Source organism: Streptomyces sp. NPDC051214 (assembly GCF_040682375.1).
Classification (GTDB): Bacteria; Actinomycetota; Actinomycetes; order Streptomycetales; family Streptomycetaceae; genus Streptomyces.
In genome coordinates this window covers 1-55,993 of record NZ_JBFBAT010000008.1, presented here as the reverse complement: position 1 = coordinate 55,993, position 55,993 = coordinate 1, and the positions used below count along the sequence as shown (strand labels likewise).

General features: G+C 69.9%; 56 protein-coding genes and 1 pseudogene (1 of these 57 cut by a window edge). 28 read left to right on the top strand and 29 right to left on the bottom strand.

Features of this window, described 5'->3' with window-relative positions; translation table 11 throughout:
• From AB0M70_RS21685 to AB0M70_RS21655, 7 genes are all read left to right on the top strand, one after another.
• Positions 1-512 carry the 3' end of an ATP-dependent carboxylate-amine ligase gene (locus AB0M70_RS21685; protein ID WP_365821637.1) on the top strand. The gene continues 733 nt to the left of window position 1, outside the view, so 512 of the gene's 1,245 nt are visible here — the last part of the coding sequence; the start codon falls outside the window, past its left edge; the stop codon is at positions 510-512.
• Positions 513-557: 45 nt separating this feature from the next.
• Positions 558-1,826 carry an MFS transporter gene (locus tag AB0M70_RS21680; protein WP_365821635.1) on the top strand — a complete coding sequence of 423 codons (1,269 nt, stop codon included), beginning with the start codon at positions 558-560 and terminating at the stop codon, positions 1,824-1,826.
• Between the two features lie 128 nt (positions 1,827-1,954).
• The gene (locus AB0M70_RS21675; protein WP_365821633.1) at positions 1,955-3,835 is read left to right on the top strand and encodes a hypothetical protein; all 1,881 of its coding nucleotides are present in this window, start codon (positions 1,955-1,957) and stop codon (positions 3,833-3,835) included.
• Positions 3,836-3,883: 48 nt separating this feature from the next.
• Complete coding sequence (locus tag AB0M70_RS21670; RefSeq protein WP_365821631.1) at positions 3,884-4,525, top strand: class I SAM-dependent methyltransferase; 642 nt, start codon at positions 3,884-3,886, stop codon at positions 4,523-4,525.
• 10 nt (positions 4,526-4,535) lie between these two features.
• Positions 4,536-5,537, top strand: a complete 1,002-nt coding sequence (locus AB0M70_RS21665) for a thymidylate synthase (RefSeq protein WP_365821629.1) — start codon at positions 4,536-4,538, stop codon at positions 5,535-5,537.
• A complete protein-coding gene (locus AB0M70_RS21660) occupies positions 5,534-6,055 on the top strand; it encodes a hypothetical protein (RefSeq protein WP_365821627.1) in 522 nt (173 codons plus the stop codon). The genes AB0M70_RS21665 and AB0M70_RS21660 overlap by 4 nt, the downstream gene beginning before the upstream one ends.
• Positions 6,056-6,198: 143 nt before the next feature.
• Positions 6,199-6,570, top strand: coding sequence for a VOC family protein (locus AB0M70_RS21655; RefSeq protein WP_365821625.1), 372 nt, complete (start codon positions 6,199-6,201; stop codon positions 6,568-6,570).
• Between the two features lie 5 nt (positions 6,571-6,575).
• Here the strand turns inward: AB0M70_RS21655 and AB0M70_RS21650 are convergent, their stop codons facing one another.
• The 10 genes from AB0M70_RS21650 to AB0M70_RS21605 form a co-directional block, all read right to left on the bottom strand.
• Positions 6,576-7,505: a Ku protein gene (locus tag AB0M70_RS21650; protein WP_365821623.1), complete on the bottom strand. Its 930-nt coding sequence runs from the start codon at positions 7,503-7,505 to the stop codon at positions 6,576-6,578.
• An 83-nt stretch (positions 7,506-7,588) separates the two neighbouring features.
• Positions 7,589-8,233, bottom strand: coding sequence for an endonuclease (locus AB0M70_RS21645; protein WP_365821621.1), 645 nt, complete (start codon positions 8,231-8,233; stop codon positions 7,589-7,591).
• A gap of 16 nt (positions 8,234-8,249) precedes the next feature.
• Complete coding sequence (locus AB0M70_RS21640) at positions 8,250-8,576, bottom strand: hypothetical protein (protein ID WP_365821619.1); 327 nt, start codon at positions 8,574-8,576, stop codon at positions 8,250-8,252.
• Positions 8,577-8,612: 36 nt separating this feature from the next.
• Positions 8,613-9,101 (bottom strand): flavin reductase family protein, encoded by a 489-nt coding sequence (locus AB0M70_RS21635; protein ID WP_365821617.1) that lies wholly within the window; start codon positions 9,099-9,101, stop codon positions 8,613-8,615.
• A 157-nt stretch (positions 9,102-9,258) separates the two neighbouring features.
• On the bottom strand, positions 9,259-9,438 hold the full coding sequence (locus AB0M70_RS21630; protein WP_365821615.1) for a hypothetical protein: 180 nt from the start codon (positions 9,436-9,438) through the stop codon (positions 9,259-9,261).
• 115 nt (positions 9,439-9,553) lie between these two features.
• The gene (locus AB0M70_RS21625; protein ID WP_365822361.1) at positions 9,554-11,587 is read right to left on the bottom strand and encodes a glycoside hydrolase; all 2,034 of its coding nucleotides are present in this window, start codon (positions 11,585-11,587) and stop codon (positions 9,554-9,556) included.
• A 110-nt stretch (positions 11,588-11,697) separates the two neighbouring features.
• Entirely contained in the window at positions 11,698-13,755 is a 2,058-nt protein-coding gene (locus tag AB0M70_RS21620; protein WP_365821613.1) for a beta-galactosidase, read from the bottom strand.
• A gap of 63 nt (positions 13,756-13,818) precedes the next feature.
• Positions 13,819-15,159 carry a sugar ABC transporter substrate-binding protein gene (locus AB0M70_RS21615; RefSeq protein WP_365821611.1) on the bottom strand — a complete coding sequence of 447 codons (1,341 nt, stop codon included), beginning with the start codon at positions 15,157-15,159 and terminating at the stop codon, positions 13,819-13,821.
• Positions 15,160-15,244: 85 nt separating this feature from the next.
• Positions 15,245-16,213: a carbohydrate ABC transporter permease gene (locus AB0M70_RS21610; RefSeq protein WP_365821609.1), complete on the bottom strand. Its 969-nt coding sequence runs from the start codon at positions 16,211-16,213 to the stop codon at positions 15,245-15,247.
• Between the two features lie 4 nt (positions 16,214-16,217).
• Entirely contained in the window at positions 16,218-17,144 is a 927-nt protein-coding gene (locus AB0M70_RS21605; RefSeq protein WP_365821607.1) for a sugar ABC transporter permease, read from the bottom strand.
• A gap of 295 nt (positions 17,145-17,439) precedes the next feature.
• Here AB0M70_RS21605 and AB0M70_RS21600 point away from each other — a divergent pair, with 295 nt between their 5' ends.
• The 6 genes from AB0M70_RS21600 to AB0M70_RS21575 all read left to right on the top strand — a co-directional run bounded on the left by AB0M70_RS21600 (position 17,440) and on the right by AB0M70_RS21575 (position 23,689).
• Positions 17,440-18,441, top strand: a complete 1,002-nt coding sequence (locus AB0M70_RS21600; RefSeq protein WP_365822359.1) for a LacI family DNA-binding transcriptional regulator — start codon at positions 17,440-17,442, stop codon at positions 18,439-18,441.
• 51 nt (positions 18,442-18,492) lie between these two features.
• Positions 18,493-20,049: an SDR family oxidoreductase gene (locus tag AB0M70_RS21595; protein ID WP_365821605.1), complete on the top strand. Its 1,557-nt coding sequence runs from the start codon at positions 18,493-18,495 to the stop codon at positions 20,047-20,049.
• A 73-nt stretch (positions 20,050-20,122) separates the two neighbouring features.
• Positions 20,123-20,707 carry a sigma-70 family RNA polymerase sigma factor gene (locus AB0M70_RS21590; RefSeq protein ID WP_365821603.1) on the top strand — a complete coding sequence of 195 codons (585 nt, stop codon included), beginning with the start codon at positions 20,123-20,125 and terminating at the stop codon, positions 20,705-20,707.
• A complete protein-coding gene (locus tag AB0M70_RS21585) occupies positions 20,704-21,459 on the top strand; it encodes an anti-sigma factor (protein WP_365821601.1) in 756 nt (251 codons plus the stop codon). Before AB0M70_RS21590 ends, AB0M70_RS21585 begins: the two co-directional genes overlap by 4 nt.
• Positions 21,460-21,472: 13 nt before the next feature.
• Positions 21,473-22,831 carry a deoxyribodipyrimidine photo-lyase gene (locus tag AB0M70_RS21580; protein ID WP_365821599.1) on the top strand — a complete coding sequence of 453 codons (1,359 nt, stop codon included), beginning with the start codon at positions 21,473-21,475 and terminating at the stop codon, positions 22,829-22,831.
• A 219-nt stretch (positions 22,832-23,050) separates the two neighbouring features.
• On the top strand, positions 23,051-23,689 hold the full coding sequence (locus tag AB0M70_RS21575) for a fasciclin domain-containing protein (protein ID WP_365822357.1): 639 nt from the start codon (positions 23,051-23,053) through the stop codon (positions 23,687-23,689).
• A 73-nt stretch (positions 23,690-23,762) separates the two neighbouring features.
• On the opposite strand, the gene AB0M70_RS21570 is transcribed toward AB0M70_RS21575, so the two are convergent.
• Positions 23,763-24,041, bottom strand: coding sequence for a metal-sensitive transcriptional regulator (locus AB0M70_RS21570; RefSeq protein ID WP_365821597.1), 279 nt, complete (start codon positions 24,039-24,041; stop codon positions 23,763-23,765).
• Positions 24,042-24,123: 82 nt separating this feature from the next.
• Here AB0M70_RS21570 and AB0M70_RS21565 point away from each other — a divergent pair, with 82 nt between their 5' ends.
• A complete protein-coding gene (locus AB0M70_RS21565) occupies positions 24,124-24,684 on the top strand; it encodes a rhodanese-like domain-containing protein (RefSeq protein ID WP_365821595.1) in 561 nt (186 codons plus the stop codon).
• Between the two features lie 13 nt (positions 24,685-24,697).
• Here the strand turns inward: AB0M70_RS21565 and AB0M70_RS21560 are convergent, their stop codons facing one another.
• From AB0M70_RS21560 to AB0M70_RS21545, 4 genes are read right to left on the bottom strand one after another with little or no spacing between them, the layout of a single operon-like run.
• Positions 24,698-25,282, bottom strand: a complete 585-nt coding sequence (locus tag AB0M70_RS21560) for an alkaline shock response membrane anchor protein AmaP (RefSeq protein WP_365821593.1) — start codon at positions 25,280-25,282, stop codon at positions 24,698-24,700.
• A complete protein-coding gene (locus AB0M70_RS21555) occupies positions 25,266-26,228 on the bottom strand; it encodes a DUF6286 domain-containing protein (RefSeq protein WP_365821591.1) in 963 nt (320 codons plus the stop codon). The genes AB0M70_RS21560 and AB0M70_RS21555 overlap by 17 nt, the downstream gene beginning before the upstream one ends.
• Positions 26,225-26,410, bottom strand: a complete 186-nt coding sequence (locus AB0M70_RS21550; RefSeq protein ID WP_365821589.1) for a hypothetical protein — start codon at positions 26,408-26,410, stop codon at positions 26,225-26,227. Before AB0M70_RS21550 ends, AB0M70_RS21555 begins: the two co-directional genes overlap by 4 nt.
• Before the next feature lie 45 nt (positions 26,411-26,455).
• Positions 26,456-26,977, bottom strand: coding sequence for an Asp23/Gls24 family envelope stress response protein (locus AB0M70_RS21545; protein WP_365821588.1), 522 nt, complete (start codon positions 26,975-26,977; stop codon positions 26,456-26,458).
• Between the two features lie 201 nt (positions 26,978-27,178).
• Here AB0M70_RS21545 and AB0M70_RS21540 point away from each other — a divergent pair, with 201 nt between their 5' ends.
• The 4 genes from AB0M70_RS21540 to AB0M70_RS21525 all read left to right on the top strand — a co-directional run bounded on the left by AB0M70_RS21540 (position 27,179) and on the right by AB0M70_RS21525 (position 29,395).
• The gene (locus AB0M70_RS21540) at positions 27,179-27,766 is read left to right on the top strand and encodes a sigma-70 family RNA polymerase sigma factor (RefSeq protein ID WP_365821587.1); all 588 of its coding nucleotides are present in this window, start codon (positions 27,179-27,181) and stop codon (positions 27,764-27,766) included.
• Positions 27,757-28,431, top strand: coding sequence for a hypothetical protein (locus tag AB0M70_RS21535; protein WP_365821586.1), 675 nt, complete (start codon positions 27,757-27,759; stop codon positions 28,429-28,431). The genes AB0M70_RS21540 and AB0M70_RS21535 overlap by 10 nt, the downstream gene beginning before the upstream one ends.
• A complete protein-coding gene (locus AB0M70_RS21530) occupies positions 28,428-28,790 on the top strand; it encodes an Asp23/Gls24 family envelope stress response protein (RefSeq protein WP_365821585.1) in 363 nt (120 codons plus the stop codon). Before AB0M70_RS21535 ends, AB0M70_RS21530 begins: the two co-directional genes overlap by 4 nt.
• 101 nt (positions 28,791-28,891) lie before the next feature.
• A complete protein-coding gene (locus AB0M70_RS21525; RefSeq protein ID WP_365821584.1) occupies positions 28,892-29,395 on the top strand; it encodes an SRPBCC family protein in 504 nt (167 codons plus the stop codon).
• Here the strand turns inward: AB0M70_RS21525 and AB0M70_RS21520 are convergent.
• Both AB0M70_RS21520 and AB0M70_RS21515 read right to left on the bottom strand, forming a co-directional pair.
• Positions 29,378-30,961: a cytosine permease gene (locus AB0M70_RS21520; protein ID WP_365821583.1), complete on the bottom strand. Its 1,584-nt coding sequence runs from the start codon at positions 30,959-30,961 to the stop codon at positions 29,378-29,380. The genes AB0M70_RS21525 and AB0M70_RS21520 overlap by 18 nt on opposite strands.
• A 152-nt stretch (positions 30,962-31,113) precedes the next feature.
• Complete coding sequence (locus tag AB0M70_RS21515; protein WP_365821582.1) at positions 31,114-32,586, bottom strand: UDP-N-acetylmuramoyl-L-alanyl-D-glutamate--2,6-diaminopimelate ligase; 1,473 nt, start codon at positions 32,584-32,586, stop codon at positions 31,114-31,116.
• A 578-nt stretch (positions 32,587-33,164) separates the two neighbouring features.
• Between AB0M70_RS21515 and AB0M70_RS21510 the strand changes: the two genes are divergently transcribed.
• Both AB0M70_RS21510 and AB0M70_RS21505 read left to right on the top strand, forming a co-directional pair.
• Positions 33,165-33,899, top strand: coding sequence for a chitinase (locus tag AB0M70_RS21510; protein WP_365821581.1), 735 nt, complete (start codon positions 33,165-33,167; stop codon positions 33,897-33,899).
• 177 nt (positions 33,900-34,076) lie between these two features.
• Positions 34,077-35,303, top strand: coding sequence for a cytochrome P450 (locus AB0M70_RS21505; RefSeq protein WP_365821580.1), 1,227 nt, complete (start codon positions 34,077-34,079; stop codon positions 35,301-35,303).
• Positions 35,304-35,345: 42 nt separating this feature from the next.
• Here AB0M70_RS21505 and AB0M70_RS21500 read toward each other — a convergent pair whose 3' ends face one another.
• The 6 genes from AB0M70_RS21500 to AB0M70_RS21475 all read right to left on the bottom strand — a co-directional run bounded on the left by AB0M70_RS21500 (position 35,346) and on the right by AB0M70_RS21475 (position 40,913).
• Complete coding sequence (locus AB0M70_RS21500) at positions 35,346-36,617, bottom strand: cytochrome P450 (RefSeq protein ID WP_365821579.1); 1,272 nt, start codon at positions 36,615-36,617, stop codon at positions 35,346-35,348.
• A complete protein-coding gene (locus AB0M70_RS21495; RefSeq protein WP_365821578.1) occupies positions 36,614-37,228 on the bottom strand; it encodes an ATP/GTP-binding protein in 615 nt (204 codons plus the stop codon). Before AB0M70_RS21495 ends, AB0M70_RS21500 begins: the two co-directional genes overlap by 4 nt.
• Positions 37,209-37,571: a DUF742 domain-containing protein gene (locus AB0M70_RS21490; protein ID WP_361840052.1), complete on the bottom strand. Its 363-nt coding sequence runs from the start codon at positions 37,569-37,571 to the stop codon at positions 37,209-37,211. Before AB0M70_RS21490 ends, AB0M70_RS21495 begins: the two co-directional genes overlap by 20 nt.
• Positions 37,568-37,987 carry a roadblock/LC7 domain-containing protein gene (locus tag AB0M70_RS21485; RefSeq protein ID WP_363206274.1) on the bottom strand — a complete coding sequence of 140 codons (420 nt, stop codon included), beginning with the start codon at positions 37,985-37,987 and terminating at the stop codon, positions 37,568-37,570. Before AB0M70_RS21485 ends, AB0M70_RS21490 begins: the two co-directional genes overlap by 4 nt.
• 115 nt (positions 37,988-38,102) lie before the next feature.
• Complete coding sequence (locus AB0M70_RS21480; RefSeq protein WP_365821577.1) at positions 38,103-39,875, bottom strand: ATP-binding protein; 1,773 nt, start codon at positions 39,873-39,875, stop codon at positions 38,103-38,105.
• A gap of 288 nt (positions 39,876-40,163) precedes the next feature.
• Positions 40,164-40,913 carry a hypothetical protein gene (locus AB0M70_RS21475; protein WP_365821576.1) on the bottom strand — a complete coding sequence of 250 codons (750 nt, stop codon included), beginning with the start codon at positions 40,911-40,913 and terminating at the stop codon, positions 40,164-40,166.
• Positions 40,914-41,080: 167 nt separating this feature from the next.
• Between AB0M70_RS21475 and AB0M70_RS21470 the strand changes: the two genes are divergently transcribed.
• Positions 41,081-41,479: a VOC family protein gene (locus AB0M70_RS21470; protein WP_365821575.1), complete on the top strand. Its 399-nt coding sequence runs from the start codon at positions 41,081-41,083 to the stop codon at positions 41,477-41,479.
• A 16-nt stretch (positions 41,480-41,495) separates the two neighbouring features.
• Here the strand turns inward: AB0M70_RS21470 and AB0M70_RS21465 are convergent, their stop codons facing one another.
• Positions 41,496-41,744 (bottom strand): hypothetical protein, encoded by a 249-nt coding sequence (locus AB0M70_RS21465; RefSeq protein WP_365821574.1) that lies wholly within the window; start codon positions 41,742-41,744, stop codon positions 41,496-41,498.
• Positions 41,745-41,921: 177 nt separating this feature from the next.
• Positions 41,922-42,455, bottom strand: coding sequence for a GNAT family N-acetyltransferase (locus tag AB0M70_RS21460; RefSeq protein WP_365821573.1), 534 nt, complete (start codon positions 42,453-42,455; stop codon positions 41,922-41,924).
• A 26-nt stretch (positions 42,456-42,481) separates the two neighbouring features.
• Here AB0M70_RS21460 and AB0M70_RS21455 point away from each other — a divergent pair, with 26 nt between their 5' ends.
• The gene (locus AB0M70_RS21455) at positions 42,482-43,006 is read left to right on the top strand and encodes a CGNR zinc finger domain-containing protein (RefSeq protein ID WP_365821572.1); all 525 of its coding nucleotides are present in this window, start codon (positions 42,482-42,484) and stop codon (positions 43,004-43,006) included.
• A 188-nt stretch (positions 43,007-43,194) separates the two neighbouring features.
• A complete protein-coding gene (locus AB0M70_RS21450) occupies positions 43,195-44,778 on the top strand; it encodes a phosphodiester glycosidase family protein (RefSeq protein ID WP_365821571.1) in 1,584 nt (527 codons plus the stop codon).
• Here AB0M70_RS21450 and AB0M70_RS21445 read toward each other — a convergent pair.
• Entirely contained in the window at positions 44,768-45,502 is a 735-nt protein-coding gene (locus AB0M70_RS21445) for a cytochrome P450 (RefSeq protein WP_365821570.1), read from the bottom strand. The two genes, AB0M70_RS21450 and AB0M70_RS21445, sit on opposite strands and share 11 nt — an antisense overlap.
• A gap of 95 nt (positions 45,503-45,597) precedes the next feature.
• Between AB0M70_RS21445 and AB0M70_RS21440 the strand changes: the two genes are divergently transcribed.
• Both AB0M70_RS21440 and AB0M70_RS21435 read left to right on the top strand, forming a co-directional pair.
• On the top strand, positions 45,598-45,999 hold the full coding sequence (locus AB0M70_RS21440; protein WP_365821569.1) for a hypothetical protein: 402 nt from the start codon (positions 45,598-45,600) through the stop codon (positions 45,997-45,999).
• A gap of 285 nt (positions 46,000-46,284) precedes the next feature.
• The gene (locus tag AB0M70_RS21435; protein WP_365821568.1) at positions 46,285-48,504 is read left to right on the top strand and encodes an NADP-dependent isocitrate dehydrogenase; all 2,220 of its coding nucleotides are present in this window, start codon (positions 46,285-46,287) and stop codon (positions 48,502-48,504) included.
• A gap of 71 nt (positions 48,505-48,575) precedes the next feature.
• Here AB0M70_RS21435 and AB0M70_RS21430 read toward each other — a convergent pair whose 3' ends face one another.
• Positions 48,576-49,469: a hypothetical protein gene (locus tag AB0M70_RS21430; RefSeq protein ID WP_365821567.1), complete on the bottom strand. Its 894-nt coding sequence runs from the start codon at positions 49,467-49,469 to the stop codon at positions 48,576-48,578.
• A 758-nt stretch (positions 49,470-50,227) separates the two neighbouring features.
• Between AB0M70_RS21430 and AB0M70_RS21425 the strand changes: the two genes are divergently transcribed.
• Positions 50,228-50,800: a hypothetical protein gene (locus tag AB0M70_RS21425; protein WP_365822416.1), complete on the top strand. Its 573-nt coding sequence runs from the start codon at positions 50,228-50,230 to the stop codon at positions 50,798-50,800.
• A gap of 93 nt (positions 50,801-50,893) precedes the next feature.
• Here AB0M70_RS21425 and AB0M70_RS21420 read toward each other — a convergent pair.
• Positions 50,894-51,130 (bottom strand): annotated as a pseudogene (locus AB0M70_RS21420) (Pycsar system effector family protein); the annotation flags it as partial.
• 664 nt (positions 51,131-51,794) lie between these two features.
• Positions 51,795-52,259 (bottom strand): hypothetical protein, encoded by a 465-nt coding sequence (locus AB0M70_RS21415; protein ID WP_365821566.1) that lies wholly within the window; start codon positions 52,257-52,259, stop codon positions 51,795-51,797.
• Positions 52,260-52,903: 644 nt separating this feature from the next.
• Here AB0M70_RS21415 and AB0M70_RS21410 point away from each other — a divergent pair.
• Both AB0M70_RS21410 and AB0M70_RS21405 read left to right on the top strand, forming a co-directional pair.
• On the top strand, positions 52,904-53,332 hold the full coding sequence (locus tag AB0M70_RS21410; RefSeq protein ID WP_365821565.1) for a hypothetical protein: 429 nt from the start codon (positions 52,904-52,906) through the stop codon (positions 53,330-53,332).
• Positions 53,329-55,710: a tetratricopeptide repeat protein gene (locus AB0M70_RS21405; RefSeq protein WP_365821564.1), complete on the top strand. Its 2,382-nt coding sequence runs from the start codon at positions 53,329-53,331 to the stop codon at positions 55,708-55,710. The genes AB0M70_RS21410 and AB0M70_RS21405 overlap by 4 nt, the downstream gene beginning before the upstream one ends.
• Positions 55,711-55,993 lie beyond the last annotated feature (283 nt).

The window sequence follows — 55,993 nt, the reverse complement described above, 5'->3', positions numbered from 1 at the left end:
TGCGCGGCATGCTCCAGCGGATCGTCACCGGCATGGGGATCGACCACGGGTACGCGCACATGGAGTTCTTCGTCGTCGGGCACGAGCTGTACGCGGGGGAGATCGGGATCCGGCTCGCGGGCTGCGAGATCACCGCCAACCACGGGTACGCCTACGGCTTCGACGTGTTCGGCGCCACCCTCGACGTCCACCTCGGCCGCCGCCCCTTCCTCGACTACTCCGGGCGCCGCTGCGCGGGAGACCTGCTGCTGCCGCTGCCCGGCTCGGGGACCGTGCACCGCATCACCGCCGAGGAAGACCTGCTGCGGCTGCCCGGCGTGGTCAAGAGCGCCCTCAGATACCGCGAGGGGGACCTCGTGGAGGCACGCCGCGCCTCGCACAACGCGTCCGGATACGTCCACGTGACCGGAGAGTCGATCGCCGAGGTGGAAAAGCGCATGCGCGGCGTACTCGACGCCTTCACGATCGAAGTGATCACCCAGACACCGGCGGCCAGAACGCTGCAGCACTGAGTCACCCCTCGCCGCCCCGCAACGGGCCACCACGGAACAGGAACCATGGAATCGAAGCCGAACGGTCTTGCCCGCCGTCTCGCCGCCCTGCTCACCCGCCGCCAGATCGCGGGACCTGCCTGGTGGAGCGTGGTCTCCCGGCTGCCCGTCTACCTCATGTCCCTCGCCATGGTGCTCCTCGTGCGCGAACAGGGCGGCAGCTACGCCCAGGCCGGTCTGGTCTCCGCGCTCTACACCGTCGGCATGGCGCTCGGCAGCCCGCTCATCGCCCGCCGGATCGACCGGCAAGGCCGCAGGACCGTCCTGCTGCTGACCGGCGTCGGCTACCCGGCGGCGCTCACCGCGCTGGTGTGGGCGACCGAGCCGGGCGACTGGTCCCAGCCGGCCCTGGCGGTGCTCGCCGGCATCGCGCTGCCCCCGGCGAACGCCTGCATGCGGTCGCTGTGGGCGCGCCTGCCGCTGCGGGACGACGAGCGGGAGACCGCCTACTTGTGGGAGGCGCTGCTCACCGAAGTCCTGGTGATCGGGGCGCCGTTGATGCTCGCCGGGCTGATGCTGACCGGGTCCGCCGGAGCCGCGCTGACCACCGTCTCGGTGATCGGCGGCATCGGGGCGATCGGCCTCGCCTTCACCCGCGTACCCGCGGAGGTCGACGGCGAGACGGCGACGCCGGGCAAGGACGACGCGGGGGACGGGTCCGGCCGTGGCGGTCTCCTCGGCCCGCTGCGCTCCTCGCCGATGCTCGCGCTGACCGCCGTCATGGCCCTCAGTGCCGTGCCCGTCGGCCTGATGACGCTGGCCATCCCCGCCTTCGTCGACGACCACGGCTCACGGGGCAGCACCGGCCTGGTGTACGCCTGCTGGGGCATCGGCAGCGCTTTGGGAGCCCTGTGGCTGGGGCGCTCCCAGTCCGAGGTCGCGGTGCACCTGCGCTTCCCGCGCCTGGTGCTCGCCTTCGCCGTCGGCACGGGGCTTCCACTGCTCGCGACCTCCCAGCTCACCCTCGCGCTCGCGCTCGCGGTCGGCAGCGTGCCCATCGCGCTCGTCTCCGCCAGCGAGATGTCCCTGGTCAGCCTCCTCGCGGACAGCGGCTCCCTCACCGAGGCGTTCACCTGGGCGTCCCTGGCCACGGTGGTGGGGGACGCCCTGGGCCAGCAGGCGGGCGGGCTCCTCATGGAACCGGCGGGCCCACGGGGCGTCTTCGCCGCGGCCTTCGCCGCCGCACTCGCCGCCGCCCTGGTCGCCTTCGCCTGCCGGGGCCTGATGGGGCGCACGGCAGCCGTCCGCGTGCCCACCGAAGCGGGGGAGCGGTGACCGGAGGGGGAGCGGCCCGCGGGCCTCCGGCGATCCCGCTCCCGGACAGTCTCCCGCCCCACACGTCACTCCTCGCAGGGTCAGCGTAAGAAAACGCAGGTCAGCGTAAGAACACGAGGTAACGCTTCATGACATCCGCCGTCTCCCGACAGAGCCACGAGCCGTCGCGACCAGAGCCGGACAGCGCGCTGTTCGCTCCGGTGAAGTACGCCGATCTCGGCACGGCCGTACGGGAGTTCCTCGACGCGCCCGAGCGGACGCCGATCCCCGTACCGGTCGACGACCGGGACGATCTGGTGCACAGCGTGGCCCTGGCGTCGCGCCTCTACTCCGGAGTGCGGCGCCCGGCCCCCCTGGACTTCGGCGTCGTGCTCGGCCCCGCCGAACTGGCCGACGCCGTCGTGGACCTGGCCCGCCCGCTCGCCCGCGAGTGGCTCACCGAGGACGACCTCGCCGGCTTCCACGACCGGCCCCCGGGCACGCTCCTCCTGGTGGGCACCTACGCCCGGCTCAACCTCGACCCGGTGCGCCCGCTGCTCCTGGCCACCTACCGGGACGCCCGGCGGGGCCTGTCCCTGCTCAGCGGCCGCGACGGGACCTCGGTGGCGTGGAACATCGCCAAGCAGTACGCCCACATCCCGGCGGACCTCGAAGCGCTCGGCCTGTTCACGGACACCGACCGGCCGCCGCGGCTTCCCGGGGTCAAGGTCTTCGACGACCGCGACTTCGAACGGCACGACATCCAGTCCGAGATCCTCGGCACCCGGTGGCGCCGCGTCGTCTTCCAGGGCCACGGCAAGGACGACAGCATCAACCTCGGCGAGTTCACCATCTGCGGCCTGAACCAGACCGCGACCGCGGAGCCCGGCGTCCTGGCTCCTCGGTGCGCCTACGGGCTGCCCTGCTACAAACCCGAGGACAAGCTCGTCCCGCTCAACAAGGTCGAGGCGGCGGAGCTGGTCCTCAGCGCCTGCAACAGCGGCCCGCTCGCCGACCTCGCGCTCTACGACCCCAAGTACCAGCTCCTGCTCAACGCCCTCGACAGCCCCGCACGCACGATCGTGTCCGCCGTCTCGGTGCACGACTCCGACCGGCCCGAGAACGTCGCCTGGATGCGCGCCGCCGCCAGCGGGGCGGACTCCGTGGACACCCTCAACGCCAGCCTGGCGGGCTCACATCCGTACCCCGCGTTCATGCGCTTCGGGCTGCCGGGACAGCCACAGGACACCCCGGCACCGCCGCCGCCCTCCGACCACGCCCCCGACCCGCTGGTCCTCACGGTCGGCCGGCGGCTGTCCGCGCTGCTCACGTCGGACCTGCTGCCGCACAACCACAGCCTGCGCCCGCGCCTGGGCAAACTCGCCCGCAAGGTGGACCTCCTGGTGGCCCGACCCACCCACCTCGCCGACCAGTCGCCCGAGGAGATCCGCTCGTCCCTCTCGGCGGACCTGCAGTCCCTCGACCACGTGATCGCCGGGCAGGTCTCGGAGAACCCCGAGGACGAGATCATGAACTACCCCGCCCACTTCGGTGACCGCAGCTCACTGGACCCCGACGTCCACGAGGTGGTCTGCCACTGCGGCCGCCCCGCCCAGGAGTTCGCCCGCCGAGGACTGCTCCCGCACATCCTCGACACCCTGTGCGTGGTGTGCATGCGCTGCGGTGACGTCACCTTCCGCGTCCCCGACGCGCCCCAACTCCTCGCCTACGCAGCCGACGAGGTGGAACAGGGCGGCGTGCTCGAAGTGCGCGCCTCTCTCACCGCGGCCCGGCCCGGCCCCGTACGGCTCGGTCTGTTCCTGCCGAGCTATCTGCGCGACGACACCACCGTGGAGCCCGAGCGGATCAAGGTGCGGGGCTCCGACGACCGCGCGAGGGACGTCGTGTTCACGGTGCGGTTCGCGCCCGACACCGCCCCGCAGGCCTACTACTTCACGGTTTTCGCCGTGCAGGACCTCGCTGTCTCCACCGCCCGGCGGCACTTCGGCGTCGTCCCGGGCCATGACTGAAAAGGCGCCCCGACCACCCCGGCACCCCCACGACGAAGGACGGAAGTCATGGAGAAGACCCCCGAGAAGACCCACGGCACGACCCCCGCACCGGACATCCAGCTCATCGACCACGACGGCGAGGTGACCCTGAGCATCGGCGGTGAACAGGCCATGCAGGCCTGGGAACGCGACCTGATGTGGGCCAGCGCCGACCTGCTCTGCCGCCACGGCAAGGACTTCTACGAGGTGGGCCTCGGCCTCGGACTCTCGGCCCTGCGCATCGCCGAGAACCCCGCCACCCGCAGCCACACCGTCCTCGAACTCTTCGGCGAGGTCGAAGACCTCTTCCGCGAGCAGCACCCGAAGCTCCCCGGCACGCTCTCCATCGAGCGGGGCAACTTCTTCGAGCGGGTCTTCGATCTGGAGACGGAGAGCATCGACGGCATGTTCTTCGACCCCGCGCTCGACATGGAGGTGTGGAAGGACGAGGAACTGTGGAGCAAGGCCATGCCGGAGGTCGTCCGCGCGCTGCGCCCCGGCGGGGTGTTCATCCCCTTCTTCAGCACCAAGCCCGAGCTGCGATGGCAGTACGTCAAGCACTTCCGCACCATCCGCGTGGAGCGCCACCCGTACACCGCGTACGACACCACCGAATACACCTACGGCACCTCGGGTGACGCGTACATCCAGTGCTTCTACAAGGACTGACGGGGGTCACGTGCACAGCGCCTACGAAACCGTCGAGGACGCCTACCTGACGGAGTTACGGAGCACCTACCTCGGCGCGCCCTTCCGCAACGCCCCGCGCGGCTTTCCCAGCCGTGAGCGACTGGGCGCCGGATTCCTGGTCCGCCGCCCCGTCCAGCGGCAGGTCGCGCTGCCGGCCCGCAGGTCCAACCTGGTCTTCAACTTCGCCGAGGCCCTCTGGTACCTGTCCGGTTCGGCCGACCTGGCGCTCGTCGCCCACTACGCGCCGAGCATCCGCAAGTACTCGTCCGACGGTGCCACCCTGACCGGCACCGCCTATGGGCCACGGATATTCGACTACCGGGGGACAGGGCTCGACCAGTGGCGCAGCGTCATCGACGTCCTGGCGGAGGACCCCGACAGCAAACGCGCGGTCGTGCAGATCTTCCACCCGGGCGAGCTGCGCGAACCGGGCAACATCGACGTCGCGTGCACCCTCGCCCTGCAGTTCATGCTCCGCGAGGGGAAGCTGCACGCCGTCGGCTACATGCGGGCCAACGACGCCTACCGCGGCATGGTCAGCGACGTCTTCTCCTTCACCTTCCTCCTGGAGATGCTCGCCGGGCAGCTGGGTGTCGGGGTCGGGAGCTACGTCCACCAGGTGGGCTCCCTGCACGTGTACGACAGTGACGCCCCGCTCGTGGAACGCGTCCTGCGGGAGGGCGCGGACCACCCGGACCCGGAGCCGTTCCCCGCGATGCCCGCCGGGGACAACTGGCCGCACGTACGCGAAGTGCTGCGGATCGAGGCGCGACTGCGCACCGACCGGCTGCGGCTCGGCCCCGCCGCGCTGCGCGCCCTGGACCTGCCCCGCTACTGGCAGGACGTGACCGGGCTCTTCGAGCTGCACCGTCAACTGACCTTCGAGCGCGAGACGGACCGTGAGCTGCTCGACGAACTCCCGCCCCTGTACCGCCGCATGATGCTGTCCCGCTGGCCCCGTACCGCTGCCGACCAGGAGGTCTCCGCATGACGATGACACCCGCCCGTGAGCTCGCCGGTGAGCTCGGCGTCGACACCCTGTTCCTCGCAGGCCCCTTCCTCCAGCTGCTCGACCCGATGACCGGTGAGATGCCGTCGGGGACGCGGGCGCCCTTCGCCTCCTTGATCGAGCACTTCGAGGGGCACGGGTTCAGTGTGCACAACGCGCACCGCCGTGAGGCGTGGGGCGCGGAGCTGATGTCGCCCGACCAGTGCACCCCGCTCGACCAGGAGGAGATCCGCAAGGCCGACGTGTTCGTGGCCTTCCCCGGGCTCCCCGCCTCTCCCGGCACGCACATAGAGATGGGCTGGGCCAGCGCCTTCGACAAACCGATCGTGCTGCTCCTGGAGGAGGGCCAGGAGTACGCGTTCCTCGTCCGCGGGCTGCACGCGGTCGCGACGGTCGAGTACGTCGTCTTCAGCGACCTGGAGTCGTCGCTTCCCGCCATCGACGCGGCGGTACGGCGTGCGGTGGCGCGACAGCGGGAGGCGCAGGACCGGAGCCGCTGAGAAGCGGAGCCCCCGTCGGCCGGCCGACGGGGGCTCCCCGGCCTCGCCGTCGTGAGAGGCACCGGGGAAGCCGCGGGTTTACGGTGAATCCGTGGGGAACCCGATCCCCCTCTGCACGTCGAGACGCGGGAGGCGAACCGTCCATGGCGATCGCGACCTACACCCTGGTTGCGCTGGACTGCCCCGAGCCCGAGCCGTTGGCCCGCTTCTACCAAGCGGTGCTCGGCGGCGAGATCCGGCAGTACGACGACGACTGGTACGACCTGTACGCCACGGGCGACGCCCGGATCTCCTTCCAGCGCGCACCGGACCACCGCCCGCCCAAGTGGCCGCAGGCGGAGTCCGATTCGCAGCAGCTGCACCTCGACTTCACCGTCTCCGACATGGAGAAGGCGCACGACGAGGTGCTCGCTGTCGGGGCGACGCCGCTCGACCTCGACGACCAGGGAGGCAAGCGGGGCTGGCGGGTCTACGCCGACCCGGCGGGCCACCCCTTCTGCCTCTGCCAGGACTGACGCCTTCAGGAGGCTTTGCGCCGCCGTGCCCCGCCCAGGGCCTTGACCAGCTCTTTCCGGTTCATGGACGAGCGGCCGGGGATGCCGGCGTCGGTGGCCAGCCGGTAGAGCTCGGTCTTGGTCAGATCGTCGAGCGACGCGTCGGACGACGCAGCAGGCTTCTTCGCCCGGTCCACGCTGGCCTTCAAGGCGTCCATGAGGTCGACGACATTGGTCGACTTCGCCGGGGGCTCCGCCTTCTCGACCTCCTCGCCCTTGCGCTTGGCGTCGATGAGGGCGGTCACCCGCTCCTGGTAGGTGTCGTGGAAGTCGTCGGGATTCCAGTCGATGTGCAGCGTGTCCACGAGTTGGCGTGCCATCTTGAGCTCGCGGTCGGTGACCTTCGTCTTCTGGGGCAGGCCGTCGATCTCCTCGCGCGGGTCACGGATCTCGTCGGCCCAGTGGAGGGTGTGCAGCGTCAGGATGCCGCCTTCGGCCTTCACCGCGACCAGATACTGGTGGTTGCGCATCACGAAGGTGGCGATCCCGGCTCTGTCCGCCTCGGCGAGTGCCTTCTCGAGCAGGGCGTAGACCTTGGTGTACTCCTTGCCCTTGGGGCCCAGGTAGTACGTCTTGTCGAAGAAGACCGGCTCGATCTGCGACAGGTCGACGAAACCCGTGATCTCCAGCGTCTTGGAGCGTCCGGGCGCGATGTCGTCCAGCTCGTCCGGCTCGACCAGGACGTACTCGTCGCCGTCGTCGAAGGCCTTGACGATCTCGTCGAGCGGGACCTCGTCGCCGGTGCGTTCGTTCACCCGTTTGTTGCGCACCCGGTCGGACGTGCCGCGCTGCAGCTGGTGGAAGCGGACGGTGTGGCTGTCCGTGGCGGTGAACATCTGGACGGGCAGGGAGACCAGGCCGAAGGTCACGGTTCCGCTCCACACCGGACGCGCCATGTCTGCGTCACCCCTTTCCGTCTCCCCTCACTGCACACCGGCGCGTGGCTCGCCGCATCCCGGGGCCGGGGTCACGTGACGCGTCAGGCGGAGTCGCGGGCGCCCTGGGCGAGCTTCCGGTCGAGGGCGGCCCGGACGAGTGCCGCGGCGGTCACCCCCGGCTTCTCGTCGCCCGCGAGCCGCAACAGCGCCGAGGTGTCCCGGGGCAGTCCGAGGCGCTCGGCTCCTTGCAGCACCTTGGCGTCGAAGCGGGGTGCGTACTCGGTCCACACGTCCTGCACCTCGCGCAGGAAGATGTCCGCACCGGTGGGCCCGAGGCCCGGCACCTCACGCAGCAGGCGTGTCAAGTGCGCCGCGTCGCCGTCGGCCCGTTCCCGCATCCGGCGCAGGTCCCCGCCCCATTCGTCCAGCACGAGACGGGCGCCGTCGCCGAGCTGGGTCGCGGTCCGTTCGTCATAGCGCCGGTAGCCGCCGCGCCCCAGGGCGTCGACCCGCTGCTGCCAGGTGGCGTCGGCCATCTGGCGCGGACCGCGCATCCCCGCCTCGTACAGCGCGCGGCTGCTCGCCACCGCAACGGATGCCCGGATCCGGGCGCTGAGCAGGCACGACAGGACGAGCGTGCGATAGAGCGGCTGGGGGGTGTCGGCGACCTTGATGCCCGCCTCCGCCGCGTACGTCCGTCCCGATGTCCTGAGCAGTTCCCGCATCACAGCCTTCTGGCCGGCCATGTCTCCCCTTCCTCGTTCAGTGCTGTGGGCCGTCGTGGTCCCGGTGGCGGTGGTGCGGGGCCGTGAGGACGGCCAGGGCCAGCAGAGCCAGGATCGCGAAGAGGAGCGCGAGGCCCGCCAGGGCCCACGGGCTGGGCGGGTCGCCGCTCAGGGAACGCGTCGCCCACACCCCGAAGAGCACGGCGAGCGCCAGAAAGAGCGGCGTGTAGAGGCAGGTGAGCAGATGGCGCAGGCGACGGGCCCGGTGTGTCTCCGGGAGCGGGCGCCCGCGACGGCCGATGTGTACGCCTTTCATGGCCGCCTCCAGCAGCTGAGGGCGCAGGCTGCCGTTGGTCCTTGACACGCTCCAGGATAGTCCTGGCCGAGCGCGGTCCCGGCTTCACGCGGGATGGCCGGGGGAGAGGTCGGAGACGTCGCTCAGGCGGAGCAGTTTCTCGTGCGGCGGCGGGTCCGCGCCCGCCTCCACCGGGGTGAGATGAAAGCCCACGTGATCTCCTCCGTCGGCGTGCCGCTCGACCTTGCCGACATACCAGGCGCAGGAGTCCGTGAGCACGGGAGTCCCGCCCGCGCGGGGCTCCCACCGCACCCGGGCGAACTTGTCGACGCGCTTGCCGCACTCGCCGCCGAACAGCTGCGCCAGGTGATGCTGATCGCGCCTGAGGAGATGCACGCCGAGGAACTCCGCTTCGCGGGCCACCTCGTACGTGTGGTTGGCCCGGGACAGCCACACCACGAAGCGAGGCGGCTCCAGCGAGCACTGCGAGGCGAAGCCGACCAGGCAGCCGGCCGGCGCGTCATCGGCGCCCGCCGCCGTCACCACGTACATCGGGTAGTCGAGCCGGTCGGTGAATCCGTCCACAGCCACCAAAGCGACAACCTTTCCTGGGCTCCTGGGGGACCGGTGGGGCGCCGGACGAGTACCCCGGACGCGGAATCCCAGTGGTCGGGCGACCGCGTCGCACGCACCACCGAGGGGCGCACCCAAGCGCTTGGGTGCGCCCCTCGGGGCCATGCACGGTCCGGCGTCAGACCAGGTCGTCGTCCATGTTCGGACGACGCTGGGCGCGCTCGTCGCCCTGCTCACGCTCCTGCTGGCGGTGCTGGCCCGGCTGTGCGGGGTCCTGGTCGCGACGGCCCCGCTGCGGGGGCTCCTGCCGGGCGGGGGCCTGACGGGACGGGTCGGCGGACCGCTTTTGCTTGCCCATGAGTTCACTCCTGGTGAGGGCGGATTGGTCTTCTCCAGCGTGACACGCCCGGTAACCCTGCGCATATCGAACAGATGCGGAGCGTGATAATGCCAGGTGAGGCCCGGTGTCGAGGTCAGGTCACGTCGGTCACCCGCCAGCGCTGGTTGGCGCCGGAGTTCGGTGTCCACGCCGTGACGGCCGCTCCGTCGTGCGTGGCCTGGCCGCCGACCTCGAGAAGCCTGCCCGTGGCGGCGTTGACGAGGGTCCATGTGCCGTCACCGGTCGTGGACATGATCCACTGGGCGGCCTTGCCGCGGGGGCCGGTGTCGGCCTCGACCACCGGGACACCGTCACGGACGGCCAGCCGTTTGCCCTCGGCGGGGCTGGTGAAGACGTACCGCCGCTGATTGCCGGTGTCCCCGCTGATCTGCCGCAGCCGCCAGTGCCGGTCCGCCGTGTCCGCGGCCGACTTGATGACGAGGCCGGTGCCGTCGTCGGCGACCGTGAGTTCCTTGCCGCTCTGGACGCCGGTCAGCTCGTACGTGTGGTTCTTCCGCAGCAGTGCGGCGTCCTTCGCGACTCCGGAGACCCCTTTGACGAGGAAGGACGTCACCGACTGCGCGGGCACCTCCAAGGTGGCCTTCTTGCCGCGGACGTCGACGGCGTCCTGCCGTTCGAGCTTGCCCTCGGCGCTGGTCACCACGGGCGTGACGGTGGCCTTGCCGCTCACGTGACCGAACTTGGAGAGGTCGACCGTGACCGAACGCGCGGCGGCCGAGCTGTTGACGTGGACGACCGTCGCCCCGTCGCCCTTGCGGGTCACGGCGGCGGCGCTCGACGTGTCGTCGACCTTGACCAGCCGGTCGCCGGGCCTGATGAAGTGGGTGAAGTTGCGGGCCGTGTCGAACTTGGTGTTCGTCCGGACCGGGCAGGTCTCCAGGGTGTCCTCGGAGGTGCAGCTGAACGGCAGCTGGATGCTGCCCCAGTTGCCGCCCTTGGTGGACTCGCCGCCGGGCTTCATGTTGTCGTAGTCCTCGACCGGCTGCCAGAACACCCAGGCCTTCGGCTCCAGTTCGCGCAGGTCGTCGACCATCCGCTGGGCCATGCCAAGGCCCGGCCGCATGTCGTCGAAGTCCTGCCCGTCACCCCAGTCGCCCTCGACCTCGCTCATCCACAGCGGCTTGTCCTCGGCCTTGGCCAGGTCGCGCACGCTGGTGCGGCCGTCCGTGCCGTAGGTGTGGACGTTCATCTGGCCGACGGCGTCCCTGACCGCGCGCGGATAGGAGTTCCAGTTCCGCGTGAAGATGGTGGGGTTGGTCTCGTCCATCGCGGCGATCTCCGTGCCGCTGCGGGACTTCCTGAGCGCCGGGCCGAGGGCGCTGATCACCTTCTGCTGGAGCTCGGGGCCGATGTGGGCCCCTTCCTGACGGCCGCCGACCGGCTCGCCGTCCGCTCCCAGGCGGGTTCCCCAGTAGTCGGTGTTGGGTTCGTTGAAGGGGTCGAGGGTGTCGACCTTGATGCCGTGCGCCTTCTCGAGCCGCTTGGTCGCGCCCACCAGGTAGGAGGCGAAGTCGTCGACCGACTCGGTCTTGAGCTGGTCCTCGCTCGCGTCGAAGCCGCCCGAGACGTAACCGCTCCTGGTCATGAACCAGGGCGGCGAATTGCTGAAGGTCTCCCAGTGGTCGACGTCGTCCTTGATCCGGTCGACCCACCAGCGCTGGGTGGCGTCGGCCTTGGGGTTCCAGTCGGCCGGGTCCGTGGCGCTCCACCAGTCGGTGTCCTCGCGCGTGGTGCCCGCCGGTGCCTTCCACCAGCCCTCGACCGCGCCGCCGGGGCGCAGATAGTCCTTGACGTCGGGGGCGTTGCCGCCGCCGATGTTGTAGCGGGCGATGTTGAGGCCGAGCCCTTCGTCACCGAAGAGCAGCTCCGCGAGCTTCTCGCGTATCTCCTTCGGATAGTCGCCGGTGGCGTTCGCGAACCAGACCAGGCTCGTGCCCCAGCCCTCGAACTTCTCGTGCTGGTAGGAGGGGTCGGGCCGTACGGTGACGGCCGCGGAGGCGGCCGCCGCGGCCGGCTGTGACGGGACGGTGAGCAGGGCCGCTCCGGTGGCCAGGGCGGTGCTGCCGACGACGCCGATGAGTCGCCTTGTACGGGTTCTCGTGCGGATACGGGGTGCCAACGTGTGCTCCCAACGCAGGTGCGCTCGGGGGCGTGCCGTGCCGCGTCAGGGCAGGACGGCACGCCCCGTGGACGGGGTGGCGCTGAACAGGAGTGGGGTCAGGGGCTGGGCTGTCGCAGGACGGCGACTTCCCTGGGGGACAGGACGAGGCCGCCGTGTTCGTCCGCGGTGTCCGGGGTGTCGCCGACGAGGATCTCGCCGGTCAGGCCGGGCAGCGGCACCGTCTCGTCGGTCCGGTTGACCAAAAAGAGATAGCGGCTCTCGGTGTCGCGGCGCACGGCCAGTTCGACGCGGCCGTGTGCGGGGGCGGGCAGTTCGCTCTCGACGCCGGCCGCGGCGAGGAGCTCCGGCAGCAGGACGGTGAGGCCGTCCGCGCCGAGCCGGGTGGAGACGTACGCGGCCGAACCGCGGCCCGCGGCCCGGCGGGTGACGGCGGGACGCCCGGCGTAGGCACCGCTGCGGTAGTGGGCGAGCACCTGCACCTCCGGTCCCGTGACGGTGATCCGGTCGGTCCACACCGTGCCTGTGGTGGCGTTGTCCAGGGTGACCGTGTCGTCGGCGAGCAGCGGCCCGAACTCCTCGACACGGATGCCGAGCAGCTCGCGCAGCGCCCCCGGATAGCCGCCGAGCCAGATGTGGTCGTTCTCGTCGACGATGCCGGAGAAGTAGGTCGTGACCAGATGGCCGCCGCCCTCGGCATAACGCGTGAGCTCCTTGGCGAGCGCCTCGGGGACCACGTGCAGCACGGGCGCGATCAGGACGTCGTACGAGGTGATGTCGGTGCGGGTGGTGACGATGTCGGCGCGGATGCCGAGGGCGAGGAGCGCGGAGTACCAGTCGAGCGCCTCCTGGTGGTAGTCGAGACGGGAGGTGGGGTGGGAGTCCTGCTCGCTCGCCCACCACGAGTCCCAGTCGAAGAGGACGGCCACGCGCGCCGGTTCGCGCACCGCCCCCGCGACGGGCGTCAGCGCCTTCAGGGTCTGCCCCAGAGCGCTCACCGCGCGGAACACCTCACTGTCGGCGCCGGCGTGCGGCACCATCGCCGAGTGGTACTTCTCGGCACCGGCCGCCGACTGGCGCCACTGGAAGAAGCACACCGCGTCGGCGCCGTGCGCGACGTGCAGCAGGGAGTCGCGGGCCAGGTCACCCTCGCGCTTGGCCAGGTTGACGGGCTGCCAGTTGACGGCGCTGGTGGAGTGCTCCATCAGGAACCACGGGCGGTGGCCCGCCACGGAACTGGTGAGGTTGGCGGAGAAGGACAGCTCGTCCCGGGCCTGCGGTCCCGGCACGACGTAGTGGTCGTTCGAGACGAAGTCGATCTCGCCGGCCCAGTCGGCGTAGTCCATGCCCTTGGTGCCGCCCATCACCATGAAGTTCGTGGTGACGGGCACCTCCGGGGTGAGCTCGCGCAGCACGTCACGCTCCGCGCGCAGATACTCCTTGAGCGTGTCCGAGGAGAACCGCTTGAAGTCCAGCTGCTGCGTGGGATTCGGATGCGACGCCGCGAGCCGCGGCGGCAGGATCTGCTCCCAGTCGCTGTAGCGCTGCGCCCAAAAGGCCGTTCCCCAGGCGTGGTTGAGGCCGTCGAGGGTGGTGTAGCGGGTGCGCAGCCAGTCGCGGAAGGCGCGGGCCGCGTCGTCGGAGTAGTCGTAGACGTTGTGGCAGCCCAGCTCGTTGGAGACGTGCCAGGCCACGAGCGCCGGGTGAGCGGCGTAACGCAGTGCCATCGCGCGCACCAGGCGCAGCGCGTGCTCCCGGAAGACGGGGGAGCTCGGCCGCCAGTGCTGCCGCGCCCCCGGCCACACCGTCTCACCGGAGGCGGTCACCGGGAGGATCTCCGGGTGCGCCGCGGTGAGCCAGGGCGGCGGGGACGCGGTGGCGGTGGCCAGGTCGACCCCGATGCCGCCCGCGTGCAGGAGGTCCATGACCTCGTCGAGCCACGCGAAGTCCCAGGTGTCCGCGTCCGGTTGGATGCGGGCCCAGGAGAAGATCCCCACGGAGACGATGTTGACGCCGGCCTCGCGCATCAGCCGGACGTCCTCCTCCCAGACCGCGCGCGGCCACTGCTCGGGGTTGTAGTCGGCGCCGTACGCGAGCCGGGGGGAGGTGTCACCGTCCGGTCCGCGCAGCAGCCGGGACGGGAGGGTGGGGGGCATGGTGGTCCTTCCGGTGTGGTGCTCGGGGGCGATCGTGAGGTGCGGGGTGCGGTCCGGGCCGCGTCACTTCTGGATGCTGAAGCCCTGCTCGGAGCCGTACTTGACGGAGGCGTCCTGCCAGGACTTCAGGCCCTTGGACAGGGGGGTGCCGGAGACGTAGGCCTTGCCCGCGGTGTCGTTGAAGATCGAGTTGGCGTACACCTGGTAGGGCAGGTAGCTCCAGTCGTCGGCGACGTTGGCCGCGGACTCGGCGAAGACCTTGTTGGCCTTCTGGCCGCCGAAGTACGGGAACTCGGTGTTCTGGAACGCCTTGGACTCCAGGTCCTTGGTGGTCGCCGGGAAGGCGCCTTCCTTGATGCGGGTCTGCACGCCCTTGCCGGAGTTGGCGTACTCGACGAAGGCGTACGCGAGTTCCTTGTTCTTGCCGAGCTCCGGCAGGGCGAGCGAACTGCCGCCGTTCTCGGCGCTCGCCTTGTCGCCCGCGGTCCACTGCGGCAGGGGAGCCGCGCGCCAGTCGCCGGATGCCTCCTTCACGCCCGAGGCGAAGTTGGCGGGCATCCAGGCGCCGGTGGGCAGGGTCGCGATGGTGCCGTCACCGAAGGACTTGTACCACTCGTCGGTCCAGGGGTTGATCGGTGCGACCAGCTTCTCGTCGATGAGCTTCTGCCAGGTCTCGGTGTAGGCGCGGGCGCCCTTGTCGGAGAAGTCGATGCCCACCTTCGTGCCGTCGACCTTGTAGGGACGCGACCCTGCCTGCCACAGCAGGCTGGTGGTCAGGCCCGCGTCTCCCGTGTCACTGGTGATGTAGGCCTTCGGGTCGGCCTTGTGCAGCTTGCGGGCCGCCTGGAGGTACGCGTCCCAGGTCGTCGGCACCTTGATCTTGTGCTTGTCGAAGACCTTCTTGTTGTAGAAGAGGGCCATGGGGCCGGAGTCCATCGGCAGGGCGTAGACGCCGTCGCCGGACTTCACCGCGTTCCAGGGGCCCGGTGAGTAGGACTTGCCGAGCTTGTCCGCGCCGAAGGGGGTCAGGTCGGTGATGTCCTTGGTCAGGGCGTACTGACCCAGCGCGTAGTACTCGACCTGGGCGACGTCGGGGACGCCCTTCTTCGCCGAGATGGCGTTCTGCAGGGCCGTGTACTGGTCCTTGTTGGTGCCCGCGTTCACCAACTCGACGTCCACGGCCGGGTGTTCCTTCTCGAAGTCGGTGACGACCTTCTTCAGGGTGGGCTCCCAGGCCCACACCTTGACCTTGCCGCCCTTCTTCAGGGCCGCCTCGATGTCCGCCGACGAGACCTGCTTCTGGTCGGATCCGTCGTCGTCGGAGCCGCCGCAGGCGGTCGCCCCCAGGGCGAGGGCGCAGACGAGACCTATGCCGCGCAGCAGGCGGCGGGTGTTCTGGGGCATGGCGATGCTTCCACTTCTTCGTGGTCCACAAGGGCGAACGGGGCGGACATAGGCGGGTGACGCGGGGTCAACTGGCGTGCGGGCGCTACTCCTTGACGCTTCCGGCGGCGAGCCCGGACTGCCAGTACTTCTGGAGCAGCAGGAACGCGGCGATCAGTGGCAGGACGGTGATCAGCGAGCCGGTGATCACGAGATGGAAGACGGGATCGCCGCCCGCTGTCGCGGCCTGGGCGTTCCAGCTGTCGAGGCCCAGGGTCAGCGGGTACCAGTCCGGGTCCTTGAGCATGATCAGCGGCAGGAAGTAGTTGTTCCAGGTCGCGACCATCGTGAAGAGCAGGACGGTCACGGTGCCCGGTGCGAGCAGCGGCAGGGCCACCTGGAAGAAGGTGCGCAGCTCGCTCGCCCCGTCGATACGAGCGGCCTCCATCAGCTCGGCGGGAATGGCCTCGGTGGCGAACACCCACATCAGATACAGGCCGAAGGGCGAGATGAGCGAGGGGATCAGGACGGCCCAGGGGGTGTCGGTCAGGCCCATCTTGCTGAACATCAGGAAGGTGGGCACCGCCAGGGCCGTGCCCGGTACGGCGACGGCGCCGATGACGACGGCGAAGACGCCGCGCTTGCCGGGGAAGTCGAACTTCGCGAGGGCGTAGCCGCCCAGGACCGCGAGGAAGGTGGCGCCCCCGGCGCCGACCACGACGTAGAGCAGCGTGTTCAGGAACCAGCGGGTGAAGACGCCGTCGTCGTACGTGAACGTCGAGCTGATGTTGTCCCACAGGGCGAACTCCCCGCCGAACCACAGGCCGAACGAACCGGCGAGACCCTCCTGGGTCTTGGTGGCGCTGATGACCAGCCACAGCAGGGGTATCAGGCTGTAGAGCAGGACCAGGCCGGTGAGCACGGTGAGCAGGACGCTGCGCCGGGGACGGCCCGCGGTGTGCCGCCGGGAGGTGCGGACGCGCGGCGTCCGCAGCCGGGGTGCGGCGCCCGGGGCGCGGGCGGGTGCGGAGGCGGTCGGGGGAGCGGTGGTGACGGGGCTGCTCGGTCCGGTCATCGGGTCACGCTCCCTTGCGCATGCCGCGCAGCTGGACGACGTAGGCGATGACCATGGTGATCAGGCCCATGACGATGGCGACCGTCGCGGAGTAGTTCTGCTGCTGGCCCGAGAACGACAGCGAGTACGTGTAGAGGTTGGGGGTGTAGTCGGTGGTGATGGCGTTGGGCGCGAGGTTTTGCAGGATGCTCGGCTCGTTGAACAGCTGGAAGCTGCCGATGATCGAGAAGATCGTCGCGATGATCAGGGCGCCGCGGATCGCGGGGAGTTTGATGGCCGTGATCACCCGGATCTGACCGGCACCGTCGATCTCCGCGGCCTCGTACAGCGAGTGCGGGATGACGCGGAGCGCGGAGTAGAAGATCAGCATGTTGTAGCCCACGAACTCCCAGGTGACGATGTTGCCGATCGACGCGAGGACCAGGTCGGGCGAGAGCGGGTCGGGCAGCGTGACGCCCAAGGCGTCGTTGATGTCGCCCACGAGCCCGAAGCGGGTGCCGTACATGAAGCCCCACATCAGCGAGGCCACCACGGCGGGCACGGCGTAGGGCAGGAAGACCGAGATCCGGAAGAAGTCCTTGCCGTAGAGGCGGCCGCTGTCCAGGGCGAGGGCCACCAGCAGGGCGATACCCAGCATGATCGGGACCTGCACCGCGAGGAACAGAGAGACCCGGCCCAGGGCCGCCCAGAACTGGCCGTCAGCCAGGGCCTGTTGGTAGTTGTCCAGGCCGACGAACGTGGTGCCGCCGATGAGCTGGTCGCGGAAGAGGCTCAGATAGACGGAGTAGGCGAGGGGAGCGAGGAAGACCAGGGCGAACACCGCCACGAAGGGGCCGATGAACCCCCAGCCCGTCCAGGAACGGCGGGTCCCCGGTGACGGGGGCCGGGCCGCGCGCCGCTCGGCGGCCCGTTGCAGGTGAAGCGTCGTCATGTCGTTCCTCGCTCGTCCATCTCGCTCGTCCGTCTCGGAGCAGGCGTCACGTGGCGCGATGTTTGCGTAAACATCGCGCTGCGGCAAGGGCGGGGGCCAAGCAGCGCGGGTGTTATGTTTACGTAAACATTCGGTGGCGGAATGTCTACACTGCCCCGATGGCGACGGTCAAGGGTCGTCCGGGAAGACCGGGACACACGCGGCGAGGGAGACAGTGACAGCACCACGGAACACTTCGGTGAGCGGCACCCCGGGCGGACGGGAGCGGGCCGCGCGCCGCGGGCAGAGCGCGTCCATGGCCGACGTGGCCCGGCTCGCCGGCGTCTCCTCGCAGACCGTCTCCCGCGTCTCCAACGGATTCCCGGGCGTCAACGAAGAGACCCGGCAGCAGGTGCTCGCCGCCATGAAGGAACTCGGCTACCGGCCCAACAGCGCGGCCCGCGCCCTCAAGCGCGGCGAGTTCCGCACCATCGGCCTGATCACCTTCACCCTCTCCACCACCGGCAACGTACGCACCATCGACGCGATCGCCACCTCCGCCGCACAGGAGGGGTACGCCGTCACCCTGCTCCCCGTCGCCGTCCCCACCCAGGACGAGGTGCGCGGCGCCTTCTCCCGGCTCGGGGAACTCGCCGTCGACGCCGTCATCGTCATCATGGAGAAACACCTCCTCGACGCGGCGGCCCTCTCCCTGCCGCCCCACGTCCAGGTCGTCGTGGCCGACTCGGACGCCGGGGACCGCTACACCGTGGTCGACACCGACCAGGCGGGCGGCACCCGCGACGCCGTACGGCACCTGCTCGACCTCGGCCACCGCACCGTCTGGCACCTCGCCGGGCCCGAGGACTCCTACGCCGCGCAACGCCGCGCCGACGCCTGGCAGACGACGCTCGAAGCGGCCGGCCGCACCGTGCCGCCCCTCGTGCGCGGCGACTGGTCGGCGGAGTCGGGCTACCGGGCAGGTCTCGGGATCGCCGGCCACGAGGACTGCACGGCGGTGTTCGCGGCCAACGACCAGATGGCACTGGGCCTGCTGCGTGCCCTGCACGAGCGCGGCCGCAGGGTTCCGCAGGACGTCAGCGTCATCGGCTTCGACGACATCCCCGAGTCCGGTTCCTTCCTGCCTCCCCTGACGACCGTCCACCAGGACTTCGCCGAAGTCGGGCGCCGCTGCGTCGAGGGGGTCCTGCGCCAGATGCGGCAGAGCGCCCCGGAGCGCGGCACGACGCTCGTGCCCACGCGGCTCGTCCTGCGCGAGAGCACCGCGAGGCCGCCCGCGCGCACGCCTTCGCGCTGATTCCGGGGGAAGGTGGGGAGGCGAGGACATCGTTCGAGGCCGGAGGCTCCCATGAACGGCGGCGACAGTGACGGCAGCGGCGGCAGCGGCAGCGGCAGCGGCAAGGGCGCGCAGGGGCTGCGCTGCCTGGTGACCGGGGCGACCGGATACATCGGGGGGCGGCTCGTCCCCGAACTGCTCGACGCGGGGCACCAGGTGCGGTGCATGGCCCGCTCTCCCGGGAAGCTGCGCGACTACCCCTGGGCCGGGCGGGCCGAGGTGGTGCGGGGCGACGCCTCCGACGCCGAGTCGGTCGGCGACGCCCTGCGGGACATCGACGTCGCGTACTACCTCATCCACGCGCTCGGCACCGGATCAGGCTTCGAGGAGACGGACCGGAAAGCGGCCCGGATCTTCGCCGAGCAGGCCCACGCCGCGGGCGTACGGCGCATCGTCTACCTGGGCGGTCTGACCCCCGAGAACATCCCGGAGAAGGACCTCTCCCCGCATCTGCGCTCACGGGCCGAAGTGGGCCGGATCCTCATGGAGTCCGGCGTGCCGGCCGCCGTGCTGCGCGCCGCCGTGATCATCGGCTCCGGCTCCGCGTCCTTCGAGATGCTGCGCTACCTCACCGAGCGCCTGCCGGTCATGGTCACCCCGAGCTGGGTGCGCACCAGGATCCAGCCCATCGCCGTGCGCGACGTCCTGCGCTACCTCGTGGGCAGCGCCACCCTGCCCGACGACGTCAGCCGCACCTTCGACATCGGCGGCCCCGACGTCGTCACCTACCGCGACATGATGGGCAGGTACGCGGCCGTGGCGAAGCTGCCGCACCGCCTCATCCTGCCCGTGCCCATGCTCTCCCCGGGCCTCTCCAGCCACTGGGTAGGCCTGATCACCCCCGTACCGGCCTCGATCGCCCGGCCGCTTGCGGAGTCCCTGCGGCACGAGGTCATCTGCCACGAACACGACATCGCCCGGTACGTGCCCGACGCGCCCGGCGTCCCGATGAGCTTCGACAAGGCGCTCGCGCTGGCCCTCGAACGGGTGAAGGACGCCCAGGTCAGCACCCGTTGGTCGTCCGCGTCGGTGCCCGGCGCCCCCAGCGACCCGCTGCCCACCGACCCCGACTGGGCGGGCGGCAGCCTCTACTCCGACTGCCGGGAACGGGCCGTGGACGCCTCGCCGCAGGCCCTGTGGGGCGTCGTGGAAGGCGTGGGGGGCGACAACGGCTGGTACTCCTTCCCGCTCGCCTGGGCGGTGCGCGGCTGGCTCGACCGGCTCGTCGGCGGGGTCGGGCTCAGACGGGGACGCCGCGACGCCCAGCGGCTGCGGGTGGGGGACTCGCTGGACTTCTGGCGCGTCGAGGAGCTCGAACCGGGCCGGCTGCTGCGGCTGCGGGCCGAGATGCGGCTGCCGGGGCTCGCCTGGCTCGAGATGCGCGCGGACCAGGACGACAAGGGCCGCACCCGCTACCGGCAGCGGGCGCTCTTCCACCCGCACGGCCTCCTCGGCCACGCGTACTGGTGGAGCGTCTCGCCGTTCCACTCGCTCGTCTTCGGCGGCATGGCCCGCAACATCACACGTACGGCCGAACAGCGCACCGCCAAAATCACCCAGAAATCGTGACCCACGGGCAATCCGGCGGCGCACCGGCTCCGAATCACCTCTGAAGGCGACCAGCGTCCAGGAGGATCACCGGGTGAACGAAGTGGTACACATCAGCGGGGCTCCCTCCGCGGGCCCCGATCTCGCTGAGCTGCTCGGCAGGGTGGCGCGCGGCGACCAACAGGCCTTCGCCTCGCTGTACGACGCGGTCTGCTCTCCCGTCCTCGGGCTCGTGCGCACCGTGCTGCGCGACCCGGCCCAGTCCGAAGAGGTCGCCCAGGAAGTGCTGGTGGAGGTGTGGCGGTCGGCCGCCCGCTACCGGCAGGAGCGGGGGAGTGTCATGAACTGGGTCCTGACGATGGCGCACCGCAGGGCGGTGGACCGCGTGCGGTCCGTCCAGGCGTCGGCCGAGCGCGACCACAAGGCGGCGCTGCTCGAACGCACCCCGGCCTTCGACGAGGTGAGCGAGCAGGTTGAGACGCGCCTGGAGCGCGAGCAGGTGCGCCGCTGCCTGCGCACCCTGACCGAACTGCAGCGCCAGTCGGTGACGCTGGCCTACTACCGGGGCCTGACCTACCGGGAGGTCGGCGAGCTGCTCTCGGTGCCCCTGGGGACGGTCAAGACCCGGCTGCGCGACGGTCTCATCCGGCTGCGTGACTGCCTGGGGGTGAGCGCATGAGCGCCGCCGACCTGCACACGCTGACGGGTGCGTACGTCCTGCATGCCCTCTCCGACGAGGAGCGCGCGGAGTTCGAGCGGCACCTGGAGGTCTGCGAGGCCTGCGCCCAGGAGGTGCGTGAACTGGCCGCCACCGCGGGGCGTCTGGCCCGCGCCGTCTCAGTCGCCCCGCCCCCGGACATGCGGGCCGAGGTGCTGCGGCGCATCGCCACGGTCCGCCAGCAGCCGCCGCACACGCCCACGCCGGGAAAGACCACCGGTGGTGCGGGCGCCGGCCGGCGGCTGTCCCGCTTCGCCCTCGCCGCGTGTCTGGCCGCCGCCGCGGGGTTCGGTGGCATCGCCGTATGGCAGCACGAGCGCGCCGATGAGGCGGGCCAGCGCGAGCAGGAGGCCAGGCGCCAGACCGAGCAGCTGGCCCAGGTGCTGGCGGCACCGGACGCCAAGGCCTCGACCAAGGAGCTCTCCGACGGCGCTACGGGCACGGTCGTGGTGGCCAAGAGCCGCAACCAGGCCGCCTTCGTGGCGGCCAGGATGCCCGAGCCGCCGTCGGGCAAGGTCTACCAACTCTGGTTCAACGACGACGGATCGATGCGTTCGGCGGGCCTGATGAACCCGGGACGCAGCACCGAGGCGGTGCTCCTGGACGGTCCGGTGGACCAGGCGTCCGGCATCGGCATCACCGTCGAGCCGGCGGGCGGTTCCGAGGAGCCGACGACCGACCCGGTGGCCCTGATGAACTTCCCCACGGCATGAGGAGCCGCAGAAAGTGACTGTATCGATCGTCCTGTTCACCTCCGACCTGCGCCTGCACGACCATCCGCCGCTGCGGGCGGCACTGAACGAAGCGGACCGGATCGTCCCGCTGTTCGTGTACGACGAGGGGGTGCGGGCCACCGGCTTCGCCGTGCCGAACCGGCGTGCCTTTCTCGCCGACTGCCTGGAGGATCTCGACTCGGGGCTCCGCAAGCGCGGTGGCCGCCTCGTGGTCCGCAGCGGTGACGTCGTCGACCAGGTCCGCGAGGTGGTGAAGGAGTCCGGGGCGCAGCGGCTGCATGTCTCGGGAGGGGTGAGCCGATACGCGACGCGGCGCGAGGAGCGGCTGCGGACCGCGCTGGAGGACACCGGCTGCGAACTGGTCGTGCACGACGCGGTCATCACGGCCGTCGCGCCGGGGGAGGTGCTCCCGACGGGCAAGGACCACTACGCGGTGTTCACCCCGTACTTGCGGCGCTGGACGTTGGAAGGGGTCAGGGACGTCCTGGCCGCCCCGCGCAAGGTGCGGGTCGCCGACGTGGGGTCGGACCCGGTGCTGCCGCGCGCGGAGATCACCGGCGTCTCACCGGGGCTGGGCACCGGCGGCGAGGGCGCCGGGCGCCGCCTGCTGCGGGACTGGCTGGCCGGCGGCGTCGAGGGGTACGAGGACGGCCAGGACGACGTCGCCGGTGATGCTACGTCGCGGCTCTCGCCCCACCTTCACTTCGGCACCCTGTCGGCGGCCGAGGTCATCCACGGGGCGCTCCGCGAGGGCTCACCGGGGGCGCAGGCGTTCGTCAGGCAGCTGGCCTGGCGGGACTTCCACCACCAGGTCCTCGCGGCCCGCCCGGACGCGGCGGGCCAGGACTACCGCCCGCACGGCGACCGGTGGCGCACGAACGAGAAGGAGATCAACGCCTGGATCGAGGGGCGCACCGGCTATCCCTTCGTGGACGCGGCGATGCGGCAGCTGCGCCATGAGGGCTGGATGCACAACCGGGGGCGTCTGGTGGTGGCCAGCTTCCTCACCAAGACCCTCTACGTCGACTGGCGGGTGGGCGCCAGGCACTTCCTGAGCCTCCTGGTGGACGGCGACATCGCCAACAACCAGATGAACTGGCAGTGGGCGGCGGGCACCGGCACCGACACCCGCCCCAACCGGGTCCTCAACCCCGTCATCCAGGGCAAGCGCTTCGACCCGGGCGGCCGTTACGTACGCCGCTGGGTGCCCGAACTGGCGGATGTTCCCGGCCGCTACATCCACGAACCCTGGAAGCTCCCGGACCGCGACCGGGCGGACCTCGACTACCCCGAACCGGTCGTCGAACTGGCGGAGGCCCGCGCCCGCTTCGAGCAGGCCCGAGACGCCTGACGGCCCAAGGAACACATGGCAACCGCAAGGGCGTGAGTGCCCGATCGGGTGAATGTGGATCTGTGACCAATCCCCGGCCCGCTCGGTGACGAATTCCGTGTGTGAGCGAAGAACGGATGACGTCGGGACGGCGCGCGGGGGCGGTGGCGCCCGTGCTCTGATGCCGCCCGCTCCCGGCCACCCCCATGCATGCACCGACGCAAGGAGAAAACCATGTCCATGTACTCCACCCGTATCCGCCGTGCCGCGGTCGCCGTCGCCGCCGCGGCGGTGCTGCCGATCGCCCTGACGGCCTGCTCGGACAGCGACGACAAGGACACCAAGGCCGCGGACTCCACGCCCAGCGCGCAGGAGACCAAGTCGGACGACGCGATGAAGGCGAACGAACCGTTCGGACCGGCCTGTTCGTCGGTTCCCGAGAGCGGCGCGGGCTCCTTCGACGGGATGGCGAAGGACCCGGTCGCCACCGCGGCGTCGAACAACCCCGAGCTGTCCACCCTGGTCACCGCGGTCAAGAAGGCCGGGCTCGTGGACACCCTGAACAACGCCAAGAACATCACGGTGTTCGCGCCGACCAACGACGCCTTCGCCAAGATCCCCAAGGCGGACCTGGACAAGGTGCTCAACGACAAGGCCCAGCTCACCAAGATCCTCACGTACCACGTGGTGGGCGAGAAGCTGACGCCGCAGCAGCTGGAGAACGGCTCCTTCGAGACCCTGGAGAAGAGCAAGCTCACCACCGCGGGCTCCGGCACGGAGTACAAGGTCAACGACACGTCGAACGTCGTCTGCGGCAATGTCCCGACGGCCAACGCCACGGTCTACATCGTCGACACGGTCCTGATGCCGAAGAGCTGACGCGGACCGCATCCCGATACGCCTCCGCCGCCCCTGCCCCGGGGCGGCGGAGGCTTTGGGCGTTCGAGGGAGCTCAGGCCAGCGAGAGGAAGAGTTTCTCCAGGCGGGCCCGCATCTCCTCGCGGTCGGCGGGCGACTGCTCACCCTCGGCCATGCAGTGCTGGAGTCCCGTCGCGATGATCGCGAACCCGGCCCGGTCAAGCGCGCGGGACACCGCGGCCAACTGCGTGATCACGTCCTCGCAGTCCCTGCCGTCCTCGATCATCTTGATGATGCCGGCGATCTGTCCCTGCGCCCTGCGCAGCCGGTTCAGCACGGACCTCAGCTCGTCGGCCGCCATCTCAAGCTGCACGCTGCCACCCTCCATTAATACCCCTGGGGGTATTGTAGCCTGCGAGGGTGAGAGCCTTGGCTCAACGAAAGGACGGCCCCACATGACTCCCCCCACCGATCTGGCGCCCGCCCAGGCGGCCGCCCGCCTGGACCGCTACACCGTCATCGACGTGCGCAGCCCCGGCGAGTACGCCTCCGGCCACCTTCCCGGAGCCCACAACATCCCCGTCGACCACCTGCACAGGGCGCTGCCCGAGCTCAAGGCCGCCGCCGCCCGTGGCGAGCTCCTGATGGTCTGCGCCTCCGGGAACCGCTCCGCCTCCGCGTGCGACGAGCTGGCCGCCGCCGACATCCCCGCCGTCACCCTGGCCGGCGGCACCACGGCCTGGGCCGCGGGGGGCCACCCCCTGCACCCCTCCCAGGGGGCACCGACGGCCTGGCCGATGGAGCGTCAGGTGCGGCTCGCCGCCGGGTCCCTGGTCGTGCTCGGCCTGGCCGCGGGCACCCGCTTCAGGCCCGCGCGCTGGCTGGCCGCGGGCGTCGGCGCCGGCCTGGTCTTCTCCGCCGTCACCGACACCTGTGGCATGGCCTCCGTCCTCGCCAGGCTTCCGCACAACCGCCCTCGCGCCGCGGACCTGCGCACCACGCTGGAAGCCCTGTAGTTGGCAGGTCCGCTCAGTGGATGCGGCGCGCCCGGTGCGCCCGGGTCGTGAGACGTACGTCGGCCTCCAGGACGCGGGGTGCCGCAGCCGCCCGTGCCTCGGCGACGGTGCCCCCGGCGAGCTCGCGCAGCACCGCGTCCGGGGAGCCGTCGGGGTCAAGGACCAGCGTGATGCGGGCGCGCAGCCGCCGGGGACGCCCCAGCAGCCGTACGTGGGCGCGGGCCACGCCGTCCACCGCGCGGGCACGGTCGGCCATGACGGAGGCCAGCGCCTTGGCCGAGAGGGTGACGCCCGGTTGCCCCAGCGGCAGTTCGCGCGGGCGGCCGGTGCGGAGCTGGGCGAGGGCCCAGCAGAGGAACAGGACGGCGCCGACCGCGAGGGCGGCGATCACGACGGGCGTCCACCAGCCGTGATCGCGCCAGCGGCCGAGCATCTCCTCGTCGAGCCACACCCGGTCCGCGTCGACCCGGGGCACTGCCGAAGGCAGCCGCTCACGGACGGGAGCCGCCGCGGACGCCAGCGCGGCCCCCGCGACCAGGAGAACTGCCGCCGCGCAGAACAGAGTTGAGCGGTTCGTGCCGCTACGGAGTCGGCTCATCGGGCGTGCTCCTCTCCGCCTCGCCGGTCCCACCGTCGGAATCAGCCGGGGCGCGCCAAGCGGGTTCCGTGCTCAGGCGCACCCGAACCCGCAGCGGCCGGGCCAGTCCGAGCCCGGCGGCCGCCGCCTCGGCGGCCTCGGTCACCGCACGCCGCGCACCCTCGAAGTCACCGAACCCGAGCCCGGCCCGCACTCGTGCCGTACGGCGGCCGACCCTGACGCGGACCCGGCCGGCGCCCGCCACGTCGCTCACGGCATCCCGCACGAGGACGGCGACCGCCCGGCGGTCCAGGACGGCGCGCACCCCTGTCAGCGGGGTCCGCATGGGCAGGACGCCGCGCCGGCCCGGTGTCACGGCGAGGACCAGCAGCCACACACCGAGCGCGAACACGCCGGCTGCCGCGAGAACACCGGTGGCCGCGGCGCTGTCCGGGCCGTGCGTGGAGAGCCACTCCATCGCGTCGGTCCGCCACCGCGCGGGAGCGTTCCCGGCGGCATGCACCGACACCACGTCGTACAGCAGCACCCCACAGACCGCGGCCGCGAGGAGCGCCAACACCCCGACGGGCAGGCGCCGTTGGGACCACGGACGGTGTGCGCGCAGCTCGGCGGCCTCGACCGGCGGCGCGAGCTGCCCGGCGGACAGCTCGCGCCGTGCAAGGCCCCGGACGCGGATGCGCGCCGAGGACACGGTGAGACCGGTGAGCCGGGCGGTGCGCTCGGCGACGTGCGCACGCACGCTCTCGCCCGACTCGTCGAGCCTCGCGGGGTAGGGCAGGGTCACGGTGACGTCGACCCGGGCGCGGCGGCCGCGTACGGCCGCCGAACCCTTGCGGACCTCGACCGGGCCGGGCGCCGGCGCCTCCGTCGCGGCGCGTTCCGCGATGCGGCGCACCGCGCGGTCCGCGACGGTCGTCGTGCCGCGCTGTGCCGCGGGCGTGGTCATCGGCGCTCCCGGTCACGCCCGCCGATGAAGGCGCGTAGATCCGTGCCGTCGTCGACGAGACGCCCCAGGACGAAGCCGACCGCGCCGAGCGCGGCGACCAGGAGGAACGCGCCGAAGCCGCCGAACCACCCGGCGAATCCCAGGGCCATGCCCGCCATCAGGCCGACCAGAGCTGTGCTCACCACTCACCTCACACCACAGAAGGGGACGTCCCAGGCCACCGCGTGCTACTCGACGCGCGTCTCGGTGCCGGAGTCCGCGTTGTCGTCCTCGGGCAGGTGGACGTCGTTGACGGCGACGTTCACCTCGACCACCTCCAGGCCGGTGATGCGCTCCACCGCCGAGATGACGTTCTCGCGCACGTCGTGCGCCACATCCGTGATGGGCACGCCGTACTCGACGACGATGTCGAGGTCGATCGCCGTCTGCCGCTCGCCGACCTCGACCTTCACCCCGCGGCCGACGTTGGGGCGCCCGCCGGGGACGCGGTCGCGCACGGCGCCGATGGTGCGCGACAGGCCGCCGCCCATGTCGAACACGCCCGGGATCTCGCGGGCCGCCATGCCGGCGATCTTCACGACCACGACATCGGCGATGGACGTCTTGCCCCGCGTCGCCGCCGGCTGCGCCGCGCCGGTGGCACCGCTGACGGTGATGGCTCCCGGAGTGCTCCTGCGGGCCTCGCCGGTGAGTTCCTTCTCGGTGGTGCCGGGCGCGGCCGTCTTCGAAGTGAGGTCCTGCGTCGTCATGGTGGCATCTCCTCGGGGATCGTCGGGGTCTTGGGTGTCGTACGGTCTTTCGGGCTCTTCTCCTGCTCCGACCCGAGTACCCGCGGTCCGTTACGCGCCTCACGAGAATTTTCTCGCCCGGGAGGTAGCTTTCCTGGGCCGCGTAACGCGGTGGGCCCTGCGCGTGTCGTACGAGCGCGACCGAAATGAGAGGAGCCGCGTGTGCCGGGCGACCGGGGCAAAGCAGCCGACGAGGTGGACGCGTCCGCGAGACGTGACGACGGACTGCTCGCGGTGCGGGCGGCGGAAGGTGACGAGGAGGCCTTCGAGGCCCTCGTGCACCGGCACGCGCCGATGGCGCTGCGCCTGGCCACGCGCCTGCTCGGGAGCCGCCCGGAGGCGGAGGACGCCGTGCAGGAGTCCTTCGTCAGTGCCTGGCGCAAGCTGCCGGAGTTCCGCAGGGACGCGCAGTTCGGCACATGGATCTACCGCATCGTCACCAATCGCTGCCTCAACGTGCTGCGCTCGCGGCGCCCCGTCGTGGCGCTCGACGGCCTGCCCGAGCCGGCCGCCCCGGAGCACGAGGTCTCGCCCGCGCGGGTGGCCGAGGGGCACGCCGCGGTGGCGGACCTGGCGCGGGCGATGGAGGGACTCTCGCCGGAGCAGCGGGTGTGCTGGGTGCTGCGGGAGCTGGACGGCGCGTCGTACGAGTCCATCGCCGAGACGGTCGGGATCAGCACGGAGGCGGTCCGCGGCCGTGTCTTCAGGGCGCGGCGCTATCTGACGGAGGCGATGGCCGCATGGCGATGAACGGGGAATCCGTACCGGACGACGAGCGGGAGGCGGGCTTCGGAGTGCTGCCCGAGGACGAACTGCTGCCCTGCGGCCGCGAGTTGTCGCAGGTGTGGGAACAGTGGGAGGCGGGTGTGCCCGACCCCCACGCCGACGGCTGCCCGCACTGCACCCAGGCCCTGGACGCCCTGCGACAACTGGAGGGGATCGTCACCGAGGCGCGCGACACCGTACCGCGCGAGCAGGACACCTCCGCGCTCACCGGCCGTGTCATGGACGTGGTGCGCCTCGAACTGCGGCCGGGCAGGACGCTGCCCCTGGGCGACGAGGACGAGGACGCCTGGATCGTGGAGGCCGCGGCGGCCAGGACCGTGCGGGCCGCCGCGGAGTCCCTGCCGGGCGTGCGCGCGGGAAGCTGCCGCATCGGCCCGCTGGACGACACCGCGGCCCCCGCGCCCCCGGGGCGCCTCGCGCGCGGGCCGGTCAGGATCCGCGTCGAGGTGCAGGTGCCGCTCCCCTGGAACCTGCCGGAGGTCGCCGACCGGGTGCGGGGCCGGGTCCTCGAAGCGGTGGACGAGCAACTGGGGATGCGGGTCGCGGTCGTCGACGTGACGATCAGCGACCTCATCGACGACACGGACGACGACACGGGCGACGACGGCGCGGAAGGGCGGCAGCGGTGAGCGAACGAGACGTTTCGCGCGTGGTGGCGAACGCCGTCATAGAGGCGGTCCTCGACACTCCGGGGGTGGCCTTCCTGCGGCCGGGCCTCGCGGACCTCCTGCGGTCGTCCGCCCTGCTGAGGCGCGGTCTGCCCAGCACTCCGGCGGGCTCCGCGGGCGTGCAGGTGCGGCGGGAGAAGCCCGGCGGGGACTGGAGCGTGGAGGTGTACGTCGTCCTGCACCGGGGACGGCGGACCCTGGACGTGACCCGGGAGGTGCGCGCGGCGGCCGCCGAGGCCGTCGGCCTGGTGACGGGCGAGCCGGCGACCGGAGAGCCGGGCACGCCCCGGATCACCGTCACGGTCACCGGCCTCGTCTGAGCCGCCCTCGGAAGCCTCGCGCCAAGAGCCGTCGGGGCAGCATGGGGGCTGACATTCAAGCTACCGGTGAGTAAGGTCGCGGGTCGAGGATCGGAGTTGTCATGACCCGCACGTTCACAGTGTCACGAAGCATCCTGGTCGACGCGTCACCGCGGACGGTGTACGAGCAGGTCAGCCAGCCCGCCCTGATGGGGCGCTGGAGCCCCGAGAACCTCGGCGCGACCGTGCCCGGAGGGGAAGTACCCACCGTCGTCGGCCTCGTCTTCGAGGGGCACAACAAGCGCGGCCCGTTCCGCTGGACCACCCGCTGCACGGTGACCAAGGCCGAGCCGGGGCGGCGCTTCGCCTTCCGCGTGCACGCGATCGGACTGAAGCGCCCCCGGCTGCGGGCCCCCATCGCCACCTGGGAGTACCGCTTCGAGGACAGCGACGGCGGCACCAAGGTGACCGAGACGTGGACGGACGACCGGCGTTCCTGGCCCACGTTCGCGGCCAACGCCTTCGACCGCCTGGCCACCGGCGGTCGCACCTTCGCGGTCTTCCAGGTCGGCAACATCGAACGGACGCTGAAGAACCTCAAGCGGGAGCTAGAGACCGCTCGTTGACCGCGCGGCGCCCCGGTCGGCCTCGTCGGTGGTGCCGCCGCCCGGCGGTCCGGTGATCGGGGCGATCGGCGTGTCGGCCGCGCGCACCCAGCGCGGCCCCTCGGGTCCGTACACCCCGCGCGGTTCCGGGAACGCCGAAAGCAGCGCCAGATAGACGATCGCCGCGACGGCCGCCCCCAGCGGGAGGCTGATGTCGGCGCCGTTCGCGAGGTCGCCGAGCGGCCCGACGAACTGGCCGGGGATGTTGGTGAACAGCACCCCGGTCACCGCGCCGGTCCACCAGGCGGCCATGCCGCGCCAGTTCCAGCCACGCGCGAACCAGTAGCGGCCGCCGTGCTGCCGGCGCGTGAAGACCTGCAGCGCCTCGGGGTCGTACCAGCCGCGCCGGGTGACGTAACCGAGCATCATGACGATCATCCACGGCACGGTGCAGGTGATGATCATCGTGGCGAAGGTGGAGATCGCCTGGACGAGGTTGAAGCCGAAGCGGCCCACGAAGATGAACGTGATGGACAGGACGCCGATCAGGACGGTGGCCCGCACGCGGCTGAGCCGCGGGAACACCGAGGAGAAGTCCAGACCGGTGCCGTACAGCGCGGTGGTCCCGGTCGACATGCCGCCGATCAGGGCGATCAGGCAGACCGGCAGGAAATACCAGCCGGGCGCGATCGCGAGCAGGCCGCCGACGAAGTTGGGGGCGGCGGGGTCCATGTACGTGGGTGCCTGCTCGGCGATGATCGCCGCCGTCGCCAGGCCGAAACCGAACGGAAGGACCGTGGCGACCTGCGAGAGGAAGGCGGCCCCCATCACCTTGCGACGCGGTGTCGCAGCCGGGATGTAGCGCGCCCAGTCGCCCAGGAAAGCGCCGAAGGAGACCGGGTTGGACAGCACGATCAGCGCGGCGCCGATGAAGGAGGGCCAGAACAGGTCCTGGGTGGCCTGATCGGCGTCCGCGGTGAAGATCCCCGCGTACGAGGGGTCGAAGTCCCCGGCGAAGGCGACGAGGCCGAGCACGAACAGCAGGGTCGCCGCCACGACCGCGATCTTGTTGACGAGCAGCATGAAGCGGAAGCCGTAGACACACACGGCAAGGACGAGCGCGGCGAAGACGGCGTAGGCGCAGCCGTAGGCCACGTCGCTCTCCGGCACGCCGAGCAGCCGGTGCGCCCCGCCGATGAGCGCGTCGCCCGAGCTCCACACCGACAGGGAGAAGAACGCCACGGCGGTGAGCAGGGAGAGGAAGGAGCCGACGATCCTGCCGTGCACGCCCAGGTGGGCCGAGGAGGAGACGGCGTTGTTCGTGCCGTTGCGCGGCCCGAACACCGCCATCGGCGCAAGCAGCAGCGAGCCGACGAGCAGCCCCAGGAGCATCGCCGCGAGCCCTTGCCAGAAGGAGAGCCCGAACAGGATCGGGAACGCCCCGAGCACACAGGTGGCGAAGGTGTTGGCGCCGCCGAACGCGAGCCGGAACAGATCGAGCGGTCCCGCCGAGCGGTCCGCGTCCGGAATGCGTTCGACTCCGTGCGTCTCGACCTCGGTGACGGACGGAGATGGCTCCTTGGGCACAGGCGGCTCCCTGGTCGGCACCACGGCGTGCGAGGTGCTGGGGCGGAAATGCAGGGACCGTAAACGCCATGCGTGTGGCCGCACCAGTGCCCGATTCGCACTGCGCGCGCCGGGCCGGTGGATGAATCGCACATCTGCCTGCGCGATCGCCCCTACAGCGCGTCGAGTTCGCGGACCACCGTCATGTCGTCGAAGGGGATGAGCTGTTCGCCGACGATCTGGTGCGGCTCGCTGCCCTTGCCCGCGACGAGCACGATGTCGCCCCGCCGCGCGGCGGACAGCGCGCGCGAGATCGCGGCGCGACGGTCGGCGATCCGGTCGAAGGGCGTCCCGGTGGACGTCAGGCCGGGAACGATCTGGTCCATGATGATCTCGGGGTCTTCGTTGCGGGGGTTGTCCGAGGTGAGGACGCACAGATCGGAGTGGCGTCCCGCGATCTCGCCCATCTGGGCGCGCTTGGTGGTGTCGCGGTCCCCGCCGCAGCCGAAGACGGTGATCACCGACCCGGTCGCGAAGCCGCGGATCGTGGCGAGGACCTTCTCCAGCGAGTCCGGCGAGTGCGCGTAGTCGACGATCACGCAGACCCCCCGGGCGGTGGTGAAGCGTTCGAGCCGTCCCGGGGTGGGCGGCATCCGGTCCAGGGCCTCGACGAGCGCGGGCAGTTCATGCCCGAGCAGATGGCACGCGGCGAGGGTGGCCAGCGCGTTGGACACCGAGAAGCGGCCCGGTATCGGAATCGCGGCGGGGTACTTGCGGCCGTCGTGGTGGAGCGTGAAGCGGGTGCCCACCGCGTCCACGACCAGGTCGCTCGCCCGGTAGTCGGCCGGTGCGTCCAGACCGTACGTGGTCACCGCGCCCGGCATCAGGGCCGTGATCTCGGCGCTGACGGGGTCGTCGGCGTTGACCACCGCGCGCTCGCAGAGCCCTGCGAAGAGGCGCAGCTTGGCCTTCTTGTAGTGCTCCATCGTCCCGTGGTCGTCCAGGTGGTCCTGGGTGAGGTTGGTGAAGACACCGAGGCGCACGGGCACATGGTCCAGGCGCCGCTGCAGCAGGCCCATGGACGTGGCCTCGAGCACCACACTGCTGGTGTTGCGGTCGCGCATGTGGCCGAGGAGGTAGTGCAGGTCCGGGGACTCGGGGGTGCTCAGGACCGATCGCGGCATGGGGATCCGCTCCGTGCCGATCCGGCTTCCCGACGTGCCGATCACTCCCACTCTCGCGCCCGTGGCCAGCCTGAGCGCCGACTCGATCATGTACGAGACGGAGGTCTTGCCGTTCGTCCCCGTGATCGCCACGACGTCCATCGCCCCGCCGGGTTCGCCGTGGTACCGGGAGGCGACGAGCGAGGCGGCCGCCCGTGCGTCGCTCACCCGCACCACGCACACCCGCCCCGAAAGTTCCGTGTCCGGCAGCGCGCCGTCCTCGGTGAGGACGGCCACCGCCCCTCGTTCCAGGGCCCGGCCGATGCCCCCGGGCCCGCCCTCCTCGTGGCCGGGAACGGCGACGTAGAGCGAGCCGGACGTCACGTGGCCGGCGTCGAAGGTCACTCCCGCGGTGACCGGGACTTCCGGGTGACCGTGCAGAACATGGTGGTCGTGCCCGTCGAGCAGTGCGCTGAGCTTCACAACAGTCCCCTCGAAGGCGGTCCACGGCACACCGCGCACGCCCGGCCTGAGGGGCAGGGCGACGGCGAGCCGGAATCGCGGTGATACGCGTAAGGCGAGCGGGCCCCACAGGGGGATATCTGCGTGCGGCCGAAGGGCCAGGACGGCCGAGGACGCTACCTGCGGGCCGCACGACCGGTCGCAGAGGACCTTCAGGGCCGTGGAGGGCTGAGCACAGGTGGCCGGGCGGAGCAGGGACCTGCCCGACACCGCTTCAGTGTACGGCCGCGTGGGTTCGCCGCGAACATGCCGAAACGAGCCCCGCGTTCGCCGCTTTCCCCCGCGGGCGCCTGAGGGTACCTGCGAGGGGCTATTGACGCGGACGCGTCACTCGGTATGGTCTAGTCCAACGGTAGGAGCCATTCCGGAGAGCTGCAGCCCCCGGTGCTCCGGTGTGATCACCGGCGGATCCTGCCGCGTCTCTTCGCGCCTCCCACCCCTCCTGCGCGCTCAAGAGACGGACCCGTATCCCTCCCCCCCCCACCACGTGACGGGCGGCCGTGCGCACGCATGGGCCGACCGCCAAGGAGTGATCCCCCATGCGTCCTCGTGTCCTCGCCGCGCTGACCGCCACCGCTTCCGCGGCCGCACTCGCCCTCCTGACCCTCGCGCCCCACGCCTCCGCCGAGAAGGCGCCGGGGGAGCGGGCCGCGGCGGAATTCCTCGTCAGCGAGGCCCAGTTCAACGCGATGTTCCCGAACCGGAACTCCTTCTACACCTACAGCGGGCTCACCCAGGCGCTCGACGCCTACCCCGAGTTCACCGGGACCGGCAGCGACACCGTACGCAAGCAGGAGGCCGCGGCCTTCCTGGCGAACGTCAGCCACGAGACGGGCGGCCTGGTCCACGTCGTCGAGCAGAACACCGCCAACTACCCGCACTACTGCGACAGTTCCCAGCCGTACGGCTGCCCGGCGGGCAACGACAAGTACTACGGACGCGGCCCGATCCAGCTCAGCTGGAACTTCAACTACAAGGCAGCGGGCGACGCCCTGAAGATCGACCTCCTGAACAACCCCGACCTCGTACAGAACGATCCGGCCGTCGCGTGGAAGACGGGTCTTTGGTACTGGAACACGCAGAACGGCCCGGGGACCATGACGCCGCACAGCGCCATGGTCAACGGCGCGGGCTTCGGCGAGACGATCCGCAGCATCAACGGCAGCCTGGAATGCGACGGGAAGAACCCTGAGCAGGTGCAGAGCCGTATCAACAACTACACGAAGTTCACCGGAATCCTCGGCGTCACCCCGGGCGACAAGCTCAGCTGCTGACGGCCCCAGCCGCCAGGACCAGGCTCCCCCTCGCCCCGCCGGTCGCGATCCGGTGGGGCGAGGGGTGATTTTCGGCCAACGTTAGTGTAGTGCTCAACGATCGGTCGGCAGGGGCTGGTTGGCTCCGTAAGTGATCAATAGCCTGGAGCGCGTCGCCTTTCCCGACCTAGGAGCCACATGTCCACCGCGCAGCAGGTCCCTGACATCCTCTCGCCCGAGTTCGCCAAGGACCCGTACCCGGCCTACCAGGTGATGCGGGAGAACGCACCGCTCTTCTGGCACGAGGCGACACAGAGCTGGATCATCTCGCGGTACGCGGACGTCGAGCGCGTGTTCAAGGACAAGGCCTCGCAGTTCACCACCGACAACTACGACTGGCAGATCGAGCCCGTCCACGGCAAGACGATCCTCCAGCTCAGCGGCCGCGAGCACTCCGTGCGGCGCGCGCTCGTCGCACCGGCCTTCCGCGGCAGCGACCTGCAGGAGAAATTCCTGCCCGTCATAGAACGCAACTCCCGCGAACTCATCGACACCTTCCGGCACACCGGCAGCGTCGACCTGGTCGAGGGCTACGCCACCCGCTTCCCGGTCAACGTCATCGCCGACATGCTCGGCCTGGACAAGTCCGACCACGCCCGCTTCCACGGCTGGTACACCACCGTCATCGCCTTCCTCGGCAACCTGGCAGGCGACGCCGAGGTCGCGGCGGCCGGTGAACGCACCCGGGTGGAGTTCGCCGAGTACATGATCCCGATCATCCGGGAGCGCCGCGACCACCTCGGCGACGACCTGCTCTCCACCCTGTGCGCCGCCGAGGTGGACGGCGTACGCATGAGCGACGAGGACATCAAGGCCTTCTGCAGCCTGCTGCTCGCGGCGGGCGGCGAGACCACCGACAAGGCCATCGCCAGCATCTTCGCCAACCTCCTGATGCACCCCGAGCAGCTCGAGGCCGTCCGGCAGGACCGCGGTCTGATCGCCCGCGCCTTCGCCGAGACCCTGCGCTACACCCCGCCCGTCCACATGATCATGCGGCAGTCCGCGACCGACGTGGAGGTCAGCGGCGGCACCATCCCCGCCGGGGCCACCGTCACCTGCCTGATCGGCTCGGCCAACCGTGACCAGGAGCGCTACCGCGAGCCGGACCGCTTCGACATCTTCCGCGACGACCTGACCACGACGACCGCGTTCTCCGCCGCCGCCGACCACCTCTCCTTCGCCCTCGGCCGGCACTTCTGCGTGGGCGCGCTGCTCGCCAAGGCCGAGGTGGAGATCGGCGTCGACCAGCTCCTGGACGCGATGCCGGACGTGCGGCTCGCCAAGGGCTTCGACCCCGTGGAGCAGGGTGTGTTCACCCGGGGACCGCAGTCGCTGCCGGTGGAGTTCACCCCCGCCGCCGTCTGACCCTCGAGGGGCGCCGCCGGCAGGCGGCGCCCCGGCACCGGCTCAGTGCGCCACGGGCGTGAACTGCACCGGCAGCGACGTCAGACCGCGCATCCAGATGGACGGCCGCCAGGTCAACTCGTGCGGCTCCACCGCGAGCACCAGGTCGGGCAGCCGCTCCAGGAGCGTCTCGACCGCGGTCCTCGCGATGACGTCGGCGAGCAGCGGAGCCGGGTAGGGGCAGCGGTGCTCGCCGTGGCTGAAGGAGAGATGCGCGGAGTTCTCCGGGCCGACATGCGACTCGGGCCAGATCTGCGGGTCGGTGTTGGCCGCGGCGAGGCCGAGCACCAGACAGTCGCCCGCCCGGATCTGCCGCCCGCCGAGCTGCGTGTCGCGCACCGCCCAGCGGCCGATGAAGTTCTGCGTCGGGGTGTCGAGCCACAGCACCTCGTTGAGCGCCTCGCCCACGCTCAGCCGCCCGCCGGACACGTTGAGCGCGAACCGCTCGTCGGTCAGCATCAGCCGCAGGGTGTTGCAGATCCAGTTGGCCGTCGGCTGCTGGGCCGCCGCGATGATGGAGATCAGGTCCTGGACGATCTCCTCGTCGGTGAGACCCGCCGAGTGCGTCAGCATCCGCGAGGTGACGTCCGCGCCGGGCTTCTCGCGCTTCTCCTTCACCAGGAGCTGGATCCGCTGCGCGACGCGCGTGTAGGCCGCCACGGGGTCGTCGCCCTCATGCGCGTCCAGCGAGATCCGCAGGTCGTCCACGAGCTGCTGGGTGTCCGTGCCCTCGTGCGGCATGCCGCACATCTGCACCGCGGCCACCATGGGCAGCGCGTGCGCGTACGCGTCCATCAGCTCGGCCTGGCCGCTGCCGGCGAACTCGGCGATCAGCCGGTCGGCGATCCGGGCACAGTCCCTGGCGAGTTCGAACTGGTCGACCCCCTCAAGGGCCTCCGTGATCACCCCGGCCCGCCTGCGGTGCTCCTCGCCCTCGGCGAACAGGACCGAGGGCTGGTAGCCGACGAACGGCAGCAGCGGCCAGTCGGCGGGGATGTTCTCCCACTGGTTCCAGCGCCGCGAGTCCCGGGCGAACAGCTCGTCGTGTCCCGTCACATAGCTGACCTCGGAGTAGCCGAGCACCAGCCACGCGGGCACGTCACCGTCGAGGAGCACCGGCGCCACCGCGCCGTGCTCCCTGCGCAGGCTGCGGTAGAGCTGCGACGGCGTCTGCTGGTACTCCAGACCGCCCAGGCGCACCGCGCCCGTGCCCGCGTGCGCCGGGCACCCGGGCGGCGGGCTCTGTTCGAAGGGGGATCCGGTCGGCTCGGTCACGGTGTCATCTCCTGGGCCATGGCCAGTGCGTAGAGGTGGTCCACGAGGGTGATCAGGACATCCTTGCCCGACGACCTCACCCGTGCGTCGCAGTCGATCAGCGGCACGTGGTCGGGCAGCGCGAGCGCCTGCCGGATCTCCTGGAGCGAATGGGTCGAGGTGTCGTCGTCGAACCGGTTGACGGCCACCACGAACGGCGTCTTGTGGTGTTCGAGCCGGTCGATGGCGTACCAGGAGTCGTCCATCCGCCGTGTGTCGACCAGGACGACCGCCCCGAGCGTGCCGGAGAAGAGCCGGTCCCACAGGAACCAGAAACGCTCCTGCCCGGGAGCCCCGAACAGGTAGAGGACCACACGTTCGTTGAGGCTGATCCGGCCGAAGTCGAACGCCACGGTCGTCGTGGTCTTGGCGGCCACGTCGGTCGTCTCGTCGACGCCGACACCGGCCTGCGTCATCACCTCTTCGGTGTTCAGCGGACGGATCTCGCTGACCGAGCGGACCAGCGTGGTCTTGCCGACCCCGAAGCCGCCCACGACGACGATCTTCAGGCCGGTCTCGGCAGTGTCGGACAGCGGCGTCCGGGAGGGCAGCTCAGATGTTGCGGAGCCCATGGAGCACCTCCTTGAGAAGGGCGGAATCGGGGATCGAGGCGGCCGAGCCGGCCGCGCGGGGGTGGCGGGCGGTGATCCGGCCCATAGCGAGCAGGTCACCAAGGAGGATCCGCACCACCGTGATCGGCAGCTTCATCTCCGCCGCGATCTCCACCACGGCCGTCGGATGCCGGCACAGTTCGAGAATCCGTACGTGCTCCGACTGCATCCCCGCAGTGGGCTCGCACTCGCTCACCACCAGCGTGACCAGGTCGAACGAATCGTCGTCGGCGCGGCTGCGACCGCCGGTGACCGTGTAGAGCCGGTCCGGATCACCGATGTCCACGGGCCTGCGCGGCGTCACGAGGAGCCGCTGCCTTCGGTCTGGGCGCGCGGCTCGGCGCGCAGGTGCTCACCGATCTGTTCGACCAGTTCGGTCATCTGATGCCCCACCACTCCGGGATCGGCGTTCTCCTCCGCCACCACCGCCAGGTGCGCTCCCTGGCCGGCCTCGACGATGAAGAGCAGTCCGCCGTGGAACTCGGTCATGGAGTGCCGGACGCCGCCGGTCCCGTCGCCGAACTCCATGGAGGCGCCCTGGGCAAGGGCCTGGATCCCGGAGCAGATCGCCGCCAGCTGGTCAGCCTGGTCGAGCGTCAGATGCTCGCTCCAGCACAGCTTCAGGCCGTCCCGGGAGAGCACCAGGGCGTGCCGCGTACCGGGGGTGCGCTTCAGGAGGCTCTGCAGGAGCCAGGTCAGGCTGTTGTCAGTGGTCTGCATGGTAGGCGGGGCGAGATGCGCGGGTCGTCCGGTCACCTGCCCGTCCCTCCAATCTCACGAATTACGAGCGGGGAAGGGGGCGCCAGAGCCCGGGCGCCGTGCGGGTGGCTTCGGTCTACTCGGCGGGCGGCGGCCCGGAATCGGCGGGGGACTCGGGCGCCGCGGGGGAGCCGGGCACGTCGCCCGCCGCCCGCCGCCCGCGGTGGAAGGCACCGAACCGGGATCCGGCGTCGCGCGGCGGCAGCCCCGCGTCGCCGGAGAGCGCCCCGGATCCGGCAGCGGCGTCGGACGCCGCCCTGCGCTGCTCGCGCTCGCGCTCCGCCTCGGCCATGGTGCGCCCGGGGGCGCGCACGGGCAGGCCGTTGGCCGTGGCGGCCGCGGGGCGGGCAGGCTCCGGCGCGGGCTGCGGCTGAGCTGCCGCGGGCGGTGCCTGCGGGGCCTCCGCGGGCTGTTCCGGGGCGGCGGGCTGCTCGGGGACCGCGGGGAGCGGCGCGGGCGCCGGCTCGACGCCGCGGGGGGCGAGCTGCTGGGGAGCGGGGTCGCGCTGCTGGGCCAGGAGCTGCGGGGGCAGCAGCACCACGACGCCCGTGCCGCCGCGCGAGGACGGACGGAAGTTGACGCTCATGCCGTACTTCGCGGCGAGACGCCCGACCACCGCGAGACCGAGGCGGGTGCCCTGCAGCGAGGCCAGGTCCGTGATGTGCCCGGAGACCGACTCCTCGGCGCGGCGCATCGCCGCGTCGGCCATCTTCAGGCCGCTGTCCTCGATCGTCACGACGATCCCGGCGCTGCGCTCCTCCACATAGACGTGCACCTCGTCGATGGGCGGGGAGAAGTTCGCCGCGTTGTCCATGAGTTCGGCGAGGACGTGCATGACGCCCTCGGCGGCGAAACCGGCGATGGCCACCGTCGTCGAGCAGTGCAGCCGCACCCGCTGGTACGCGGAGATGCGGCCCACCGCGCCCCGCAGGATGCTCTCCATGACGATCGGCTTGTTCCAGGCGCGGCTGGAGCGACCGCCCATCAGCAGGGCGAGACGGTCGGTCATGAGACCCAGCTGGGAGGTGCTGTGGTCCAGGCGCAGCAGATCGCCGAAGACCTCCACGCCGTGCCGCTCCTGCATGTCCCGCAGGTCGGCGAGCATGCTCACGGACTTGGCCTGCACGCGGCTCAGCGCCTTGGCGGAGGCCGCCTGCGCGGCCGCGGCGCGCCGCTCGCTGTAGGCGAGCTCGCGGACGAACGATTCCGCGGGCACGCGCAGCAGGGGGTTGCGCGGCCATTCGAGGCCGGCGAGCACCGTGTCCGCTGAGGCACCCTCGCGCAGCCGCTCGATCGCCGTGGGCAGCGTCACCGCCGTCAGCTGGTCCAACTCCGTCGCGGCCTGCGCGAGTTGTCCCTGGGCGTGATCGCGCCGCGAGTCGACGTCGGCCGCGTGCCGCACGGTCTCCTCCACCACGGAGGCGAACTCGTGGACGATCTGGCGCAGTTGCGGATCCGACGGAGGTGCGGTCTGCGCCAGCGTCTCACTCGCGCTGGTCCCGTCGCGCAAGCGTTTCATCACGGTCGGCAGCGTGACGGTCAGCAGGTGCGCGGACTCGGCACCCTGCCGCGCGATCTGCGCCTTGAGGGCGGCGGCCTCGGCGTGGTCCGCGTCGGCGGCCGCACGGACCCGCTTGACGTGCAGGGACGTCGTCACGAGCGCGATCGCCAGACACAGCCAGCCGGCCAGGACCGAAGCCACCGTCCAGACCCGGGCGTTCTCCGGTGCCATGAGGCCCGCCACGGCACCGGCCACGGCGGTCACCACCAGCACGACCACGGGCAGGGTCGACGCGGGCCGGCGCGCCTTCGCTATTCGGTGCGGGCTGGGGGGAGCAGGCACGGGCATTCAGCGGTCCCTCGGTCCTTGAGTGCAGGTAAGCAACGAGCCGACCGATGTACGCGTACGCATCGGTCGCGGGCCCGGCGGGAACGCCAAAGAGGACGGCGATCTTCCGGACCACACCCGCGCCATGCTAGCCATCCCGCGGAGCGCGCAGGACAGTGAGGCGGAACAGGCAGCCCTGAAGGGGCTTTCGTCGTGATCTGACCCCTCGAACATGGCGCCGTGATAATGGAGTTCGACTTTACGGCGCCACATTCGGCCGCCACCTTACGGCGACATCAAGACAGCGGGTCAGTCGACCGGCGAGGTCTCGGTGATCTCGTACGCCTCCAGACCCGGAGCCGCGAGGAGATCCGCGACGCAGGCCGCCGAGCCGCCGACGTACGTGCTCACCAGATCGACGTCCCCTGCCACGCACCAGGCCCGGTCCTCGGGCCACCAGAGGTCGGGGAGCTCGGGTGCCGCCTCGTCAGGTTCGCCCCCGGGGACGGGGAACGCGGGTGAGTCGGCGTCATCCAGCGGTCCGGAGAGCAGGATCTCGTGACGGCCCGGTGTGCGGAACACGGGATACCCGTCCCAGTTGTACTGGCCGTACCCCTCCCAGAGCCCGTACCAGCAGCGCTCGGGGGTGCGAGTGTGCCCGGACAGCACGGAGATCAGGGCGCGGGCCACGGAAGCGGGGGTCGGGCCCTCGTCGGGGTGCTCGTCCCAGACACCGGGGACGGCCGGGGTGTCCTCGTTGCGGTAGAGAAGCCGGTCGCTCCCGAGGCCGATCAGCTCGTGCCAGCGTGTCCCCGCCGACACCGACCGGCCGTACGAGGCGGCCACCTCGTCCCACCGCACCGGTTTCGTGCCGAGCCAGGCCGGGTGCAGGATGCGCGCGTACGCGTCGAAGCCGGGGGCGCAGACTCCCGCGACCGTGCCGAATCCGTCGTCGTGAGGCGGGCGTTGCTCCAGCCATCGGGCGGGCGAGAGGTCGTGCCGCTCGACACGGAGACGGCCGTAGGCGGACGGGGGCTGGCACTGATCGACGAGGCGCATGCCCCAAGTGTCGCCCGTGCCGTGCCGTGCCGTCCCACGGCCCACACACGGATGCCGATTGAGGCGGGCGGGTCGGGGCACTCGGACAGCCGTGGGGCGGCCGGCTGAGCGGCCGCCCGTCTCCATTGCGATCCATGCCGACCTGATGCCGATTGAAGAGGGACCCCATGGGTGTGAAGAAGACCGCCGTCGTCGTCCTTGACTGCGCGAAACCCGAGGAGCTCGCGGAGTTCTACGCGGGCCTGCTCGGAGGCACGGCCGGCCTGGGCACCGATCCCGACTACGTCGAGGTGTCCGACGCGCAGGGCCTCCGTATGGCGATCCACCGCGACTACGGCTACGCGCCTCCGAGCTGGCCGCGCCCCGAGGACTCCCAGCAGGCGCACCTCAGGATTCTGGTGGACCGCGGCGACATCGACGAGGCGGAGCGCGAGGCCATCGGTCTGGGCGCCCGGCCCGTGGACACCAAGGACAACTCCGGCCCCCGGGACACCCGGACCTACAGCGACCCGGCTGGGCACTCGTTCACCCTTGCCGTGTCCGCCGAGCCGAGGGTGTCCCGCTGAGCGCGGTGACTCCCGCTCAGCCGGAGGGCTCGTCCGGCACCGGCTGGTCCGGGCGGACGCCGCCCGAGTGCGGCGCACCGCGCCGGCCGGTGCCCGCCTCGTCCGTGTCCGGCACGTCGTCGTCGGCGTCCGGGGCGTTGCCCGTGGTGGCCGCGTCGCCGTCCGGCTCCCAGTGGTCCTCCTCGTCCGACGCCTGCTGATCGGGCAGATCCCTCGGCACGGGTGTCTCGTCCTCGCCCCGGGTCTCGGGCAGTTCCTCGCTCACGGCGTTCCCTCCAGTCTCGTCACTGCGTCCCGCGCGGTCTCCCGGCGGCTTCCGCTGCGCAGGCGCGGCTACCCACCGCACCAGCGTCAACACCTCGTACGGGTCCACCGTGGCCCGCCGGGGGCGGGTCGGCCAGGCGAGCGGGGCCGGTTGACACGAAGCCGCCGGTGACGGTCGTCAAGGGCGCCAGTACAGGGCCGGGTCCGGGTGGTCGACGAAGCCGAGGTCTCGGTAGAGGGGGGCGCCCTCGGAGGAGGCGTACAAGTCCACGCGGGTCACCTCGCGTTCCCGGAACCAGTCGAGTAGAGCCCCCATCAGCGCGCGGCTGTGGCCCCGACGCCGGTGTGCCGGGTCCGTGACCACGCCGATCACCAGGCCGACCCGGCCGTTGCGCAGATGCGGGCCCGGCAGCCGCTGCTCGACCGAGCCGATGGCGCAGGCGGCCAGGCCTTCTCCGCTCCCGCCGTCCACGACGAGGATCCGCATGTCCTCCGTGGCCATGTGCTCCTCAAGGACCGCGGCCAGGTCGTGCTGCCAGCCGGTGTCTCCCGCGGGCGGGCTGAAGTAGTCGCCGCCGAGGTTCTCGAACAGCAGCGCCCGCAGACGTACGAGCTCCGCGATGTCGTCCCGCGTCGCCGGGCGGGTCGTCAGGCGCGCTGCGGGGTCGGCGGACGGGCGTACGGGGGTGCGGTCTTCGGTGCGTCGTGACATGACGATCAGCCTGCTGTAATGGTCTTGTGCACCTCAACCCTTACGGCGAGGAGGTCGTGAATCTGGCCGCCGACCTCGCCAACCGACGCCCCAAGACCCCCGGTGAACTCGCGGACCGCTGCCGCGCCGCCGGACTCGTCCTGGAGCGCCCCGTCACGCCGGGGGACCTGGACCGCGCGCAGGACGCGCTGGACCAGTGGGAGAAAGTCGTCGACGCCGCCGAGGAGAACGAGCGTGCCGGACTGCTCAATCAGATGCTCGCGGCATCCGCGGCCCACCCCCGGCTGACCGACCACGCGGGCTCGGGCTGGCACCTGCACTACCGCGAGGACCGGCAGCCGCTCGGCGCCCTGCTGCATCAACTCATCTCCGTGGGCACGGCGCTGCACCTGTCCGGGCGGGGGATGCACCGGCTCCGGCGGTGCGCCGTGACCGAGTGCGTCACGATCTTCGCCGACACCTCACGCACCGGGCGGCAGCGTTACTGCTCCCAGCGGTGCGCCAACCGGGACGCGGTCCGCCGACACCGGGCGCGGGGCCTGCGCGACTGAATCCGCCCCCAAATGCCGGGCGCGGGGCCTGTTTTCCGGGCGGACTTCTGGTATTCACTCCTGGGATCGATCGCCGTCCGCGCGCTCACGTTCGCTGCGTGTCGACGCGCGTTCTCGAGCGCTCCGCGCCTGCGCCCGCAGGTGCGCCCATGTGCCCACAGGTGTACCTACGCGATCCGGGAGTCCCCGTGGCCCTAGCCCGCCGCCCCCTCACAGCCGCCGCGAAGGCGTCGGTGGTCGCCGTCGCCGCCGCGGGACTCCTCGCCCCCGGCGTCCTCGTCGACCGCTACGGGGACAGCGCTGCCGCCGCCGCCCCAACTGCCGCCGCCCCCGCACCGATCGCCGACTGGCCGCACGAGCGCCTCGCCCCCGGGGTCGATCTGTACCAGGGGAGCGTCTCGGGGCGTCCCGGCGCCGATCACTGGACGGTGACCGTGCGGGCGAACGGCGCGCATCTCGCCGCCGAGCGGGACGCGCGGGCGCTGGCCCAGAAGGTGCGCGGGGCCGGGTTCGGCGCGCGTACGGAGGCTGTTGCGTGGCCGCGGGGTTCCGACCGGCGCGGGGTGGTCGGGGTGCGGGTGCGGGTGGGGGAGTACGGCACCCGGGCCGAGGCCGACGCCGGACGCAAGGCCCTCGCCGACGCCGGATTCGACGCGGTGAGCGAGTGGACCGGCGCCGACGGTGTGCCCGGCACCGGAGTGGCCCGCGTCAAGGTGGCCGTCGTCGATCCGAAGCGCTACGGCGGCGCGATGAAGGGCACGTACGGCACGGGGGTCGCGGGCCGCGAGACGGTGAGCGCCCTGGCCGCGGGCGAGGACGCCCTGCTCGGTGTCAACGCGGGCTTCTTCGTCATGGAGGGCAAGGACGGCGTGCCGGGCGCGGCGGCCGGCATCGCCGCGTACGACGGGGAGTTGCAGAGCGCGGCGACCAGCGGCCGGATCGCCGCGGTGCTGCGCGGCGACGGCCTGCGCCCCGAGTTCAAGAAGCTCAGGACGGACCTCCGGGTCCGCGCGGGGTCGGCATCCGTGATCGTGGACGGCATCAACCGCCTCCCGGGTCTGATCCGCAACTGCGGCGGTGTCGGCGGCGATTCCCCGACCGAACGCCCGCAGCACGACGTGACCTGCACCGACCCCGACGAGATCGTGAGGTTCACCGACGAGCTCGGCGCGGACACCCCGGCGGGCGAGGGCGTGGAGGCGGTGCTCGACGCGAGCGGGCACGTACGGGAGGTGCGTGCGCGCGGTGGCGCGGTGCCGGAGGGCGGCAGCGTCCTCGCGGGCATCGGTACGGGTGCCACCTGGCTGCGTACGCACGCGAAGCCGGGCGCCGCGTTGGACGTGGACCAGCGGATCCTCGACGAGCGGGGCCGGAAGCTGAGGCTGGGCCCACAGGACGACATCGTCAACGGCGGCCCCGAGCTGGTGCGCGGCGGCGAGGTGGCGGTCAACTACGGCGCCGACGGCATCGTGCGCGCCGGTGACCGTTCCTTCGCGTACACCTGGGGAATCAAGCGCAACCCGCGCATGCTCCTGGGCGTCGACCGGCAGGGGCGCCTGCTCCTGGTGGGCGCGGACGGCAGGCAGCCCGGCTTCAGCGACGGCCTCGGCCTGGGCGAGGCGGCGGAGCTGATGAAGTCACTGGGCGCGGTGCACGCCATGGCCCTGGACGGCGGCGGCTCCGTCACGATGACGGTGAAGGGCAAGACGATCAACTCGCCGTCGGACGGCACCGAACGCCCGGTGGGCGACGCTCTGTTGCTCACACGCTGACGGGAAGACGGCGGGGACCGCGGACCAACAGGCCGGGACGGTAGGGGAGTTGAGTCGGGTCGGCCGTCAGGTGGAGCGTGGGGAAGGCCGTCAGGAGCCGGGGGAGCGCGATCGTCGCCTCCAGGCGGGCGAGCCGTGAGCCGACGCAGAAGTGGGGCCCGTGGCCGAAAGCGGCGTGCGGCGCCGTGCGGGTGCCTTCGGGCGTCGGTGTCCCGTCCGGGAGGTGACGGCCGGGGCGGAAGGTGTCCGGGTCGGGGAAGTGGCGCGGGTCGCGGTTGGCGGCGGCGAGCACCGCGAGGACGGAGGCGCCCGTGGGTATCACCACGCCCTCGCCGAGGTCCACCTCCTCGGTCGTGTGCCGCCACGTCGTGCCCTCCAGCGGGCTTGCGTGGCGGAGCGTCTCCTCGACGACGGCGGGCCAGCGCGCGGGATCGCGGCGGGCCGCCGCCAGCTCATCGGGGTGGGTGAGCAGCAGCAGCGACGCCGATGCCAGCAGGTTCATCGTGGTCTCGTAACCCGCGAAGAGGAGGAGGAACGCCATGGCGAGCAGTTCCCCGTCGTCGAGCCCGCCTTCCTGGGCGGAGCTGGAGCCTGCGTCTTCCTGGCCGGAGCTGGAGCCTGAGTCCTGGGTCAGCGTGCTGAACAGGTCGGGTCCGGGCGCCCGCCGCTTCCGAGCGATGAGCTCGGTGAAGTATCCGTACAGACCGGTCCACGCCTCGTCCACCGCCCCCGGCTCCAGCGCGTCGGCGGGCGAGCCGACCCGGTAGGTCCACCCGCAGGTCCGCGCGGTCGGCCTCCGGCACCCCGAGCACCTCGCCGATGACCAGCACGGGCAGCGGAAAGGCGAAGGCGTCGACGAGGTCCACGCTGCCCTCCCGCCGCACCTGCTGCTCCATCTCCCGCAGGAGTCCGGCGGTCAGCTCCTCGATCCGGGGCCGCAGCGCGTCGACGCGGCGCGGGGCGAACGCCGCGGTGGTCAGGCGGCGCAGCCGGGTGTGGTCGGGGGCGTCGGAGTTGAGCATGTGCCGGGCCAGGCAGGCGCGGGCGTGCTGCGCGGGCGAGTCCGCCTTCGGCCGTCCGGCGCCCTGCGGGGGCACGTTCGAGAAGCGAGGGTCGGCGAGGACGGCCCGTGTCCGCTCGTACCCGGTGACGAGCCAGGCGTACGTCCCGTTGGCGAGCGGGGCCCGCGTGGCGGGCCCCTGGTCGCGCAGGCGGGCGTAGTACGGAAACGGGTCACGTGCGAAGGCGGGATCGGCGGGGTCCAGAGGAGCGATCATCCGCTCATCCTTGCCGCGCGGGCCCCGCCGCGAAGTCCCTGTCACCGCCAGGAACAGCGGACCGGACCTTGTGGGAACCGGACAGCAACCATCCGTGCAGGCAGAGGCAACGGAGCGTGACGGGGGCTACGGGCTGTGACGCCCGCAATGCGGGGCCGCTTCGTGGAAGCGGGCGATCACGAGATATCTTGATGTCGAGCAATGTTGCAGACGTGGAGCGGAGCACCCGGTGACTGACTCGACCATCATCTACACCCAGACCGACGAGGCCCCGGCCCTCGCGACCTATTCGTTCTTGCCGGTGGTCAGGGCCTACGCCTCGACGGCCGGGGTCGCCGTGGAGAGCCGTGACATCTCCCTGGCGGGGCGCATCATCGCTCTCTTCCCCGAGTTCCTCGAGGAGAGCCAGCGCATCGACGACGCCCTCGCCGAGCTGGGCGAGCTGGCCAAGACGCCCGGCGCGAACATCATCAAGCTGCCGAACATCTCGGCCTCCACCCCGCAGCTGAAGGCGGCCATCGCCGAGCTGCAGTCGCAGGGCTACGCGCTGCCGAACTACCCGGAGGACCCGAAGACCGACGCGGAGAAGGACATCCGCGCGCGTTACGACAAGGTCAAGGGCAGCGCCGTCAACCCGGTCCTGCGCGAGGGCAACTCCGACCGCCGCGCCCCCGCCTCGGTGAAGAACTACGCCAAGGCGCACCCGCACCGCATGGGCGCCTGGACGGCCGACTCGAAGACGAACGTCGCCACCATGGGCGTCGACGACTTCCGCTCCACCGAGAAGTCGGTGACCATCGCCGAGGCCGACACGCTGCGCATCGAGTTCACCGGCGAGGACGGCAGCACCACCGTGCTGCGCGAGTCCGTACCGGTCCTGGCGGGCGAGGTCGTCGACACCTCCGTCATGCGTGTGGGTCCGCTGCGTGAGTTCCTCACCGCGCAGATCGCCAAGGCCAAGGCCGACGGCGTGCTGTTCTCCGTGCACCTCAAGGCCACGATGATGAAGGTCTCCGACCCGATCATCTTCGGCCACGTCGTGCGCGCCTTCTTCCCGAAGACGTTCGCCGCGTACGGCGATGCCCTTGCCGGCGCGGGCCTGAGCCCGAACGACGGTCTGGGCGGCATCCTCAACGGCCTCGACGCGCTTCCCGAGGGCGAGCAGATCAAGGCGTCCTTCGAGGCCGAGCTCGCCGAGGGCCCGGAGCTCGCGATGGTCGACTCCTCCAAGGGCATCACGAACCTGCACGTGCCCTCCGACGTCATCGTCGACGCCTCGATGCCCGCGATGATCCGCACCTCCGGCCACATGTGGGGCCCGGACGACGGCGAGCACGACACCCTCGCGGTGCTGCCCGACTCCAGCTACGCCGGCGTGTACCAGGTCGTCATCGACGACTGCCGCGCCAACGGCGCCTTCGACCCGGCGACGATGGGCTCGGTGCCCAACGTCGGCCTCATGGCGCAGAAGGCCGAGGAGTACGGCAGCCACGACAAGACCTTCGAGCTCGCCGCGCCCGGCACGGTGCGCGTCCTGAACCAGGCCGGCGACGTGGTCCTGGAGCAGGCCGTCTCCACCGGTGACATCTTCCGGATGTGCCAGGCCAAGGACGCCCCGATCCGCGACTGGGTCAAGCTGGCCGTCAACCGCGCCCGCGCGACCGGCTCGCCGGCCGTGTTCTGGCTCGACGAGACCCGCGCGCACGACGCGCAGCTCATCGAGAAGGTCAAGGCGTACCTGCCCGAGCACGACACCGACGGTCTGCAGATCGAGATCATGTCGCCGGTGGACGCGACCGCGTTCTCCCTGGAGCGCATCCGCCGCGGCGAGGACACCATCTCGGTGACCGGCAACGTGCTCCGTGACTACCTCACGGACCTGTTCCCGATCCTGGAGCTCGGCACCAGCGCCAAGATGCTGTCGATCGTCCCGCTCATGAACGGCGGCGGCCTCTTCGAGACGGGCGCGGGCGGCTCCGCCCCCAAGCACGTCCAGCAGCTGGTCCGCGAGAACTACCTGCGCTGGGACAGCCTGGGTGAGTTCCTCGCCCTCGCCTCCAGCTTCGAGCACCTCGCGCAGACCACGGACAACGCCAGCGCCCAGGTCCTGGCCGACACCCTCGACCGCGCGACGGCGACGTTCCTGGAGCAGGACAAGTCGCCGACCCGTCGCATCGGCGGCATCGACAACCGCGGCAGCCACTTCTACCTGGCCATGTACTGGGCCCAGGAGCTGGCCAAGCAGACCGCGGACGCACAGCTCGCGGAGTCGTTCGCCCCGCTGGCCAAGACGCTGGTCGAGCAGGAGCAGACGATCGTCGACGAACTGAACGGCGTCCAGGGCTCGCCCGCCGACATCGGCGGCTACTACCAGCCCGACGAGACGAAGGCCGCATCGGTGATGCGCCCGTCGGCCACACTGAACAAGGCCCTGGCCCTGCTGGGCTGAGGCAACTTCGGCTGACAGAGGTCCGCCCCGGTGGGAGCTATCCCACCGGGGCGGACCTACGTCAGCAATGGTTACGCCGCAGCCTGTCCCCTCAGCGATGAGGGCGGCTCCGGAGGGGCGCCCGCCTGCCGGACCTCGACACCGTCGTGTGCGGTCAGTTCCTGTTGCGTCTCGTGGAGCTCCGCAAGCAGATGCTTCACCCGCTCTTCCAGGCACGGGCCGGCGATATCCCTCGGGACTGTCACCCAGACCGGCCCGCCTAGCGACGTATCACCGACGGCGTGACCGAAGAAGCCCTTGGCGTTGCTCTGGTGCTCCACGATCCGCACGCCGCAGTAGCCGACCAGTTCCTGCAGGGATGCGACGGCTTCCGGGCGGGCGTACTCGCGCCCCTGCGCGATGAACTCATTGAGACAAGCCCGCAGTCGGTCGGCCTCGTCGAAGGTCATCGACACGTGGTGCCACTTCTGGGTGGTGCCGATGGTGATGTCGATTTGCGGAAGCGGAGCATGAGGCATGTGCTCCATGACGAGGTCGAGCGTCTCTGGCTCCCTCCCATACTTGGTGTGCACCACCGGATGGAGTGCCAGCTCCATGCTGTCCTCCTCCGTGGCATGGAACTGATCGGCCAGAAGCCCGGTCACGCTGTGCTCCTCCTGGCCCCGGTACTGGCACCAGGGCGGACAGGGGGCGACGAATTCCAGGGGATGAGCGGCGGCCGGGCAGAGGTCGACGGCTTCGGCAGCACCGCCGAGGATGACGGCTTCGAACCGGTGCCGCAGCCCTCGGAGCCGCAGGGCGAAGGCCTCCAGGCCTGTGATGAACGCCCCCAGGGCAGCGGGGTCCAGTTCAGCCGTACCGTCGACGGCCGAGAGCCACAGGCGGGGCTGCTCGCCGCGCGCTTCCTCGTCGTGCCCAAGGCCGATCTGCACGGACAGCAGGGGGACTTCGAGGCTCGGGCTCATCTCTGACGGGGCATGCAGACGCACCGGGACGCTGACATGACTTCCGACTGCTTCCGCGTGCGCCTCGCGGGCACACCAGGCGGGACACTCGTGCTCGGCCGGGTGCAGGGGCAGAACTGCAGTGGTGGACATGGTGTCTCCTCTGTCTGGGAGTGGTTTCCTGTCCAGCAGTTTTGATCCCGCTCATGGGCATCACGCCCTAAGCTCCCAAACTGGATATAGGTCCCGTTCGTCCAGGTCAGGCTGCGCCCTCCAGCACCCGAAGGCGGCTCGACGCACCGCTCTGCCAGGGGCAGTTGGCCCCCGGCCGGTTCCTGTGACCGTCCAGGCGACACGCTGCGACTGGCGGAGCGGAGGGAGAGGGCGAGCCGTTGACATCGGCTTTGGCAGTTCGACCCCATCACGTTCCGGTTGCTGCCGCCGGCCGGCGGGGTGGCTAGTCAGAGATGCCGTGTACGCCCATATGCGGTGCCATTGATGTGAGCCGCAGATGCCGGACACCTTGTGATCCGTGCCTCTACGTGTGGCGGAGGTTGCTGTACATCGCGGGCCACCCTGGAGGACGGCGAGGAGCGCCGTGCTGTGGAGTAAGGCCTTGAACAGCGATGAATGAGACGGAAACTGAGACGGGCGGGCGCGCCATCGCTGCATGTCAAACGGTCGCGCGGCGTCCCGCCCGGCAGGCATACTGGCTAACCGCCATACAGCCACGATGCCTGCTGGACCCACGGTGACCACGTGCCTCAGAATCTGGCGGTATGGATTCGACCTCCCTGGCAGCACTGATCGCTGCGACGGTCACCGCTGGCGGGTGGATTGCAAATCACACGCTGTCCGCCCGAGCCGATCTGAGGCGAAGGCAGGCCGAAGCGAGGCTCACTCACGTAGAACACCAGCTGGAGCAGCTCTACGGACCGCTCCTGTTCCTGGTCGAGGAGGGGCGATCGGCCTTCCATGACTTCTGCGACACGCTTGGTCGCAACTACGTGTTCGCGGCGGGCAGGGCGCTCAACTCGGAGGAACAGGACCTTTGGCTGTTCTGGGTTGACCACGAGTTCATGCCGCGCAATGAGGCGATCCAGAACCTCCTGTCCTCAAAGACCCACCTGATCGTGGGTGACCGGATGCCCGACTCCTACCTGGCTTTCATCGACCACTACAACTCATGGCGTGTGACCCACATGAGGTGGAAGGAAGAGGGCGTGCCGTACTCCTGGCACTCCAAGGCGAACTGGCCAACGTCGTTCGAGACAGAAGTGATCGAGTCCTACGGGCGGCTCAAGAATCTGCAGATCCAGCTGGCAGGCCTGGTGAGGGGCGTGGAGGCTTGACCGCGTTCGCAACCAGCGACGCTGTGCCACGAGGTCGACGCCCTTAGTTTGGAAAGCTTGGGCCTTCTGCAGGCGACGGGAGAGGAACAAAACCCGTTCGGCTCGCAGATCCGCACGCATGTGGTCGCGTAGCGTCTGGGGTTCCAGAGTCGCCCAACGAGACCAGCCTTCGGCGGACACAGTGTCGATGTGTACGGGACGGACGGCGATGAGCAGGACCACGAGTGCGATCACGAGGCACATCGCGCCGACCGCACCGACAGCCAGTACGGTCGCCTTCTGGTACTTGGAGCTCTGTGTTGCCACAAAGCCAAGGCCCACTCCGGTCATCGCCAGCACCATGCTTGCTTTGGCGTCAGCCCGTGCGAGTTCGCTGGTGAGGGTCCTGAGGGCGTCATTCAGGCTGTCGGATGAATGGTCGACGCCACGGTTCAATCCCTGTGTCATGAGGCCTCCGTCCCCTGTTAACGGAGACGTTGACAGTCGGCTACTGGCTCGTTCCGCGCCGAGCAAACCGATGCGCCTTATCCACAGACCGCTTCGTCTCGAAGCAACTTGGGATGCTCGCCGTCCCAGGGCTGCTGGACCTGTCACCTGCGTTGATGGTCCGCTGACGTCCACGGTTGTTCGCGGTTGTGCGTCGCGGTTGTCACGCAGTTAGACACTCACCATGCCTGGCAGGAGGAGCCGTGGTCGCAGCCCACTGATGGGAGTCCGGCTACCCACGCTGGTATCTGACTGTGCATGCTCGCTCTGATCTACACGTCGTGCAACACCGCAACGACGTTGTGGTCCCTTGTGGTTGCCATCCTTGTCGTGTTGGCCGTGGCTTGGTACGTCCGCCGCGGGCGATAGGTCCGACCCCCGCTTGGGGAGAGCGTCGGGGGCCAAATCCAAGGCCGCTCGACCGCAGCCTGTAAGTCCAGGCGGCGACGCTACTGAACACCTCTGTCTGGTCCGTTGATGTAAGCCGTAGATGTCACTGCCTCCGACGTCAGAGATGACGCTTGGCGGTCATCACGAGCTGTTGGATCTCGTCCCGAGTCTCGCTTCTACGCACGTCGAGTTCGGCACGGGAGTCGGTCTTGTACAGCACCGTGACGTTTGCGAGCGCCTCGGCGGCAGCTTGGCTCAGCGTGGCATCGTCCGTGAGCATCTGGGCACGGAACAGCGCTTCTTGTGCGGTGGACCGGAGGTCGTAGCTGCGAATACGTACCTCGTCGGCGTCCCCTGGAGGCGGCTGCTCGTTCAGGCAGAACCACAAGTGCACCAGGCTGCGACGGTAGTTGATGAGGGAGCCGGCGTACGCGGAGTACGCGTCGAGTCGCTCTTGCCGAAGGCGCTCAGACCGTGTGAATTGGTGTCCCTCCTCTGCCGTGCGTCGCTGGACAACCAGGGCGATCCCTGAGCCGAGCAACGTGCCGAGGACTGCTATGGCGCTCGCGATGATGGCTTCCACGCTGCAAGACGATCACACAAGGCGTGACTCGGCGGGGAGTTGACCCAAGCGCGATCTACCAACACGCTTTCCAATTGTGGTGGTGGAGCCTGGGGCTCTGAACGGGGCCGTTCACCTGCGTTCATGGTCGGCCGGTCGCGAGAGCTGCTACCGGCTTCCGTCCCGCCTGAACGGCCGTGAACGGCGCTGAATGAGACGGAGACTGAGACGGAAGCATGCCCCCAGCTTAAAGGCCTGAGCTGGCCCTCCTGGGGGGCGAAGCAGACCAGCCCCAATGAGTCTGCGACGGCCGCTGCGTAGGCAGAGGCCTCCTCAGCCATGCTCCAGCGGATCGGGAAGTAGATCAGCGGCCTCGATGGTCTCGGAAGTGTTCGCTCGCAGAACGGTCACGGCCTCCATTGCTTACGGGGTGCCTGAAGCGTGATCTCTGAGTGTGGGACGGCTTGCGGTCTTCCCGTCTCAATCGGCGCGTCTGAGGGTGTACGGCCAGGCCAGCGTGGCGCATGCTTTTCCCGTAGGAGCCAGACAGTGTTCCGGACGCCGACAAAGTTTGGCATAGTCGCTCTTCTCAGAAGTGCTACCGGTATGATAGTTGAGGGCCTGTGCATGCGCAGGTGCTGTGCGCGGACAAGGGGAGATCCTAATTGGACGCTATTCTGCTGGCTCAGGAAGTAACACCGTATGTCGCTACTGCCGTAACGGCTTATGGAACAGCAGTGCTGACCCGTGTCGAGGACATCGCTGCTGATGCGACTGCCTCTTTCGGTCAGCGCCTTCTACAGCGATTGGTCAGGCGCGACGAGGCAGCGGGTAATGTCACTGATGAACAGACGGCTGTGATTGATGCGGTCAGCAGCCTGGCGCAAAATGCCGACGACGACGATTACCTTGTCGCTGTACGTCTTCAAATCCGCCGTCTTCTAGCGGCTCACCCAGACCTTGCGCAAGATATTGCCAGCATGATGCAGTCTGCCCCGACTGTTGGCGATCACATTGAATTCCATGGGCCCATTTTCGGCCCAGTGCAGGGTAAGGGAGAGCAGCGGAACTATTTCAACAGGGGGAGCTCGTGATCCGTCCTGAAGGCGCACGAAATGGCGACCATGTGGAGTTCAAGGGCGGTATTATCGGTCCCGTATTGGGGAGCGGTAATATGGAAAACATTTTCAACTTCTCAGACGTACGGACTCCTTCACCTCGCGCTCTTGAGTCTTTGCCAGTTGGACCGGTCCGGCTTGTGGGGAGGGAAGCGCTGGCGGGTGAGTTGCTCTCGTTGCTTTCACCAGAGCGACCGACGAAAACACCAACTGAGGCGGTGGTTGTTTCTTCGGTATCTGGCTTGGCGGGCGTAGGAAAAACTGCGTTGGCTCTGTATGTCGCGCACGTTGCCCGAGATAAACAATGGTTTCCGGGCGGAACGATCTTCGTAGACCTTCATGGCTACGATCCAAACGGTTCTATTGCGGCGGACCGAGTTTTAGCTCCCCTGATTAGGGCTCTCGGAGTTCCGGATAATGAAATTCCTGGCAGTTATGAGGGAAGAATCGGCGTCTACTTAAGTCGGCTAGCAGACTTGGCCGATCAGGGTCTTTCAGTTTTGCTGGTATTGGACAATGTGTCCAGCGCTTCTCAAGTTACTCCATTGCTTCCCGGACGCCCGGGGCACCGCGTAATAGTAACTTCCCGGCACACTCTTGCTGAACTGCCAGCACGATTGATTGATATCGAAACACTTGCACTGCAAGATGCTATCAGCCTAATTGCGCAGTCTCTGGCGGACGCACGGCCAAGCGATAGTCGGCCCCAGGAGGAGGCTGAAAAGCTTCAAGAGCTAGCTAAATTGTGTGGTTGCCTACCGCTAGCACTTCAAATAGCTGCTGCCCTCCTGAAGGCGGAGCCGCGTAGGCCTGTCGCCGATCTACTGGAAGACCTACAGGACATCAATAGTCGCTTGCGAACCCTGCGATACGACGATGGCGAGGGGCGCTCAATGGCGGTCAAGGCTGCTTTTGATCTCTCATATGACCGCTTGAAGCCCGAGCAAGCACGGATTTTCCGTCTCATGTCCCTCTGCCCCGGCCAAGAGGTATCTCTGGAGGCCGCAGCAGCTTTGGTTGGTGAATCTGAACGTGAGGTTCGACCGCTGGTTGCTGGATTGGCTCAGGCGCACTTGGTCGAGCCGCTCGCTGTGGGCCGCTGGCGCTTGCATGATCTAATCCACCTCTACGGTAAAGAGCTCTGCCAGCGTGTTGATGCGGAAGTCGACATTAGTGACGCTCTGGATCGCCTAATTAGGCATTACCAGATAACCGCGCACGAAGCTGACGATGCGTTGGACATGCTACGTAAGAATAATGGCCCGAGGCGCTTCAACTCGCCACAGGAGGCACTGTCCTGGCTGGACCAAGAGCGAGCCACCATAATGGCCTGCATCGACGTGGCAAAGGAAAGGGATCCTGAAGCCGCATGGGCTCTCATTCTTCATTCTGGGAAGTACCTCTCGCAGCGGCACTATTTTGACGACGTCATTAGCAATGTGCAGACTTCCATCGAGATTGCCAGTAGTCAGGGGTGGAGTAATCGCGAGGCCTTCGCGACGGAAAGGCTTGGCTCATTTCTCCACGCGATAAGCGCCCATGAGGATGCGATACAGGCCTACCGTCGTGCAGCAGAAATCTTGGCTGAAGTCGGGGATCGCCACCGTGAGGGGCACTGTCTATCTGGCCTCGGAGACGCGCTAAATAGCGCATGGCGTTATGATGAGGGAATCGTAGCTAAGCGGCGCGCGGTGGATATTTTCCGTGAAAACGGGGACAGGGACTGTGAAGCCGATGCCCTCAACTCGTTGGGGAGATCGCTGAGTTCGCACGGCAAATGGCGAAACGGTGAGGCTCTAGAGTCCCATCGTGCAGCCCTTAAAATCTTCCGCGAGATCAGGAAGCGTCGCGGCGAAGCGGTCAGTCGGGACTATATCGGCGTGCTCATGATGGATGCGAAACGGTATGATGAAGCCCTAGAAATGCATCGTGAGGCGCTTGACATATTTCGTGAGATTGGCCGTCGTGACGACGAGATGGTCGCTTTGTCATTTTCAGGGGATGCACTAAGCGGAGCCGGAAGGAATGCAGCGGCGGTCGTAGCCTATAAGCAAGCCCTCTCGATCGCGAGAGAGCTTGGGCGACGCGGGAACGAAGGTCATTATCTAGAAAGTCTAGGGGGCTCTTTTCGGAGTCTTCGGCTTTTTCAGGAATCTCTAGACTCTTACTCTCAAGCGTTGGATATATGTCGAGAGACGAAAAATCTGCACCGTGAAGCGCACATTCTGGCATCTTTGGCGGATTCGTTTGATGGGCTAGGTCAACACGCAGAAGCTGTGGCCGCCCGCAGAAGGGCCGGTGACCTATTTGCGGCAACCGGGGTTAGAAGCCGAGAGGCACGGGGGCAGGGGTAAGGTCCTGACTCCGCAAGGTTGCGCAATGGGGGCTTGCTCGTAGGTTCACAAGTAGGTCGGCGGAGCGGCTTTGGGCTGGAGCTGCTTTGGGGCGAGTGATCATGGCCCCGTAAGCTCATCGCGAGTCGGGCAGTCTGTGGACCTAACGTCGCGTCGCTAAGGGCCAGTTGGGGCGCGTGTGGGTGCGTGGGGGTTGACGGCCATCGAGACCCCTGGCAGGTCGGATAGCGGTGAGAGATCTGACCTGTGGAGCCTCGATGTCTTGTCATCGTGTCACCGCAAC

Coding starts and splice junctions, on each gene's coding strand:
- AB0M70_RS21575 (WP_365822357.1), top strand. CDS start 23,051: ATGTACTCCACCCGTATCCGCCGTGCCGCGGTCGCCGTCGCCGCCGCG.
- AB0M70_RS21645 (WP_365821621.1), bottom strand. CDS start 8,233: ATGGCCGGCCAGAAGGCTGTGATGCGGGAACTGCTCAGGACATCGGGA.
- AB0M70_RS21525 (WP_365821584.1), top strand. CDS start 28,892: ATGACCCGCACGTTCACAGTGTCACGAAGCATCCTGGTCGACGCGTCA.
- AB0M70_RS21545 (WP_365821588.1), bottom strand. CDS start 26,977: ATGACGACGCAGGACCTCACTTCGAAGACGGCCGCGCCCGGCACCACC.
- AB0M70_RS21595 (WP_365821605.1), top strand. CDS start 18,493: ATGAACGGCGGCGACAGTGACGGCAGCGGCGGCAGCGGCAGCGGCAGC.
- AB0M70_RS21480 (WP_365821577.1), bottom strand. CDS start 39,875: ATGCCCGTGCCTGCTCCCCCCAGCCCGCACCGAATAGCGAAGGCGCGC.
- AB0M70_RS21660 (WP_365821627.1), top strand. CDS start 5,534: ATGACGATGACACCCGCCCGTGAGCTCGCCGGTGAGCTCGGCGTCGAC.
- AB0M70_RS21585 (WP_365821601.1), top strand. CDS start 20,704: ATGAGCGCCGCCGACCTGCACACGCTGACGGGTGCGTACGTCCTGCAT.
- AB0M70_RS21630 (WP_365821615.1), bottom strand. CDS start 9,438: ATGGGCAAGCAAAAGCGGTCCGCCGACCCGTCCCGTCAGGCCCCCGCC.
- AB0M70_RS21460 (WP_365821573.1), bottom strand. CDS start 42,455: ATGTCACGACGCACCGAAGACCGCACCCCCGTACGCCCGTCCGCCGAC.
- AB0M70_RS21605 (WP_365821607.1), bottom strand. CDS start 17,144: ATGACGACGCTTCACCTGCAACGGGCCGCCGAGCGGCGCGCGGCCCGG.
- AB0M70_RS21655 (WP_365821625.1), top strand. CDS start 6,199: ATGGCGATCGCGACCTACACCCTGGTTGCGCTGGACTGCCCCGAGCCC.
- AB0M70_RS21615 (WP_365821611.1), bottom strand. CDS start 15,159: ATGCCCCAGAACACCCGCCGCCTGCTGCGCGGCATAGGTCTCGTCTGC.
- AB0M70_RS21440 (WP_365821569.1), top strand. CDS start 45,598: ATGACCAGCACGGGCAGCGGAAAGGCGAAGGCGTCGACGAGGTCCACG.
- AB0M70_RS21610 (WP_365821609.1), bottom strand. CDS start 16,213: ATGACCGGACCGAGCAGCCCCGTCACCACCGCTCCCCCGACCGCCTCC.
- AB0M70_RS21560 (WP_365821593.1), bottom strand. CDS start 25,282: ATGAGCCGACTCCGTAGCGGCACGAACCGCTCAACTCTGTTCTGCGCG.
- AB0M70_RS21470 (WP_365821575.1), top strand. CDS start 41,081: ATGGGTGTGAAGAAGACCGCCGTCGTCGTCCTTGACTGCGCGAAACCC.
- AB0M70_RS21555 (WP_365821591.1), bottom strand. CDS start 26,228: ATGACCACGCCCGCGGCACAGCGCGGCACGACGACCGTCGCGGACCGC.
- AB0M70_RS21510 (WP_365821581.1), top strand. CDS start 33,165: ATGCGTCCTCGTGTCCTCGCCGCGCTGACCGCCACCGCTTCCGCGGCC.
- AB0M70_RS21430 (WP_365821567.1), bottom strand. CDS start 49,469: ATGAGCCCGAGCCTCGAAGTCCCCCTGCTGTCCGTGCAGATCGGCCTT.
- AB0M70_RS21425 (WP_365822416.1), top strand. CDS start 50,228: ATGGATTCGACCTCCCTGGCAGCACTGATCGCTGCGACGGTCACCGCT.
- AB0M70_RS21565 (WP_365821595.1), top strand. CDS start 24,124: ATGACTCCCCCCACCGATCTGGCGCCCGCCCAGGCGGCCGCCCGCCTG.
- AB0M70_RS21620 (WP_365821613.1), bottom strand. CDS start 13,755: ATGCCCCCCACCCTCCCGTCCCGGCTGCTGCGCGGACCGGACGGTGAC.
- AB0M70_RS21600 (WP_365822359.1), top strand. CDS start 17,440: ATGGCCGACGTGGCCCGGCTCGCCGGCGTCTCCTCGCAGACCGTCTCC.
- AB0M70_RS21475 (WP_365821576.1), bottom strand. CDS start 40,913: ATGCGCCTCGTCGATCAGTGCCAGCCCCCGTCCGCCTACGGCCGTCTC.
- AB0M70_RS21670 (WP_365821631.1), top strand. CDS start 3,884: ATGGAGAAGACCCCCGAGAAGACCCACGGCACGACCCCCGCACCGGAC.
- AB0M70_RS21680 (WP_365821635.1), top strand. CDS start 558: ATGGAATCGAAGCCGAACGGTCTTGCCCGCCGTCTCGCCGCCCTGCTC.
- AB0M70_RS21505 (WP_365821580.1), top strand. CDS start 34,077: ATGTCCACCGCGCAGCAGGTCCCTGACATCCTCTCGCCCGAGTTCGCC.
- AB0M70_RS21485 (WP_363206274.1), bottom strand. CDS start 37,987: ATGCAGACCACTGACAACAGCCTGACCTGGCTCCTGCAGAGCCTCCTG.
- AB0M70_RS21495 (WP_365821578.1), bottom strand. CDS start 37,228: ATGGGCTCCGCAACATCTGAGCTGCCCTCCCGGACGCCGCTGTCCGAC.
- AB0M70_RS21650 (WP_365821623.1), bottom strand. CDS start 7,505: ATGGCGCGTCCGGTGTGGAGCGGAACCGTGACCTTCGGCCTGGTCTCC.
- AB0M70_RS21675 (WP_365821633.1), top strand. CDS start 1,955: ATGACATCCGCCGTCTCCCGACAGAGCCACGAGCCGTCGCGACCAGAG.
- AB0M70_RS21535 (WP_365821586.1), top strand. CDS start 27,757: ATGGCGATGAACGGGGAATCCGTACCGGACGACGAGCGGGAGGCGGGC.